This is a genomic window from Micromonospora sp. NPDC048843 (assembly GCF_040649965.1).
GTDB classification, from domain to species: domain Bacteria; phylum Actinomycetota; class Actinomycetes; order Mycobacteriales; family Micromonosporaceae; genus Micromonospora; species Micromonospora hortensis.
In genome coordinates this window covers 1-55108 of the sequence record NZ_JBEZGJ010000021.1, presented here as the reverse complement: position 1 = coordinate 55108, position 55108 = coordinate 1, and the positions used below count along the sequence as shown (strand labels likewise).

Below are 55108 nucleotides of genomic sequence, written 5' to 3'. Positions count from 1 at the left end.
GTGCCCAAGCAGAGCAAGCACCAGGCCGAGGCGATCAAGCTGGCCAAGTTTCTGACCAGCGCCAAGGGGCAGATCGGGGCGTTCAAGGCCAAGGGTCCGCTGCCCTCCTCGCCGCAGGCGCTCGACGACCCGGCGATCACCGGCGCTACCAACGCGTACTTCTCCGGGGCACCGGTCGGCGCCATCTTCGGCACCGGCGCGAAGAGCCTGAAGCCGGTCTACATGGGCCCGAAGAACCAGGCCGTACGGACCGAGGTGGAAAACGCCGTACGGACCGTGGAGCTGGGTCAGCGCAGCCCCGCGCAGGGCTGGACCGACGCGGTGACCAACGCGAAGAAGGCCGCCGCCAAGTAGCCCGAGCGAGCGTGCGGGCGGGCCTCGGAGCAGAGGTCCCGCCCGCACGACGGAAAGGAGTTCTCGGGCATGACCGTCCAGCTCGACGCCCGCCCGCCGGCAACACCGGCAACCGGTAACCGCCGCCAGTCCGCGGGTCGGCTCAGTCGATTCGACACCCGCTTCTCCCCGTACCTCTACATCGCCCCGTTCTTCCTGATCTTCGGCATCTTCGGGGCGTACCCGCTGGCGTACACCTTCTGGGTCTCGCTGCACGACTGGGACCTGCTCGGAGCCGACCACCCCTTCGTCGGGGCGGAGAACTACACCCGGCTGCTGGCCGACGTCGACTTCTGGCACGCGCTGGTCAACACGCTGGGGATCTTCGTCATCTCGACAGTTCCGCAGTTGCTGGCCGCCCTCTGGCTGGCCAACCTGCTCAACCGGGGCCTGCGTGGGCGCACCGGTTGGCGGATGGCGGTGCTCGTCCCCAACGTCACGTCCACCGCCGCGGTGGCGATCGTGTTCGGTGTGCTCTTCGGCCGCGAGTTCGGGATGATCAATTGGCTGCTCGACCTGGTCGGGATGGACGCGATCGAGTGGAAGTCCAACCGGCTGGCCTCCTGGGTGGCCATCTCCGCCATGGTCGACTGGCGGTGGACCGGCTACAACGCGCTGATCCTGCTGGCCGCGATGCAGGCCATCCCCCGCGACCTGTACGAGGCGGCGGCGATCGACGGCGCCAACCGGGCCCGGCAGTTCTGGTCGGTCACAGTGCCGCTGCTCAAACCGACGATCATCTTCTGCGCCATCATCGCCACCATCGGCGGCCTGCAACTCTTCACCGAGCCCCGGATGTTCCACTCCGGCACCAACCCGATCCGTGGTGGGCCGCTGCGCGAGTCGCAGACGCTGACCATGTACATGTTCGAGAACGCCTTCGCCCCGCACTACAACTTCGGGTACGGCTCGGCAGTGGCCTGGCTGCTCTTCGCGCTCATCGCGATCGTCGCGGCGGTCAACGTGCTGCTCCTGCGCCGCCTCGGCGGCGGAGCGCGCCCCAGCGCCCGGAAGGGAACCACCCGATGAGCCGGCTCTGGCGGGCCAGCCCGCTCACCTACCTCGCCCTGATCGTCGCCGTCGGCCTGTCGGTCTTCCCGATCTGGTGGATGTTCGTCGTCGCCAGCCGCAGCAACGACGCGATGGGCCAACTGCCACCCCCGGTCACCCCCGGCGGCAACCTGGGCGCCAACATCGCCCGCCTGTTCGACAACACCGACGCGTACTTCCTGACCGGCCTGATCAACTCGGCGATCGTCGCGACCACTGTGACCGTCTCCGTGGTGTTCTTCTCCAGCCTGGCCGGGTTCGCCTTCGCCAAGCTCAGGTTCCGTGGCCGCAACGCCCTGCTGCTGGTGATCATCGCGACGATGATGGTGCCGACGCAGCTCGGCGTGATCCCGCTCTACCTGCTGATGACCAAGCTGCACTGGAACGACCGGCTGCCAGCGGTCATCGTCCCGGTGCTGGTCACCGGGTTCGGGGTGTTCATGATGCGGCAGTACGCCGGCCAGGCCATCAGCGACGAACTGATCGAGGCCGCCCGGATGGACGGCTGCGGCACCGCCCGGATCTGGTGGCACGTCGTGCTGCCCGCCCTGCGTCCCGCCGCCGCAGTCCTCGGTCTGCTCACCTTCATGACCACCTGGAACGACTTCCTGTGGCCGTACGCTGTATTGAACGATCCGGCGAATCCGACGGTGCAGCTGTCCCTACGAGCACTGTCGGACGGGTATTACCAGGACATGTCGCAGGTGTTCACCGGAACGGCCATCGCGACGCTGCCCCTGCTACTGGTCTTCGTGTTGTTCGGCCGGCAGATCATCGGCGGAATCATGGAAGGTGCGGTCAAGGCGTGAACGAGCGGAGCGAGCCAACCAACCGGCCCAGCAACGAGATCCGGTTTCCCGAACACTTCCTCTGGGGGGCGGCCACCGCCGCGTACCAGATCGAGGGTGCGGCCCGCGACGACGGTCGCGGTCCGTCCATCTGGGACACATTCAGCCGTACGCCGGGCAAGGTGTACCAGGGCCACACCGGCGACGTCGCCTGCGACCACTACCACCGGTACGCCGACGACGTGGCGCTGATGGTCGAGCTGGGCCTTCGGGCGTACCGGTTCTCGGTCGCCTGGCCGCGGATCCAGCCCGACGGCACCGGCCCGGCCAACCCCCGTGGGCTGGACTTCTACGACCGACTCACCGACACGCTGCTCGACAGGGGAATCGACCCGATCGTCACCCTCTACCACTGGGACCTGCCGCAGGCCCTCGGTGACCGGGGCGGCTGGACCAACCGGGACACCGCCGAACACTTCGCCACCTACGCCACAGCGGTGTACGCCCGCCTCGGCGACCGGATCGACGTGTGGACAACGCTCAACGAGCCGTGGTGCTCGGCCTACCTCGGTTACGCCAACGGCCTGCACGCTCCGGGTGAGCAGGATCCGGCGGCGGCCTTCACCGCCGTACACCATCTGCTGTTGGGGCACGGCCTGGCGGCGCGGGCCTTGCGGGCGGCCGGCGCGCGCAGCGTGGGTGTCACCGTCAACCCGGCCGACGTGCGCCCGGCCGACCCGCAGAGCGCCGCCGACGCCGCAGCGGTCCGCCTGGTCGACGGCCTGCACAACCGGATCTTCCTCGACCCGCTGCTGGCCGGCGGCTACCCGGACGACGTCCGCGAGCACGTGGCCCGGATCGTCGAGCCGACGTTCATCCGCGACGGCGACGAGAAGGTGATCGCCGCCCCGATCGACCTGCTCGGCATCAACTACTACGCACCGAGTTACGTGGCCGGTCGGCCCGACGGCGCCGGCAACGGCGCGTACCCGGGCACCGAGGGCGCTGTGCACTTCCTGCCACCGGCCGGGCCGCTCACCGACATGGGTTGGATGATCGAACCAGCCGGGCTCACCCGGCTGCTGGAGCGGATCGCCGCCGACTACCCCGGTGTGCCGCTGCTGATCACCGAAAACGGTGGCGCGTTCCCCGACAAGCCCGGCGCCGACTCGCCCGACGGACCAACGCAGGTGATCGACGCCGATCGCATCGCCTACCTCGACGGGCACCTCCGTGCGGCGCACGAGGCGATCTCCCGGGGCGTGGACCTGCGCGGTTATCTCGTATGGTCATTCCTGGACAACTTCGAGTGGGCGGAGGGTTACCGCAAGCGGTTCGGGATCGTGCACGTCGACTACCTGACCCAGCGGCGCACACCGAAGGCCAGCGCCCGGTGGTACCAGGAGGTGATCTCCCGGAACGGGCTGTGACGAGCGGGGGGAAAGCGCGATGACGACGGCGCAGCGGCCGACGCTCGAGGCGGTGGCAGCGCGGGCCGGGGTGTCCCGCGCCACCGTTTCCCGGGTGGTCAACGGCTCCACCACCGTCGCCGAACCGATCCGCGAGGCGGTCACCCGGGCGGTCGCCGAGTTGGGGTACGTCCCCAACCTGGCGGCCCGCAGCCTCGTCACCCAGCGCACCGACTCGATCGCCCTGGTCATGCCGGAGGCGGCCACCCGGGTCTTCTCCGACGACCAGGTCTTCCCCGGCATCATCCGGGGCGTCAGCCAGGAGCTGGAGGCGGCCGACAAGCAACTGGTGCTGATGCTCGCCGGCTCGCCGGCCGGGCACCACCGGGTCGAGCGGTACACCACCGGCCGGCACGTCGACGGCGTGCTCTTCGCGTCGCTGCACGGTGCCGACCCCCTGCCCGGCACGCTGGCCCGACTCGGCATCCCGGTGGTGGTCAGCGGCCGCCCGCTCGGCGACGTGCCCGTCCCGTACGTCGACGTCGACCACGTGGGCGGGGTGACCGAAGCCGTCCGGCACATGATCGACAGCGGTCGTCGGCGGATCGCGACCATCGCCGGGCCACAGGACATGGTGGCCGGGATCGAACGGCTCAGCGGCTACCGCAGCACTGTCGCCGACGCGGGGCTTCCCGAGCTGATCGCCATCGGTGACTTCACCCGGGAGTCCGGGTCGGCGGCGATGCGCCGCCTGCTCGCCGAGCATCCCGACCTCGACGGCGTCTTCGCCGCCTCCGACCTGATGGCGCACGCCGCCCTGCGGACGCTGCGCGAGGCTGGTCGGCGGGTGCCCGACGACGTGGCGGTGGTCGGCTTCGACGACATCGAGACCGCCGCCTACACCGAGCCGCCGCTGACCACCGTCCGGCAGCCGATCGTGGAACTCGGCCGCCGGATGACCCGCCAACTGCTCCGGCTGGCCGCCGGGGAGAGCATCGAGCAGGCGATCATGCTCCCCACCGAGCTGATCCGCCGCGCCTCCGCCTAACCCCAGCCCGTGCCGCGCCCGCCGTGCGGTCCGCACCGCGCCCACCCCCCAAGATCCGCACAACTTCAGGGAGATAGTGGTCTCCCAGCGCTCGGAGGCCACTCTTTCCCTGAAGTTGCTGCCTGCCGAGCGGTCACGGGCGGACGGCGAATGGTTAATTCGTCGCTTCGGCGGACGATCGTCGCTAGCCTCGCCGGCATGCCGGATCCTGTTGCGTTGCTGCACGTGTTCAGCCGTTCCCACCAACTCGTCTCGGTCGGGGCGGTCGCCGCCGTACGGATGGGGGCCTGACATGCGGATCCGGGTGGCACAGCCGGACGACGCCCCGGGCGTGGTGGCCCTCCGGACGACGGTCTACCCGTATCTGGTGCGCGGGGTCGAGTCGACCCGGAAGATGCTCGCCGAGCCCCCACCCGAGGAGGGCTGGATCGCCTTCGTGGCCGAGGTCGACGACCGGGTGGTCGGGTGGACGTCCGCGCAACGCTCCGGCTGGACCTCCACCCCGGACTTCGGCGAGATCTCGATGCTGCACGTGCACCCGGAACACCGGCAACAGGGCCTCGGCACGGCGCTGCTGACCACCGCCACCGACCACCTCCGCCAGTTGGGAATCCGTCGGATACGCGCGATGGCGCAGACGGACGGGCTGCCGTTCGCTCGCCGGCACGGTTACGAGCCCAGCCGGGAGGTGCGCTACTCGGCGCTCGACCTCAACCCGGCACCCGCGCTCCCCGAGCCGCCCCCGGGCGTACGACTGTTGCCGATCTCCGACCTGGACCCGCACCTGCTGTACGAGGCCGACGTGGCCTCGGCCGCCGACGAGCCGGGCGACGTGCCGGTCGACTCGATCAGCTACAAGAGCTGGCAGTACGACGTCTGGAACAACCTCGGCCTGGACAAGGCGGCCAGCACCGTCGCCGAGGTAGATGGTGCGGTCGCCGCCTTCAGCCTGGTGAAGCGGGACGGAGACCGGATGTGGTCGGACTTCACCGGCACCATCCCGGAATACCGGGGGCGGGGCCTCGCCCGGCTCACCAAGACCGCCGCGCTGCACCGGGCAGCTGCGGACGGCGTGCGCGTCGCGTACACCTCGAACGACGCGGCGAACGGGCCGATGCTCGCGATCAACACACGACTGGGCTATCGGCCGGTGGCATCCCAGTGGACCTGCCTGGCCGACGTGACCTGACCGGCAGCCACCCGCGCGTCAGCGACCCCCGCCCGCGCCGATCTTGCACTTTCGGTCGCCGATATGCACGGAATGCCCCCTATGCCGCGACAGAATGTGCAAGATCGCGGAAAGGTGCGGCTCGACCAGGGTGATCTCCACGTCAGCCCTCCTCGATCGGCTGGCCCATCGAGCGGCGGGCCAGCAACGTGGCACCGGCGACCGCGGCCGGCATGATCAGCACGGCGCCGAGCGGGATCAGGAAGCAGAGGAAGACGGCCACTCCGAAGCCGAGCGCTGTGGGTCGGTCGGCCTTCAGGATCGTCCGGCGCTGCGGCAGCCGCATCCCCCGTCGGTAGAACGGCGCACCCACCAACTCCACGGCGAGGAACCACCCGCCCACTGCCGCCCCGATGACCGGGACGACAGTCTGGCCGACCACCGGGATGAAGCCGGCGACGAAGAGCGGGATGCCGACCAACGCCGTGAGCGCCACCAGGCGTACCGAGTCGGCGAGGCTGCGGCGCAGCGACGACCAGAAGGGCACGTCCACCGCGCCCGGCGTGCCGCCGTACCGCTGCTCGACCTGCTCGGAGATCTTCTCGTAGAACGGGTCGCCGATGACCAGGGTGACAGCGGTGAAGGTGAGCACTCCAAGCAGGCCGCCGAGCCCCAGGAAGGCCAACCCGGCGATCACCCGGACCAGGCTGCGGCCGGTGCTCGACCAGTCGTCAGCGAAGGGGGTTACCAACGCGGCGAGATCGTCCACGAAGTACACCAGTGCGGCGAGCGCGGCCAGGAAGAGCACGCCGGAGATCAGCGCCGGCACGATGCCGAGCAGCATCAGCCCCGGGCTGCGGACGTAGAGGCCCAACCCGCGCAGGAGCAGCCCCGCCCCGGCGAGGAAGCGTCCGACGACCCCGGTCACCGGGCTGGCGATTCTGCTGGCATCCACGATCGAGCAGCCTAACCAGCCGTGATCGGATCCGCCGGGCGGAGCGCTAGCAGCGACTCACCTCGTACACATCAACCGGTTGACGGACGGCAGTGATCCACCGGGGACGCCGAGGTTCGTCGCTGACCGGTCGATTCGCCGCCGGGTCACCCCGACAACCCTTGAGGGGTACGAAGTCAGCGGCGGCGGAAGGCGGCACGATGCCGGTCATCGAGGTGACCCACCTGAAGAAGCGGTACGGCGACCTGGTGGCGGTGGACGACGTGTCGCTCGCCGTGGAGGCCGGCGAGATCTTTGGCGTCCTCGGTCCGAACGGCGCCGGCAAGACCACCACAGTCGAGTGTGTGGCCGGGCTGCGTGTCCCCGACGGGGGCGGGGTGTCGGTCCTCGGGCTCGACCCCCGCCGGGACGCGGCCCAGCTACGCCAGCGGGTCGGGGTGCAACTCCAGGAAAGTCAACTGCCGGACCGGCTTCGGGTGGCCGAGGCGCTGGAGCTGTACGCCTCGTTCTACAGCAACCCGGCCGACCCGGCCGCGCTGATCGACAAGCTGGGCCTCGGCGACAAGCGGAACACCGCGTACAAGAAGCTCTCCGGCGGTCAGAAGCAGCGGCTCTCCATCGCGCTGGCCCTGGTGGGCAACCCGGAGATCGCCATCCTCGACGAGCTGACCACCGGGCTGGACCCGCAGGCCCGCCGGGACACCTGGGGCCTCATCGAGCAGGTCCGCGACAGCGGGGTGACGATCGTGCTGGTCACCCACTTCATGGAGGAGGCCGAGCGGCTCTGCGACCGGGTCGCGGTGATCGACCGGGGGCGGGTGGTTGCCCTGGACAGCCCGGCGGGCCTGGTGTCGACTGTGGCTCCGGAGCAGCGGATCCGGTTCCGGCCGTCGGCCCCGGTCGACGATCGGCTCCTCACCGACCTGCCCGAGGTGTCCGCCGTGCAGCGAACCGGCAGCCAGGTGGTGGTGACCGGCACCGGGGAGTTGCTGCACGCCGTCACCTCGGTGCTCGCCCGCCACCAGATCGTCGCCGCGGACCTGCGGCTGGAGCAGTCCACCCTCGACGACGCCTTCGTCGAGCTGACCGGGCATCGGCCCGCCAACTGAGAGGGAGCCGGCAATGCACGCCTTCCGCAACATCCTGAGAACCGAGGCGCGGCTCTACCTGCGGGACCTGCCGACGCTCCTCACCACGATCGGGCTGCCCACGCTGATCCTGGTGGTGCTGGGACTGATCCCGTCGCTGCGCAAGCCGGATCCGACCTTCGACGGGCAGACCTTCGTCAGCTATTTCGCCCCGTCGCTGCTGGTGGTCACCCTCGCCATGGTCGGGGTGAACATCCTGCCTTCGGTGCTGGCCACCTACCGGGAACGTGGCGTGCTGCGTCGGCTGGCGACCACCCCGGCGCACCCGGCGGCTCTGCTCGCGGCCCAACTGGTGCTGGCCCTGGCCGGGATCCTGGCCAGCGCGCTGCTGCTCATCGTCGTCGCCCGGCTCGCGTTCGGGGTGCCGTTCCCCCGGCACCCGCTCGGCTTCACGCTGGCGTTCATCCTCGGCACGGCCGCGCTGTTGTCGCTCGGACTGCTGGTCGCCGCCGTGGCCCGCACGACGAAGGCGGCCCAGGCCCTGGCCGTGCCGCTGTTCCTGGTGACCATGTTCTTCGGCGGGGTCTACCTGCCTCGGTTCCTGCTCCCGGACGTCGTGGCGCGGATCGGCGACTACACGCCGCCCGGGGTGCAGGCACTCCTCGACGCCTGGACCGGCACCCCGCCGCAGCCGCTGCACCTGGGGATAATGGCGGTGATCGCCGTGGCGGCCGGCGCCAGCGCGGCGAAACTGTTCCGCTGGGAGTGAGCGGAGATGCGATGACCTGCAACGGTGGGCACGACCGTCTGGCCAGTTGGCGGGAACGCGAGGCGAGCCTCTATCGGGTGTTCCCCTTCGGCGGGCTGACCCTGGGCACCCTGCTGGCCCTCGTCGCACCGGCACCCGCTCATCTTGGGGCACTGCCCACCCTCGCCATCGCCGTGGCGGCCGGATGCTGGGTCGCCTGGTTCGTCACACTGCACCCCGGCTGGCAGAGTCGGCGCACGCTGATGGCGGTCTACTACGCCGGCCTGCTCACGTTCGCCGCCGCACTGGTGGCCGCCAGCCCGTGGTACGGCTTCTTCGCCTGGATCGGCTACATCCACGCCTTTCCGGTGCTGCCCGGGCGCTGGCGGGTCGCCGGCGTGGTCACCACTGCCGCCCTGGTCGCCACGTCGCAGGGCGGTGGCCTGTCGGTGGTGGTGTCGCACCTGCCACTCTGGCTGGTGCTGGTGCTGTTCAACCTGGTGGTGGCCGGCTCGGTGAGCTGGTTCGCGATGGTCGCCGAACAGGAGGACGCCAAACGCAAACGGTTGGTGGCGGAACTCGGCGAGACCAACCGCCAACTCACCGAGACGGCCAGTGAGAACGCCGGGCTGCACGCCCAACTGCTCACCCAGGCCCGGGAGGCCGGCGTGCTGGACGAACGGCAACGGATGGCGCGCGAGATCCACGACACCCTGGCGCAGGGGTTGACCGGCATCATCACCCAGTTGGAGGCGGCCGAGCAGACCCGCGACCGGTCCGCCGATTGGCGTCGGCACGTCGACAACGCGCTCGCCCTGGCCCGGGAGAGCCTCACCGAGGCCCGCCGTTCGGTACAGGCGGTCCGTCCGGAACCGTTGGAGACGGCCCGGCTACCGGACGCCCTCGTCGATCTGGGCGGGCGCTGGTCGGCACTGAACGGGGTACGGGCCGACGTGGCCACCACCGGCACCCCCCGCCCACTGCACCCTGAGGTCGAGGTGACACTGCTGCGGGCCGCCCAGGAGGCGCTGTCCAACGTGGCCCGGCACGCTGCCGCGTCGCGGGTCGGGCTGACCCTGTCGTACATGGCGGACGTGGTCACGCTCGACGTCCGTGACGACGGGGCGGGCTTCGACCTCACCGACCAGCCGCTGCCCCGTGAGCCGGGCGGCGGGTACGGGCTGACCGCCATGCGGCAACGGGTGACGAGGGTCGGTGGCGAGTTGGCAGTCGAATCCGAGCCGGGCGGCGGCACCGCCATCTCGGCGTCCGTCCCCGCGCTACCCGGAGGTGCCTGTTGACCGCCCCGGTTCGACTGCTGATCGTCGACGACCATCCGGTCGTGCGGGACGGCCTGCGGGGGATGTTCACCGGCGACCCCGATTTCGAGGTGGTGGGCGAGGCCGCGGACGGTTCGGAGGCGTTGGCCCTGGTCGCGACGCTGCGGCCGGACGTGGTGCTGATGGATCTGCGGATGCCCGGCATGGACGGGGTGACCGCCATCGGCAGGCTGGCTCGCGCCGGCAGCACCGCCCGGGTGCTGGTGCTCACCACCTACGACACGGACGCTGACGTGCTGCCGGCGATCGAGGCCGGCGCGACCGGTTACCTACTCAAGGACACGCCTCGGGAGGACCTGGTTCGGGCGGTCCGGGCTGCGGCCCGGGGCGAGTCGGTGCTCGCGCCCAGCGTCGCCGGCCGGCTGATGGGCCGGCTGCGCGCTCCCGCCGAGGAGCCGCTCAGTCAACGGGAGTTGGAGGTGCTCACCCTAGTGGCCCGGGGTGCCTCCAACCGGGAGGCGGCGACCCGCCTGTTCATCAGCGAGGCCACAGTCAAGACGCACCTGCTGCACCTGTACGCCAAGCTCGGGGTCAACGACCGGGCTGCCGCGGTGGCCACCGCGTACGACAGGGGTTTGCTGACGCCCGGCGGGCGCTGAGCGGCACCGGGCAGGATGGGCGGATGCGCGCGTCCCGACTGATCTCGTTGCTGTTGCTGTTGCAGTCGCGCGGGTCGATGACCGCGAGCGAGCTGGCGCGGGAGCTCGAGATCTCCGAGCGGACCGTCTACCGGGACGTCCTGGCGCTCTCCGCGGCGGGCGTGCCGGTCTATGCCGACCGGGGGCGAGCCGGCGGTTACCGCCTGCTCGGCGGGTACCGCACCCGACTGACCGGGCTGACCCGGGACGAGGCGGAGGCGCTCTTCCTCAGCGGGCTACCCGGGCCGGCCGGCGAGATGGGGCTCGCCGACGCTGTCGCGTCCGCCGAGCTGAAGGTGCTCGCCGCGCTGCCGCCCGCCCTGCGTGACGCGCCGGCCCGTGCCGGGCAGCGGTTCCACCTGGACGTGCCGGGCTGGTTCCGGGAGACCGCGCCACCACCCTGGTTGCCCGAGCTGGCGCGGGCGGTCTGGGGCGACCGGGTGGTGGAGCTGCGCTACCGACGCGGCGACCGGGAGGTGACCCGCCAGGTCCAGCCGTACGGCCTGGTGCTCAAGAGCGGGGTCTGGTATCTGGTCGGCCGGGTCGGCGACGATGTGCGCACCTACCGGGTGGACCGGGTCACCGGGGTCGAGGTGGGCGACGAGCACTTCGACCGCGACGAGGGCTTCGACCTGGCCGGGCACTGGCGCGAGCAGGCCGGGTCGTTCCTGCGGACCATGCTGCGGGCCGAGGTCGCCGTCCGGCTGAGCCCCGCCGGCCTGCGCCAGCTCCGGCACCAGGTCGATGCCCCCTTCGTGTACGACGAACTGGTCGCCGCCGCCAGCCCACCCGACGGGCAGGGCTGGGTGGTGGCCCGGCTGCCCGTCGAGTCGGTCCCGGTGGCGTACCGCCAATTGCTGGGGCTCGGCCCCGAGGTCGAGGTCCTCGATCCACCCGAGCTGCGGCGGTTGTTCGCGGAGAGCGCCGACCGGCTAGCTGCGCTCTACCGGTAGCCGGTCACGTCCGACGGCTTGCCCGCGTCGACCACCTCGGTGATGTAGCGGAAACCCTCGGGTTGGCTGCCGTCGAGGTCGGTGAAGCCGTACACCTTGGACAGCGTGCCGGCGTCGACGGACTTGCCGCTCCAGCGGGCCTTCTCCTCGTCGGCGGCGAGCGCGGCCACCGCCCGGCCGACGAAGGCCGGGGTCTCCGAGATGAGGAAGTTCGGGTCGGTGGCGGCACCGTCGCGCCAGTTCTCCTCGGTCACGCCGAAGTGCTCCAGCATCGCCTCGGAACGGATCCAGCCGGGGGTGAGTGCCACTGCCGTGCAGCCGTGCGGCGTCAGCTCGTGCGCCTGACTGAAGGCGAGCCGGTTGACCGAGACCTTGGCCAGGTCGTAGAAGACCGACAGCCGATAGTTCTCGTCGTTGTACGCCTTGGTGCCGTCGCCCATCTCCACCACCAGGCCGCCGGGCTTGCGGATCAGCAGCGGCAGGGCGAAATGGCTGGTGATGATGTGCGTGTCGACGGCCAGTCGCAGCGTACGGAAGCCGGCGTCGAGCGGCTGCTCCCAGACCGGCTTGTCCCAGGTGACCAGTGGGTCGCCGCCCCAGATGTCGTTCACCAGCACGTCGAGTTGGCCCTGCTCGGCGTCGATCCGGGCGACCAGGTCGCGGACCTGCTCGGGCACCAGGTGGTCGACCTGAACGGCGATGCCGGTGCCGCCGGCCGCGCTGACCAGCTCGGCGGTCTCCTCGATGGTCTCCGGCCGGTCCATCTCGGAGCGGCCGGCCCGGGAACTGCGACCGGTGGCGTAGACAGTGGCACCGGCCGCGCCGAGCTGAACGGCGATCTGCCGCCCGGCACCACGGGTGGCACCGGCGACGAGCGCGATCTTTCCTGTGAGCGGTTGTGTCATGCCTGCGACGCTGTCAGGAATACCTGACAACCGACGTCCGAATTCGTTACTCGATCTAGTCGACCAGTCGGACCCGGACCCGACGGTTGGCCCGGCCCTTGCTCTCCACCTTGACCACCTGCACCTTGCCGATCTGGGCGGTGGAGGCGACGTGGGTGCCGCCGTCGGCCTGCACGTCCAGCCCGACGATGTCGACGATCCGGACCTCCTGCTCATCCGGCGGAATGAGGTTGGACTGGGTACGGATGATGTCCGGCAGGGCCAGCGCCTCGGTGCGCGGCAACACCCGGGTGGCGACCGAGCGGTCGGCGGCCACCTCGGCGTTGACCAACTCCTCGATGCGGCTCTTGAAGTCCGGGGGAACCTCGGGGAGGTTGAAGTCCATCCGGGCCTCGCCCGGCTCCATCGAGTTGCCGGTCACCAGCGCGCCGAAGTCGCGGAACACCACACCGCAGAGCACGTGCAGCCCGGAGTGGGTACGCATCAGCCGAGTGCGGCGCTCGTCCTCCACCGCGCCGACGACCTCGGTGCCGACCGGCGGCAGCGGGTCACCCTCGGCGGGGATCAGGTAGGGGTCGTCGCCCTTGCGGGTGCCGACGATCCGGGTCTGCACCCCCTGCCAGAGCAGCACGCCGTGGTCGGGTGGTTGACCACCGCCGCCCGGGTAGAACGCCGAACGGTCCAGCACGATGCCCTGCTCCGCATCGGCGTGCAGGACCGTGCACGTCCATTCGCGCAGTGTCGGATCGGCAAGGTCAAGCCGGTGCGTCCGGCCGTGCTGTGTGACGCCCATGACAGGGCAGGCTACTCGTTCAGGAAGCCGGAGATGCGGTCCCGCAGATCGGCGCGTTCCGACCAGAGCACGCCGGGTCTGTCGTACACGTGCAGGGTGGCCTGGGGCAGCGCGACGGCGAGCCGCTCGGCGGCCTCGACCGGGTGCAGGTCGTCGCCCGCGCAACCGATCACCAGCGCCGGCGCGGTGACCCCCGTCAGGTCGCCGATCTGGCGCAGCGGTGTCTGGTCGGTGAGCGTGGCCAGACCGTCGGCGAGACCGTCGCGGAGCAGCTGGTCCAGCCGTTGTCGCAGGTAGGCCCAGCCGGCCGGGGTGTTGCGCACCGCCGGGGGCAACTCCAGCGTGACGATGTCGGCGACCGCCGAGGCGTCCCCGCTCTCCACCGCCTCCAGCAGGTCGGTGACGCGCTCCCGGGCGACCGGCCCGCGTGGCTCGTCGAGGACCGCCGGCAGGAAGAAGACTAGCTTGTCGAAACGCTCCGGGCTCTCCACGAGGAGCCGGCAGAGGGCACCCGCGCCGAGGCTCGCGCCGAACGCCCGGCTGGCGCCGCCGAGGTCGGCGATCGCCCGCAGATCCCGGGCCAGGTCCAGGTAGTCCCACGGCCCGTCCGGGGCAACGGATCGGCCGTGCCCGCGGAACTGGAAGAACACCTTGCGGCCGTTCACCCCACTGCCGAACGGTCGGGTGGTGGCGATGCCATGGCCCAGCCCGTGCGCGAACACGGTGACCGGATCACCGGTGCCGGTGACCAGCCGCTCCAGTCGTACGCCGTGCGGGGTGGTGACCAGCTCGGTCTCCGGCTCCGGCAGCGCCGGCCGGCCGGTACGCGGCCCACCCGGCCCGGGCCCCCAGGTGCGGGGTCCGCTGTCGGGTGGGGGCGGCCAGCGAAAACCTCTCACCAGAACCCTTTGCCGTCGCTGAGGTCACGCAGACCGACCCGTACGTCGAGCAGGTAGATCAGACCGGCGGCGATGCCGATCAGTCCGAAGAGGCTGATCGGACCGAAGCCGAGCAGGGTGAGCACGAGGCAGACCGCCAGGATGGCGATCCAGCCGCCCTTGGGCAGCGTCCCGATGGCGGGGAAGGCGTCGGAGCGCTGCGTGACGGCGTGCACCAGCGCGACACCCTGGATGATCAGCGCGAAGACGAGCAGAATCAGCTCGATCACGTAGCGGACTTCGAACGCGAAGATCGGCGCGGCGTTGGCCATGTCGGCCAGTTTATGTCCACGACCCCGGCTACGTCCGACAAGGACGCCGCCGGGGTCGTCGACACGACGAGCTACTCGGCGACCGGACGGGTCCGCTTGGTGGCCCGGGGGAGCTTCGCCGACGGGGTCTCGGCCGGCTTGGCGGCCTTCGGCGCGCGGGCGACCTTCTTGACCGCGGCCGGCTTGGCCTCGGCGATCTCGGCCACGTCGGCCGGGGTCGGCGCGTCGGCCGGGGCCGCGACGGTGGGGGTGGTGGTGGCCGCAGTAGGGGCCGGCGTCACGGCCTCGGTGGCCTCGATGTCGGCGTTGACAGTCTCGGCGGCCTCCAGCACGCCGGCACCGACGACCCGCTCGCCCCGGGCGACCAGCGCGCCGTACGCGGCGAACGCCCGCTCCTGGGCGACCTGGGCACTCGCGACCACCAGGGCGGCGTTACGGGTCGCGGCGGCGCGCAGCTTGTCGATGTCGGCCACCTCGCGCAGCTTCGCCAGGTCGGCGGTCTCGTTGGCGGTGCGCAGCGTCTCGGTGGCCTTCTGCTTCAGCTCGAAGCCGGTCAGCACGGCCCGGCCACCCAGGTCGGCGACGACCCGGGTGCTGAGGACGCCGACCACGGCCGGCAGCTTGCGCAGCTGCTCGATGGCCAACTCACCGGCGCCGGCCGCGGCGTAGATCGGGGCGGGGATGCGGTTGGTCTTCGGCTCGCTCATGACGTCTCCTCTTCGGCCGCCTCGGCGGCCTTCTTCTTCTGGGGGATGCTGGTGCTGCCCGGGGCGGGAGCGGTGCCCGCCTCGGTGACGGCTACCGACTCGAGCACTGCCTCGGTCGGGGTGCCGCCGACGGTGGTGGGGCCGGTGGCGGCCACATTGGCCAGATCCGCGGCCTGGCTGGCGGGCTGGCTGGTGGCCTGGTCGGGCTGGGGGGTCTCGGCTTCGGCCTGGGCCTCGGCCAGCCGGGTGTTCTCCCGGCGGAACGTCTCGTAGATCTGACTGAGCGACTGCTTCTGCGCCATCGTCAGGTCGGCGTCCACGGCGATCGCGGCGAGCACCCCGTGGCCTTCCTTGTCGTCGAGCAGACCGGCGCGCAGGTACATCGCCGGCGTGGAGACCCGCAGCGCGCTCGCCAGTTGCTGGAGCACCTCGGCGCTGGGCTTGCGCAGGCCGCGCTCGATCTGGCTGAGGTACGGGTTGCTGACCCCCGCCTGCTCGGCGAGCTGCCGAAGCGAGATCTTGGCGTTGCGCCGCAGATCGCGGATGAACCCGCCGACGTCGGGAAGGTCCTTGGGTGTGGCCATGCCAGCGACGCTAACCGCCTGCGCTAGCTCTTGCAAGCAAAACGCTAACCATAGTTAGCAAGGTCTCAGGACCCCGTTTGCGCGCCGCTCGACCGATCCGTACGGTCCGTCCGTGCACAAGATCACAGTCAATGGAGCAAGCATCGCGTACGACGAGGCCGGCACCGGTTCGCCAGTCGTCCTGCTGCACGCCGGAATCGCCGACCGGCGGATGTGGCGGGGGCAGGTGTCGGCGCTCGCCGCCCGGCACCGGGTGATCGTCCCGGACCTGCGCGGCTACGGAGACTCGGAGCTCCCGCCGACCCCGTTCACGCACCACGACGACGTGGCCGGGCTGCTGGACGCGCTCGACCTGCCCCGGGCCGCCCTGGTCGGCTGCTCCTTCGGTGGTGCTGTCGCCATCGACACCGCGCTGGCCCACCCCGACCGGGTGAGCGCGCTCGCGCTGTTCGACACGGCGGTATCCGGCAACGAGTGGTCCGACGAGGCGAACGACCTCTGGGACGGCCTGGTCGGCGAGGTCGACCCGGACGACTTCGTCGCCGGCGCGGCCGGTGAGGTGCGGTTCTGGGTGGTCGGCCCGCACCGCCAGCCGGAGGACGTCGACACGGAGCTGGTCGCGTTCGCGCAGGAGATGGACCAGCGTGCCCTCGCCGCCGAGCTGGCGCTCGGCGCGGTCGAGGTGGGAGAGCTGTCGCCACCGGCGATCGGTCGTCTCGGTGAGCTGAAGATCCCCGTCCTGGTCACCGCCGGCGCCGCCGACGTGCCGGACATCAGTCGGCTCGCCGACCGGATCGCCGCCGAGGTCCCCGGCGCGGTACGACTGCCCGACGTGCCGGACGCCGCGCACCTGCTGCCGCTGGAGCGTCCGGAGCCGGTCAACGCCGCACTGCTCGACTTCCTGAGCTAGCGCGCAGTCACCAGAGCGAACGGACCCCCCCGACCGGGACCCCGCCGCCGAAGAGCGGCACCTCGGCGTACTCGGTCAGCACCGGGGCCTCCACGCCCAGCCGGCGCAGCGCGGAGACCAGTACCGGCATCCGGGCCCGGTCGGCGCCGTCGTCGATCTTCAGTGCGACGGCGCCGACGCCCGGCAGCGCCACGGCGATCACGCCCTCGGCACCGACCTTGGCCAGCAGCCCCGGGACACCACGCATCAGCCGGGTGTCGTCGGCCTGGGTGCCACCCACGATCTCCGGGTACGCCCGCATCGCGTCGGCCACAGTGCGCGGCACCGAGCCGGGCTCGGCGTCGACCAGCCGGAGGTACGCCCCGGCCAGGCCGGCCAGCGACACCGCGAGGACCGGAGCACCGCAACCGTCGACCCCCACCGCAGCCGCCTGCTCGCCGGTGAACTCCTCGATGGCGGCCCGCAGCCGCTGCTGAAGCGGGTGCTCCGGCCTCCAGTAGCCCTCCCGCGACCAACCGGCGGCCTCACAGGTCAACAGCATCCCGCTGTGCTTGCCGGAGCAGTTCATCTGCACCCGGCTCGGGCCGCCACCGGCCCGGAGCACCGCCTCCCGGGCCGCGGCCCCCACCGGCAGGTCGGGCGGGCAGTGCAGCGCCGACGGGTCCAAGCTGGCGCGCTCCAGCAGCGCACCGACCCGGGCCAGATGGAATTCTTCGCCGGCGTGGCTCGCCGAGATCAGCGCCACGTCGGCCGGGTCGGTCAGGGCGAGGCCGGCCCGAAGCATCCCGATCGCCTGCATCGGCTTGCTGGCCGAGCGGGGGAAGATCGGCGAGGTCACGTCCCCGGCGGACGCCACCGCGACACCGGCGGCGTCCAGCACCACCACCGAGCCGCGGTGCGCACCCTCCACGAACCCGGACCGGACCACCTCGGCGAGCGGCGCGCCGCCCTCGTACGTCTTCGTCACGCGCTGGACGGTACCGACGGTCCGGGGGTGCCCGGCGGCGGGGTGACCAGGACGTCCATCGCCCGGGTGACAGGGGCGCGGGACAGACCCGGCCTTACAGCCCGAGCAGCTCGCGGGCCTCGGTCGTGGTCAGCGGCGGGCGCTGAGCGAGCTGGGCGAAGCCGACCGCGCGGGCGACCAACTGCATGTTGGACTCCACCGGGCGGCCCTTCGCGTACGTCACGGTGTCCTCCATGCCGACCCGCAGGTGCCCGCCGGTCGACAGCGAGGCCAGCAGCACAGCGATGGTGCTCCGGCCGACGCCGGTGGCCGAGAAGGTGGTGCCCTCGGGCAGGTCCCGCAGCATCCGGTGGGCCGCGACAAGGGTCTCGGTGGTGCCCGGCATACCGCCCGGCACGCCCATCACGAAGTCGACGTGCACGTGCCCGCCGGCCGGCAGCCCGTACTTGCCGAGCAACCGCTGCAACGCGGACAGGTGGCCGAGGTCGAAGATCTCGTACTCCGGCACGATCCCGCGTTCCTGCATCCGGGTGTGCAGGTCGACGATGAACTCCCAGCGGTTGAGGAAGACGTCGTCGCCGAAGTTGACGGTGCCCATGGTGCAGGAGGCCATGTCCGGACGGGCGTCGAGCACTGCGAGCCGGGCGGCCTCCGGGTCGGTCACCGCGCCACCGGAGGAGAGCTGCACGATCAGGTCGGTGCTCTCCCGCAGCGCCGCCACGGTGTCGGCCAGCCGCACCGGGTCGAGCGTCGGCCGGGCCTCGTCGTCGCGGATGTGGACGTGGATCACGGCGGCGCCGAGCGCCTCGCACTCCTTGGCGGTGAGCAGCAACTCGTCGAGGGTCACCGGCAGCGCCGGCACCTCCGCCTTGGCCGACTCAGCGCCGGTCGGGGCCACCGTGATCAACGTCCCTGTCGTCATGCCGGCGATCCTAGACGGCCCGCTCAGGACGGGTCGATCGCCGCCGCGGTCTCGCCGATCAGCAACGCGGCGTCGTCCGGGACGTTCCGCTTCAGCACCGCGAGAGCGACCTGGCCCAGCTCGTGGTGCAGCACTGCGGTGCCGACGAAGCCGACCGTCCGGCCGTCGAGGGTCACCGGCGTACCGGCCACCGGCGGCTGATCGGTGGTCACCCCGTCCAGATGCAGCAGTACGAGGCGACGTGGCGGGCGGCCCATGTTGTGCACCCGCGCCACAGTCTCCTGCCCCCGGTAGCAACCCTTGTCCAGATGCACCGCCGGGGCGATCAGGTCGACCTCGGCCGGAATGGTCCGGTGGTCGGTGTCCACCCCGACCCGGGGCTGCCGGGCGGCCACCCGGATCGCCTCGTACGCCCACAGCCCCGCGACCGGCACTCCGGCGCCGCGCAGCTCCGCCACCACCTGGTCCATCGCCGAGCGGGGCACCAGCAGGTCCACGCCGAGCGGACCACGTCGGGCCCAGCCGCCGATCGGCAGCGGTCGTACGTCGTACCGAGCGCTCGCCCGCTGTGGCACGGCACCGTGCGGGAACTTCGGACCCGGCACCGCGACCACGTCCGGCGCGGCGAGCCCGGTCACGCCGAGCGTGCCGAGCGCCTCCATGGCCTCCGGCCCGACCAGCGACAAGAGTGCCCGCTCGGCGGTCGCGTCGCGTGGTTCGACCTTGCTGAAGAACCGCATCTTCTCCAGGTAGGTCAACAGACCCTGGGTCGCGCCCGGCTCGGTGTCCAGCCAGGTGGTCTCGCCGTCCTCCGCGACCATGGCGTGCTGCTCGATGTGGCCGTGCGGGGACAGCACCAGCAGTTCGGTGCCCTCACCGGCCGCCAGCGCGTTCAGGTGCTGTGAGGTGACGGTGTGCAGCCAACTGGACCGCTCTTCCCCGGGCACCGCGATGACCCCCCGATGCGACCGGTCGACCAGACCGACAGCGGTGTCGAGAGTGCGCTGCTCGCGCAGCGGGTCGCCGTAGTGCGCGGCCACCCCCCGCACCCCGGCCGCGACGTGCGCCGGATCGGGCTGGTCACGGCTGGCCTCGTCGATGCCCTCGACGGCCACCGCACCCGCGATGTCGATCATTTTTCGTCCCCGTTCTCGCAGCGTGCGCAGACGCCGAAGAGTGACACGTGCCCGATGTCCACCCGGAACCCGCGCTGCGCGGCCAACTGGTCGGCGAGGGGGCGGAGCAGCTCCGGATCGATCTCGTCGATCGCGCCACACTCCCGGCAGACCAGGTGGACGTGTTGGTGTTCACCGGCGGCGTGATAGGTCGGTGAGCCGTGCGACAGGTGCGTGTGGGTGACCAGACCGAGCCGTTCCAACAGCTCGAGCGTGCGGTAGATGGTGGTGATGTTGACGCCGGCGGCGACCTCCCGGACCGCGGTGTGCACCTGCTCCGGGGTGGCGTGGCCCAGATCGAGCACCGCCTGGAGGACGAGCTGCCGCTGGGCCGTCAGCCGCAGCCCACGGGCCCGCAGCATTTCCGCGAGGGAGGATTCGGACACCGTCCGATCATAGTTCGGCCACCAGGCTGTTCCCCGCACCGCGATCGATCACCGCTACGCTCGACGGTCATGGTGAGGTCGTCCGTCGGGAAGGTCGCGGCCGACCCGACCGCGCGGATCGCCGTCCTGGGGCGTGGCCCGGTGCCGCCCGGCGACCCGGTGCTCCGCGGTGACGACCTCGGGGTGCTGCACGGCGACGGCCTCTTCGAGACCATGCACCTGCGCGACGGCCGGCCGTGGCTGCGCGACGAACACCTGGCCCGCCTCGCCACGGCGGCGGCCGCCGTCGAGCTGTCAGTGCCCCCCGCCAGCGCGCTGATCGACCTGCTGGACCAGGTGCGGACAGGCTGGCCAGAGGCTGTGGAAGGGGCACTTCGGCTGGTCTGCACCCGAGGCCCGGAGGCCGGCGGTCCGCCCACCATCTACGCAACGCTGGCCCCGGTGCCGGCGGCCACCCGGGCCGCCCGGCGGGACGGAATCACTGTGGCCACCCTGCCGCTGGGGCTGCCCGCCGCCGCCCGCAGCGGGCTGGCCTGGCTGCCGGCCGGCATCAAGTCCACGTCGTACGCGGTCAACAGCGCCGCCCGCCGCTGGGCCCGCCAGGCCGGCGTGGACGACGTGCTCTGGATCTCCTCCGACGGGTACGCGCTGGAGGGCCCCACCGCCAATGTGGTGTGGCTCACCGACGGCACGCTCTGCACGGTGCCGGCCGCCAGCACCGGCATCCTCGCCGGCACCACAGCGGCCTGGCTGCTCGCCCACGCGAGCGAGCTGGGCCTGAGCGCAGCCGAACGGATGGTCAGCACCGCCGAACTGCACGCGGCGGACGGCGTGTGGTTCACCTCGTCGCTGCGCGGAGCCGCCGAGGTCCACACGCTGGACGGGGTACGGCGGGCTCACTGCCCGCGTACCCCAGCCCTACAGGCAGTGCTGGGTTTCCCCATCTAGCCGGCGCCGACCGTCGAGGTCAGCCGCCGACCCGGACGAGTCGGGCGGAGAGGTGCGGGCTGAGCCCGTGCCCCATGGCAGCCATCTCCTGGGCGTAGAGCAGCGCACCCTCGACGATGCCGAAGAGCCGGTGCCCACCGGTGACCTCCTTGGCGGTCGGAGTCCGGATCACCGCGTCGGTGGCGAACTCGAGCTGCGTGCCGGTGCGCTTGCCCAGGTGCAGCTCCATCACCCCGGTCGGGGTGGTCAGCAGCGCCTCCAGCTCGTCGGTCGCCCGCCCATCCACCAGCACCGGCCGCCACCAGCCCACCTCGCGGCCGGCCGGACGGACCGGCTTGCTCTCCTCGTCGAGGATCCACGCACGCGACTCGTAGTGCAGGAACGGTCGGCCGTCGTGGCTGATCCGGATCTCCTGCGCGTAGTCGAAATCGTCGATGGTGGGGAAACCGCCCTTGCCCCGGCCGCGCCACAGACCGACGTACGGCAGCAGGGCATCCAGCGCGGGGTGCAGCTTCGGCCCGACCCGCAGGTCGTGGCTCTCCTCGAACGGGTACTCCTCGACCGGCGGCGCGTTCAGCCACGGCGGCTGCAGCGGGTTCTCGCTCACCAGCGTCACCAACGTCCTCTCGAAATGCGTACGGCAAGGTAGACCAGGCCACCGGCGAGCCCGCCCAGGCCAGCGACCAGCAGGCTGACAAACCCGATCTCGGTAACCATCCCGGCCATCCTATGCTGGGTCACATGGCCCGCAATCTCGTCGTCAAGGCCACCGCGGGGGCGGACGCCCCGGAGCGGTGCGCGCAGGCATTCACCGTCGCCGCGACGGCTGTAGCGGCCGGGGTGGACGTCTCGCTCTGGCTGACCGGTGAGTCCACCTGGTTCGCGCTGCCCGGTCGCGCCCAACAGTTCGACCTGCCGCACTCCGCACCCCTGGCCGAGCTGTTGCACGTCATCCTGACCAGTGGTCGGGTGACCGCGTGCACGCAGTGCGCGGCCCGACGGGAGATCGGCCCGGACGACGTGCTGCCCGGGGTCCGGATCGCCGGTGCCGCGGTCTTCGTCGAGGAGGCCTTGGCCGAGGGCGCGCAGGCACTCGTCTACTGACCGCACGGCGGCGGTCGGTCGATCCGAGCGGAGTGTCGATACCGCCCCGACATCCCGGACAGCTGCCTACGATTCGGATGTGACCGAGGCGGCGGAGAGGTTCTTCGAGGCACTGCCGTCGCGCGCACCCGACGTCCTGGGCGGCCTGGCCGACGGCACCCTCCAGATCGACCTCGGCGAAGACCACCGCACCGAACACTGGCTGGTCCGGATGCGGCCCGGGGCGGTGCAGGTCAGCCGGGGGCGTGGCCCGGCCGACGCGATCTGGTACAGCAGCGCCGCCCTCTTCGACAGGCTGATCAGCGGCGAGGCCCAGGGGGTCGCCGCGGTGCTGCGCAACGAGAGCACGTTCAGCGGGAACGTGGTGCTCTTCCTCGCCTTCCGCCGGTTCTTTCCGAACCCGCCCGGCACCCGCGATCCCCGCGAAACGGCCCGCCGAGCAGCCGGGCGACTCGGGTGAAGGACCTCGTCAGCATTCTGGACGGCAACACCTTCCTGGTCAGCGACCGGCGCGGGGACATCGAACCGTCCTACGACTTCCCCACCGGGCTGTTCTCCTTCGACACCCGTTTCCTGTCCACGTGGGTGCTCACCCTGGACGGCGAACGGCTGCACGCTCTCTCCGTCGACGATGCCGAGTCGTACCGCACCAGGTTCTTCCTCGCCCCCGGCGAACCCACGCACTACCTGGACGCCAAGGCGTCGGTGATCCGCAGCCGGGCGATAGTGGGCAGCTTCGAGGAGGAGCTGACAGTGCTGAACCACCTCGGCGCGGAGGTCGAGTACAACCTCCGGATCGAGATCGGGGCCGACTTCGCCGACCTGTTCGAAATCAAGAACTCTCGGCAGAAGCGGGGCCGCACCACGGTCACTGTCGCCGAGAACGAGCTGCGGCTGACCTACCGGCGGGAGGCGTTCCACAGGGAGATGGTGGTCAGCACCACCGCGCCGGCGCAGGTCGACGACACCGGGATGACCTTCCGGATCCGGGTGGCCCGCAACGGCAGGTGGACCACCCGACTGCACGTGTCCAGCGTCGTCTACGGGGCCCGGGGCGAGGACATCCGGGCCACCCTCCCGTACGGCGGCAGCCGCAGCGCGACAGCCATCCGGGCCGAGCAGCAGGAGCTGATCGACCGGGCGCCGAAGCTCGGCTGCGACTGCGAGCCGTTGGCCGGGGCGTACCGGCGCAGCCTCAACGACCTGGCCGCGCTGCGCTACGAGTCGATCGCCCTGGGCGTACGGCTGATCGCCGCGGGACTGCCCTGGTTCATGACCCTGTTCGGCCGGGACAGCATCATCACCTCGTTGCAGGTGCTGCCGTTCCTGCCGGAGCTGGTCCCGCCGACCATCCTGATGCTGGCCGGACTCCAGGGGCAGCGGGTGGACGACTTCCGCGACGAGGAACCCGGCAAGATCCTGCACGAGCTGCGGTACGGGGAGACAGCCGGCTTCGAGGAGCAGCCACACTCGCCGTACTACGGGTCGGCCGACTCGACGCCCCTGTTCATCATCCTGCTCGACGAGTACGAGCGGTGGACCGGCGACGCCACACTCGTCCGCAAGCTGGAATCGCAGGTCCGCAGAGGGTTGGAGTGGATCGACACCTACGGTGACCTGCTCGGCACCGGCTACCTCTGGTACCAGACCCGCAACCCGGAGACCGGCCTGCAGAACCAGTGCTGGAAGGACTCCTGGGACGCCATCTCGTACGCCGACGGTCAGTTGCCCGGCTTCCCCCGGGCCACCTGCGAGTTGCAGGGCTACGCGTACGACGCGAAGGTCCGGGCCGCCCGGCTGGCCCGGACCTTCTGGAACGATCCGGATTTCGCCGACGAGCTGGAGCGGCAGGCCGCCGACCTCAAACGGCGGTTCGACAGGGACTTCTGGATCGCCGACCGCGAGTACTACGCGCTCGCGTTGGACGCCGACGGCCGGCAGGTGGACGCGTTGACCTCGAACATCGGGCACCTGCTGTGGAGCGGCATCGTGGACGAGTCGCGCGCCGGCAAGGTGGTCGAGCACCTGCTCGGGCCACGACTGTTCTCCGGCTGGGGGGTCCGGACGCTCGCCGCTGACGAGGGACGGTACAACCCGATCGGCTACCACGTGGGCACCGTCTGGCCGTTCGACAACTCGATCATCGCCTGGGGGTTGTGGCGGTACGGCTTCCGGGAGGAGGCGGGGTTGCTCTGCGACACGATGCTGGCCGCGTCCCGGTACTTCGAGGGTCGGCTGCCGGAGGCGTTCGCCGGCTACGCCCGTGACCTCACCGACTACCCGGTGGAGTACCCGACCGCGTGCAGCCCGCAGGCCTGGTCGACAGGCACCCCGCTTCTGCTGCTGCGGGTGATGCTGGGGTTGGAGCCACAGGGCGAGCACCTGATCATCGACCCGGCCGTGCCACCGGGGATGGGCCGGGTCGAGCTGCTGGACATCCCCGGCCGGTGGGGCATGGTCGACGCGTTGGGCCGCAGCCGTGACCCGGAGGACCAGCCGAACGACGGCTGACCCGAGCGGGCTGCCCGGCTCAGCTCGTGCAGCCGACTGTGGCGGCCAGTCGGGTGGCGTCCGGGCCGATCTCGGCCAGCACCGTGACGGCACCGCTGCGGTACGCGTACACCGGGGGTTGGTCCAGCAGTGGGGCGTTGCCGGCCAGCGGGGCGAGCGCGGCCGTCGATGCCGCCGGGCCGGGACCGTTCGCGGACCACACGGTACGGGCGAGCCCGCCGCCCGGGCAGGGCGCGGTGACCTGCTCCGACGCGGCGTCACCCGGGCGGTCGAGGGCCGTCAGTGCGGCGGTCAGCGCGGCGGCCTCCGGGCCGACAGCGGTTGCCGGGGACGGCGTGTAGCCGGCGCCGACCGGTCGGCAACCGGTGTCGACGACCAGTCGCACCCGGCCGTCGACTGTCGGCCGGCCCTCGACGGCCACGAATTCTCCGGCATCGGCGCGCAGCTCGGGGCCGTCCACCCCGGGCCCGACCCCGGCCCGCCAGCTCGCCGGCAGCCGCTGGGCGATGCCGGCCAGCACGGCCCGCTCGTCACCGGTGGCAGCGAGCACCCCTACCTCGCGCCGCAACCTGGCCCCGTCGGCGAACGGGGTGACCCGGCAGCCGGACGCGATCCGCGCCGGGCCCAGTTCCAGCAGCACGGCCGCACCGGCCGCGCGGGCCAACTCGCCGACCGCCCGGTCGACCACCGGGCCGGCCTGATCAAGGGAACGCTGTTCGCGCACGGTCGGCGGGTCGTTCCGCACCGATATCCAGGTGAGCCCGGCCAGCAGCACGGCCCAGACCACTGTCACGGCCAGCAGCCAACGTCGCCGCGACCGGGTCGGTGTCGGCGCGGCAGGGCCGGCCGAAGAGGCCCAACCCGTCTGGACAACACCGCTCACCCGGCCATGGTGTCACGCGCTCGCCGCCGGGGCGGCAGCGGAGGCGGTCGCCCTGGTGGAGCGACAGCGGGTCAGTGGTGGTTTCGCCGGGGCGGCGGGTCGAGTCGGTAGCCGATCCCCCGCACGGTGTGCACCTGCGGCCCGCCCGGCAGGCCCCGCAGCCTGCGACGAAGCCGTCTGATGGTGGATTGCAGCGCCGCGGTGTCCGCGCCACCCAGCGCGGAGACGCAGAGCCGTTCGTAGCTCCACACCGCAGGCGGTGGGCCGACGAGCACTGTGAGCAACTCCCGTTCGGTGGGGGTCAGCGGGAGCACCTCGCCACGCCAGGTGACCCGCTGTCCGACCCGGTCGACGACCAGTTCACCCCACGTGACCAGGCCGCGCGCCTCGGCGAGTGGAAGGACTGTGGGACTGACCGGCGTCGGACCGGTCGGCGACGACAACAGCTCGCGTAGCTCGGTCAGATCCGAACAGCTGAGCACCGGGGCGCGCCCGTCGAGTTGGCTCAGCACCCGCTCCCGCAGCGATGTGTCCGTGCCCACGCAGAGAACGATGGGGACCGCTTCGTCGGACCCGCCGCTTTCATCCCTGAAATGCACCAGTAGATAGTGACGCATGCCGATGGGTTTCGGCACCCGTCCCGGCGTGCCGGCGCGCTGCGAAGAGACGACCGGGGCCAGCCACCCCCGGGAGGGCGACCGGCCCCGGTCGATCAGAGCGGTGGGTCAGGCGACGGTGACGGCAACCTCGTTGACGCCTCGGCCGGCAGTGACAGCGGTGTCGCCGTTGCCGTGCCGGGACAACGCCCGCAGCGTCCAGGAACCCGGCGCGGCGAAGAACCGGAACTGCCCGGCGGCCGAGGTGACCACCTCGGCGGTGAACTCACCTGTCGAGTCGAGCAGCCGAACGTACGCGCCGGGCACCGGCTCGGCCTCGGTGGAGCGGACGATGCCGGTGATGACGGTTTCCTTCTCCAGGTCCAGGCTGGCCGGCAGCGGCGCGGCCTGGTCCGGTGCGGCGCAACCCGCGGCGGTGGGAAGAGTCATGATCAGGCCTCCCCGGGTTCGTCGCCGAGCGCGACCGGCACACCGACCAGCGAGCCGTACTCGGTCCAGGAACCGTCGTAGTTCTTGACGTTGCGGTGACCCAGCAGCTCCTGGAGCACGAACCAGGTGTGCGAGGAGCGCTCACCGATCCGGCAGTACGCGATGGTCTCCTTGCCGTCGTCGAGCCCCGCGTCGCCGTAGATCTTGCGCAGGTCGTCGTCGGACCGGAAGGTGCCGTCCTCGTTGGCGGCCTTGGACCACGGCACGCTGATCGCGGTGGGGATGTGGCCGGCCCGCTGCGCCTGCTCCTGCGGCAGGTGGGCGGGGGCGAGCAGGCGACCGGCGAACTCGTCGGGGCTGCGCACGTCGACCAGGTTCTTCGTGCCGATCGCCGCGACGACCTCGTCGCGGAAGGCCCGGATGGAGGTGTCCGGCTCCTGCGCGACGTACTGCGTCGCCGGGCGGGACACCGCGTCGGTGACGAGCGGGCGGGCGTCCAGCTCCCACTTCTTGCGGCCGCCGTCGAGCAGCTTCACGTCACGGTGGCCGTAGAGCTTGAAGTACCAGTAGGCGTACGCGGCGAACCAGTTGTTGTTGCCGCCGTACAGGATGACGGTGTCGTCGTTGCTGATGCCCCGCTCGGAGAGCAGCGCCTCGAACTGCGTCTTGTTGACGAAGTCCCGGCGGACCTGGTCCTGGAGGTCGGTCCTCCAGTCAATCTTGATGGCGCCGGCGATGTGGCCGGTCTCGTAGGCCGAGGTGTCCTCGTCGACCTCGACGAAGACGACGCCCGGGGCGTCGAGGTTCTTCTCGGCCCACTCGGCCGAAACGAGTGCGGTGTCGCGACTCATCGAATCACTCCCTGGTGAGGATGGATGGTGAGCCAACGCGCGCGAATCGATGGGTGTAACTGTCGCACCACGCGCGGGACCCAGCGGAAGGACGGATCACGGGTTCGTGCGACGGCGCCGCTGCCGGGCGTTCGGTGGGATAACCGGAGGGTGCGAGAACCCTGTGCCGGTGGCCGCCGTCAGGCGGCCGGAGACAGCCCCGCCGTCAGATGACGGGGCGACACAGGCAGGTGGCCACGCGGCACAGGTCGACCGCGCGCCGTTTGGTGAGGTGGGTCCCCATGGTCAGGGAGCGTACCAGCCAGTGACCATGCTGCCACTGGGCCGACCACCATCCGGGATCGTTCGGGCCGCCGAGAAGTTCGGCGGCCCGCAGCGCCTCCGGCGTCAGCCAGCGGAGTTGATCGGCACGTTCTTGGCGTCGGCGGTGACCGCCAGCCCTTCCGGCAGTGGACGAACCTCCCGGACAGCGAGCTGGAACGGCAACTCGGGCAGGGGCACATCGATGGAGATGCTCTTGGCGTAGTTGCTCAGGAAGGCCCGAGCCAGCGGCAGGTTCGGCAGACCCGCGGCGTCCAGGTCGTTGAACCGCAGGGCGACAGCGCCGTTGTCGGCGACCGTGACGTCGGCGGTGCCGCTGATGGTGAGCTTCTGACCGAGGATGTCGGCCGGGGCCTTCACGGTGAGCTTGCCGTTCTGCTCGCCGAGGGTGAGACCCGGGCGGTTCAGCAGCGCGGCCAGACTCTCGTAGCTGATCGTGCCGGTGCCGTTGACGGTGTCCGCCACGACGTCACCCTGGCCGGTGCGCAGGGTGTCGAGCGAGGCCCGCACGTTGCGGGCGTCCACATCGAGCACCGGGAGCCGGACGGCGTCACCCTCGACCGAGGCCTGCACGTCCCGCAGTTTGATCGAGATCCGCTCGTATCGACCATCGAGCACCTGGGTGAGGAACGGAGTTCCGGCCACTTCCACCTCGGGTGCGGCGGACTGCGCGCCCTGCTTGGTGATCTCCTGGCGTACGCGGTCGCCGATCATCCGCTCGGCGACCCCGACCGCGACCCGGTCAGCGATCACCAGCAACCCCGCCAGCAGCAGGAGCAGCACGAACAGCCCGATGAGCAGCTTGCGGCCACGCCGTCGGGGTCGCGCCTGGTCCACCGGATAGTCCTGCGCCACGCCGCCTCCTGTCTCCGCCCGTCGCGCCGCGACGGGTCGTTCGTACCGACGCCGCAGGGCGGCGCACCCGTAGGTACCCGACCGGCTCAGCGCTCAACCGTGACTCAGAGGAAGAGCATGCACATGGCGTACGCGGCCGGCGCCGCCAGGGCGAAGCCGCCGAGCGGGCCCTGCATGTGCCGCGCCACCCACATGGTGGGCGGTTCGCCGGCCATCAACCGGCCCGCCTCCGCGTACCCCACGGCGAGGTCGGAGAGGACGGCGGTGACCGCCGCGACCAGGCCGATCACGGCGGCCCGGGTCGGCGTGAAGGGGGCCACCAGGTAGCTGCCGAGGAGGGCGCTGGTCAGCGTGCCGACCATCGCGCCGGCCACCACGCCGGCGGCGCCCCGGGGCACCTGCGGTGCGAGCCGGGGCCAGGGCAGTACGGCGTCGGTGAGTCGGGCGACGGTGAGCGCGACACCGCTCGCGGTCAGGCAGACGGTGATCGCCTGGGTGCCGGCCGGGATCCGGCTGAGCACGATCAGGGTGCCGAAGGCCACCACCCCGACCACGATGAGCAACGTGGAGCCGAGGGAGTCGGTGACCCGGACCCGGTCGACCCGACGAACCAGCTGGCCGAGCACCGCGGCGAGGAACCCACCGGCGGCCAGGTAGCCCAGCGGCGCCAGGCCGGCGACGTCGGTCTGCACCGCCGCGATGTCGACGAACGCCGCGACCACCGCGCTGATCCCGGCGACCACCAACAGCGCGGGCGGACGCATGGCCATCGTCCAGGCGAGCACGAACAGCAGCTGGACGCCAAAGATGATGAAGGCGAACGGCAGCCGGTGACCGGGGCCCGACGTCTGCGCGCCGAGCACCAGGCCGACACCGAGCAGCGCGGCGAAGCCGGCGATGGTCAGCGCCAGTTGACGGTGCACAGCGACCGGGGGAATGACCTCCTCTTCCGGCTCGTCGATCTCGTCTTCGGATCGGCGGGCCGGCTCGCCGGCGCGGCGGGCACGGCGCGGCCCACCCCGTTCGCGGCGATCGCCATCGGTGGTGGCCGGACCGGTACGCGGCGCGGGCGGTTGGCCGCGCGTCGCTGCGGCGGCCGGACCCGGTTGGGGCCCAGCGGGCCACGATTCGCGGCCGGCCTCGGGCGAGGTGGAGGGAAACACGACCCGATCGTGCCAGACCGACGGCCCGACGCGGTGGTCACGGGTTTCAGCGACGTTAAAATCCGGGCCACGATCAGGGGCAAGGTAGACAAACAGGAAATGGCCTGACGGTGCGGCCGAGGCGATCGGTTAGGCTCAACGCGTTACCCGCCCGTCAGCGACGCCGGGACCACGCAATTTCTCAGCGCACTCCTTGATGAGTGCGACTGGTCGCGTGCGGCCTCGCGCCGCCGGGACGGAGGTGATCGTGGAGATCCTGCTGCTGGTGACCGCGCGTGCAGGAGAACCGTCGGCTGTGCTGCCGGCGCTCGACCTGCTGCCGCACTCGGTCCGCACCGCGCCGCGTGATGTTCGCACCCTGGTCGCGGGCCCCAGTCCGGACGCTGTGATGGTGGATGCTCGATCGGAGTTGAGCGAGGCTCGCGCGACCTGCCGGATGTTGCACGCCACCGGGCTCGGCGTGCCGCTGGTCGCGGTGGTGACCGAGGCCGGCCTGATCGCACTCAACGCCGACTGGGGCGTTGACGACGTCATCCTCGCCTCCGCCGGCCCCGCCGAGGTCGAGGCACGGCTGCGGCTGGCGGTGGGCCGGCTCAGCAACGCGACCGCCGGCGCGGGCGGCTCGATCCGGGCCGGCGAGTTGACCATCGACCCGGACACCTACGCGGCCAAGCTCAAGGGCCGTCCGCTCGACCTCACCTACAAGGAGTTCGAGCTGCTGAAGTTCCTGGCCCAGCACCCGGGCCGGGTGTTCACCCGGGACCAGCTCCTGCGCGAGGTCTGGGGCTACGACTACTTCGGCGGCACCCGCACCGTGGACGTGCACGTCCGGCGACTGCGCGCCAAACTCGGTTCGGAGTACGAGTCGATGATCGGCACCGTCCGCCAGGTCGGCTACAAGTTCGTCGTTCCACCGTCGCGGTCGCTTCCCGAGGCGGAGCACGCGCCCCTGCCGGTCTGATCCGGAGGCCCCTCCGGGCGATTTCCCATATGCCCTTTTTGCGCAGCTTGGCGGCTCTATTCTGACTGCCGGGTTTGTCGGAGAAAGGGGCAACGGTGCGCGCACTGAACACGGGGGCGACGGGCCGGCGTGACCGGCAAGCCAGGCGGAAGTCGTGACGCGGGGCAGCTCCACCGCGCGGGCCGCGGGGATCGTGACGCTGGTGGTGGCGGGGCTGCTCGGCTCCGCGTACGTGCTGGGCCGCAGCCTCGTCCCCGACCAGACGCCTCGGCAGTCCACCGGTGTCACCACGAGCGCCGACGGACCGCACTACGCCGACCAACCCAGCGTTGGCGAGCCGGGCGGAGCCCCGAGCGCCAGCGCGAGCGCGGCTGAGACCGGTCCAGCCGAGACCGGCCAGGACGGATCCGGACGGGATGCCGGAGGCGACAACCTGTTCGGCGCGCAGGCCACCACCGGCACCCCGCGACTCGCGCTGACCTTCGACGACGGGCCGGACCCGCGCTACACGCCGCAGGTCCTCGCCCTCCTGCGCGAATACGACGTGCGCGCCACGTTCTGCGTGGTCGGCGAGAACGCGCAGAACCACCCCGACCTGGTCCAGTCGATCGTGGACGCCGGGCACACCCTGTGCAACCACTCCTGGCACCACGACGTCGGCCTGGGCGCCCGGTCGGCCGACGCGATCCGCTCCGACCTCCTACGCACCAACGCGGCGATCCGGGCGGCGGTGCCGAACGCCCCGATCGTCTGGTACCGCCAGCCGGGCGGAGCCTGGACGTACCCGGTGGTGTCGGTGGCGCGCCAGCTCGGCATGACCCCGCTGCACTGGTCGGTGGATCCGTCGGACTGGGAGCTACCCGGCGCCAGCAAGATCACCGCGACGGTGCTGAGCCAGGTCGAACCGGGCTCGGTGGTGCTGCTGCACGACGCCGGTGGGGACCGGCAGGGCACGATGGAGGCGCTGCGCCGGATCCTGCCCGACCTGACCGCCCGGTTCGAGCTGGAGGCACTCCCCACCGATCCGACGTGAGCCGCGGCTTTACGGCGACGCTCCGGGCGTCACGACACGCAACGGATACGGTGGCGGGATGAGCAGCGCGGAGCCGACCAGCGACCAGGTGACCCGGAGCGACCAACTGGCGCCGGCGGAGATCGCCGACGTACTCGCCCTCGCCAGCGCCGCAGGCGACACGGACGGAGCGGACCCGCTCGACGAACACGTCCTGCTGCGGCTGCGCGACGCCGACGCCCCGGCCGTTCATCTGATCGCCCGCGCCGACGACGGCACCCTCACCGGGTACGCGCACCTGGACACCACCGACCCGGTGGGCGGGATCGGGGTCGAGCTGGTGGTGCACCCCGCGTACCGGCGGCGGGGCACCGGGCGGGCGCTCGCCCGGGGCGTACTCGCCTCGGCCACTGGGCCGCTGCGGGCGTGGGCGCACGGCGACCACCCCTCGGCCGCCGCGCTCGCCGTCGACCTCGGCTTCGCCCGCGCCCGGGTGCTCTGGCAGTTGCGCCGGCCGTTGGCGGCTCCGCTGGGTGAGCCGCGCCTGCCCGACGGGGTGGCGCTACGCGCGTTCCGGCCCGGGGCGGACGACGCGGCCTGGTTGACCCTCAACGCACGAGCCTTCGCCGAGCACCCCGAACAGGGCCGGTGGACGTCGGACGACCTGCGGGTCCGCCTCGCCGAGCCGTGGTTCGATCCGGCAGGCTTCCTGCTCGCCGAGGAGACCGCGACCGGCCGACTGCTCGGCTTCCACTGGACCAAGGTGCACGAGCGACCGGGGTCGGCGCGGATCGGCGAGGTGTACGTCCTGGGGGTGGAACCGACAGCGCACGGCGGCGGGCTCGGCCGGGCCCTGACCACCGCCGGGTTGGCACACCTGCGGGACAAGCGCGGCCTCGACCGGGTGATGCTCTTCGTGGACGACTCGAACACCGGGGCGGTCGCGCTCTACGAGCGGCTGGGCTTCGCCCGGTGGTCCGCGCACATCAACTACCACCTGGGCTGACCGTCGGCGTTCGCCCCGACCGAGTCACCGGTGGGTAACGGCCGAGCGTCGGCGGGATAACGCCGAACCGGAAATATACCCATACTTCCGACAGGTGTACCCGGGTTCATTTAACGGACAACTCACCCTCGGCAAGCGGTCACCTCAGGGGCCGTACGTGTTCACCTTGCGTTCACTTGCGACCGGCGAACCGGCTACCTGGCACTTCTAACTTTCGTGTCAGCCGGTCAGTGCCGGTCCTCGGGCCCCGGGATCGGGGCGCCAAGTCAGACGCGAAGGGAAACCCCTCAGGTGAAGCTCCAGCGGTACGGCACTATTGCCTGCCTCGCTCTTGCCGCGACGCTCGGCCTCAGTGCATGCGGCTCGGACAACAACGAGCCCGCCTCCGGCGCGAGTGCTTCGGGCCCGGCCGCCGCGGTCGACTGCGCTACCGGCACGCTGAACGCCCAGGGCTCGTCGGCCCAGAAGAACGCCATGGCCGAGTGGATCAAGGCGTACCAGCAGAAGTGCCAGGGCACCACGATCAACTACGAGGCTTCCGGCTCGGGCGCCGGCATCCAGGCGTTCATCGCCGGGACCGCCGACTTCGCCGGTTCCGACTCCGCGCTCAAGCCGGAGGAGCAGCCGCAGGCGGACGCCAAGTGCGTCGGTGGCAAGGCCATCCACCTGCCGATGGTGATCGGCCCGGTAGCCGTCGCCTACAACGTCAGCGGCGTGGACAACCTCCAGCTCAAGCCGGCCACCCTGGCGAAGATCTTCGCCGGCAAGGTCACCAAGTGGGACGACGCCACGATCAAGGCCGACAACCCGGAGGCCAAGCTCCCGGCGACCACGATCCAGACCGTCCACCGTTCGGACGAGTCGGGCACCACCGACAACTTCACCAAGTACCTCTCGAAGACCGCTGAGAGCGACTGGACCCTTGGCAACGCCAAGGCGTGGAAGGCCCCGGGCGGCACCGGCGCCAAGGGCTCGGACGGCGTGGCCAGCCGGGTCAAGGGCGCGGACGGCTCCATCGGCTACATGGAGTGGTCGTTCGCCGAGAACGCCGGTCTGAAGATGTCGAAGATCGGCAACGGCAACGGCGAGTTCGCCGCGCTGACCGCCGAGGCTGCCGGCAAGACCATCGCCGGCGCTGCCATCGAGGGTCAGGGCGACGACCTCAAGCTGAAGATCGACTACAACACCAAGGAGGCCGGGGCGTACCCGATCGTCCTGGCGACGTACGAGATCGTCTGCAGCAAGGGCCTCGCGGCCGACAAGCTGAAGCTGGTCAAGGGCCTGCTGGGCCACGCCGCCAGCGCCGAGGGCCAGGCCTCTCTCACCGAGCTGGGCTACGCCCCGCTGCCGGAGACGGTCCGCACCAAGGTCGAGACCGCGGTCAAGAACCTCTCCTGACCCGACCCCACCACCTCAGCAACGGAATCGAGCGAGCAGATGGGTGAAACCCCTCACCGCTCGGCCGACGCCGGCACCGGCGGGACGCGCGTGACCCAGAGTCACGAGTGGCCCGCCGGTGCCTCGGCGCGTGTGGCCGAGGCACCAGTCAGCACCCGATCCCCGGGCGGCACCGGGCTGGGCGGCGGCGGCGCGCTGCCGCGCAGCCGTAAGTTCGGCGCCGAGCGGGCCTTCCGCGGCCTCACCCTGGCCGCCGGCACCGCCGTTCTGGTCATCATCGCCGCCATCGCGATCTTCCTGGTCGCCAAGGCGGTGCCGGCCCTACGCGCCAACACCGAGAACTTCTGGTCCTACGAGGGCTGGTCCCCCAACGAGACAGAGCCGAAGTTCGGCATCGGTGCGCTCGCCTTCGGCACCGTCCTCAGCTCGGCGCTCGCACTGCTCATCGCTGTGCCGGTGGCGCTCGGCATCGCGCTCTACCTCTCGCACTACGCGCCGCGCCGGTTGGGCACCGCGCTCGGCTTCCTGGTCGACCTGCTGGCCGCCGTACCGAGCGTGGTCTTCGGCCTCTGGGGGCGGGACGTCTTCAGCAGCCCGGTCCGGGACTTCTCGGTCTGGCTGAACCAGCACTTCGGCTGGATCCCGCTCTTCGGCGGCGACGGCCCCTTCGGGGCGTCCGTCATGCTCGGTGCCCTGGTGCTCGCGATCATGGTGCTGCCGATCATCACCTCGCTCTCCCGCGAGGTGTTCCTCCAGACCCCCACCGCGAACGAGGAGGCCGCCCTCGCACTGGGCGCCACCCGCTGGGAGATGCTCCGCACCGCGGTGCTGCCCTACGGCCGTCCCGGCATCATCGCCGCGATGATGCTCGGCCTCGGCCGGGCGCTCGGCGAGACCATCGCCCTGGCGCTGACCCTCGGCATCACCTTCGGCATCTCGTTCAACCTGATCCAGAACGGCGGCAACACCATCGCCGCCAACATCGCCAATGCGTTCGGCGAGGCGAACGAGACCGGCCGGGGCGCACTCATCGCCTCCGGTCTGGTGCTGTTCACCATCACGCTGATCGTCAACATCACGGCGCGGGCGATCATCTACCGCCGCCGGGAGTTCACGGAGTCGGCCGCATGACCACAACCGCCACCTCCCACCGCACCCGGCCGCCGGCCCAGCCCAACTCGCTGCGGACCAAACGGCTGCCCTGGTACGCCGCCCCGGTCATCGCCGTTGCGGCCCTGGCGCTCGCCGCCGTGATCGTCTACGGCACCAGCATCGGCGGCCCGGTCCTCGTGGTCGTCCTCGGCGCGATCCTCTACCTGGTCGGGCTCTTCGCCGCCGCCAACGCGGTCGAGGGGCGCCGATCGGCCCGTAACCGCACCTGGAGCGCACTGATCCACTCCGCCTTCGTGCTGGCGGTGCTGCCGCTCGTGTCGGTGGTCTGGACGCTGGTCAGCAAGGGCGCCGACCGACTGGACGTCAACTTCTTCCAGACCTCGATGAACAACATCGGAGCCCGGGACGCCAACGGCGGCGCGTACCACGCGATCGTCGGCACGCTGGAGCAGGTCGGCATCGCCACCCTGATCACCGTCCCGCTCGGCGTTCTCTGCGCGATCTACATCGTCGAGTACGGGCGGGGCAAGTTCGCCTTCGCGATCCGGTTCTTCGTGGACGTGATGACCGGCATCCCGTCGATCGTCTCCGGCCTCTTCGTGCTGGCGTTCTGGGTGCTCATCGTGTCGCCGTGGTTCAACGACGGTCGGCCCAGCTTCTCCGGCTTCGCCGCCGCGCTCGCGCTGAGCGTGCTCATGCTGCCCACCATCGTCCGGTCCACCGAGGAGATGCTCCGCCTCGTACCGGCGCCACTGCGCGAGGGCGCGTACGCGCTCGGCGTACCCAAGTGGAAGACCATCCTGCGGGTGGTGCTGCCGACGGCGCTGCCCGGCATCGTCACCGGCGTCATGCTCGCCATCGCCCGCGCGGCCGGTGAGACCGCGCCGGTGCTGCTGGTCGCCGGCGGTGGCGCCGCGATCAACACGAACCCCTTCGAGAACAACCAGTCGTCGCTGTCCCTCTTCGTCTACCAGCAGGCCGGCGACGCGTCGAAGTACGCCCCGGCACGGGCGTGGACCGCGGCACTGACCCTGGTCGCCCTCGTGCTCATCCTGACGATCGCGGCGAAGCTGCTGGCCCGTCGCAACAGGCTCAGCCGATGAACCCCGGAGGTACCACCATGGCCAAGCGCGTCTCCGCCTCGAACGTCACCGCGTACTACGGCGGCTTCAAGGCAATCGAGAACATCAACCTGACTGTCGAGCCGAAGACGGTCACCGCCCTCATCGGGCCGTCCGGTTGCGGCAAGTCGACGTTCCTGCGGTCGATCAACCGGATGCACGAGGTGCTGCCGGGGGCCCGGGTCGAGGGCAGCCTGACCATCGACGACCAGGACATCTACGACCGGGACGTGGACGTCACAGCGGTCCGGCGCACCATCGGCATGGTCTTCCAGCGGCCGAACCCGTTCCCCACCATGAGCATCTTCGAGAACGTGGTGGCCGGGCTGAAGCTCAACGGGGTACGCAAGAAGTCGATCCTGGAGGACGCGGCCGAGAAGGCCCTGCGCGCCGCGAACCTGTGGGGCGAGGTCAAGGACCGGCTGGGCAAGCCCGGCGCGGGCCTCTCCGGCGGTCAGCAGCAGCGGCTCTGCATCGCCCGGACCATCGCGGTCGAGCCGCAGGTCGTCCTGATGGACGAGCCGTGCTCCGCCCTGGACCCGATCTCCACGCTGGCGATCGAGGACCTGATGTTCCAGCTCAAGGACAAGTTCACGATCATCATCGTGACGCACAACATGCAGCAGGCAGCGCGTGTCTCGGACCGGACCGCCTTCTTCTCGATCGAGAAGACCGGCGACCCGGGCCGGCTGATCGAGTACGACAACACCCAGAAGATCTTCAGCAACCCGAGCGTGAAGAAGACCGAGGACTACATCACCGGCCGCTTCGGCTGAGCCGCTGGCACCCGGTCCGCGAGGGGCGTCGGTCGACCTGACCGGCGCCCCTTCCGCGTACCCCGACGCGGTTCCGGCCTGGCGGCGGCGCGGCGCGGCGCGGCCAAGATCATGCTTGATCAAGGATGTAGTGGCCTCACCGCAACGGAGGCCACCACAACCATGTTCGAGCGCGAGGTTCGACAGGAGCCCGCCCGGGGTCCAGACCGAGCCCAAGATCTACGCAACTTCAGGGATGCTGCTGTCTCCCGCGAGCCCGAGGCAGCAGCATCCCTGAAGTTGTGCGGATCTTGACGGCGCACGTCGACGCGAGCGCCCTGCGGCGAGGGCGCCGCAGCGTGGGCAGCCGTCAGCCCAGGACGAAGCGGGGTTCGCCGTCCGGGGGCAGGTCCAGGCGCGGGGTGACCGGGCTGGCGGCGTCCCGATCGGCCGCCGCCCGCGCCACCCCGGCCAGGTCGCCGGCCGCCGCCACCTGGGCCAGCGTGACCACTGTCGGTGGCAGCATCGTCAGCTCGCCGGCCTGCGCGCGGGCCAGCGCGTCCGCCGGGCGGATCCACAGTGTGTGGTCGGCCTCGCCGGAGACGTCGCGGGTCCGCTGGCCCGCCGGCAACAGAGCGATGAAGAAGTACGTGTCGAAGCGGCGCGGCTCGAACTCGGGAGTGATCCACCGGCTCCAGGGCAGCAGCAGGTCCGACCGAACTGTGAGCTGACGGTCGGCGAGCAGCGCCGCGAAGCCCAGCCGGCGCCCCTCCAGGTCCTGCCGAGCAGCCTCCCAGTCGTCGCCGCTGACGTCGCCCACCACTGTCTCCCGGTTCGGGCCGGCGAGCAGTACGCCGGCCTCCTCGAAGACCTCCCGAGCGGCGGCGCAGACCACCGCCTGCGCGGCCTGTGAGGGCACTCCGAGCCGGTCCGCCCACTCGCCCGGCGTCGGGCCGGCCCAGTCCAGGTGTGCCTCCGAGTCGGAACGGTCCACCCCGCCTCCGGGGAAGGCGTACATCCCGCCGAAGGTCATCGCGGCGACCCGGCGGATGACGTACACCTCGAAGTCGGCGTCGGTCGGACGCAGCAGCAACACGGTGGCCGCGACCCGCGGCGTCGCCGGGGTGCCGCCCTCGGCCCGGAACCGGCGGGCGTGCTCGACCAGGGCGGCCGGGGCGGCGAAGCCGTCACTGTCGATCGTCATGCCGCGAGCCTAGTTCCCGTCGGATGAACTGGTCGGCGGCCGGGCAGCGGGCGGTTCACCTGGCTCGGCTAGCGTTCCGGCATGACTCGTTGGGGCATCCTGGCCACCGGCCACATCGCCAGCCGTTTCGCCGAAGACCTCCGGCTGGTGCCGGACGCCGAGTTGGTAGCAGTTGGTTCCCGCGCCGTGGAGAGCGCCCGGCGCTTCGCCGACACGTACGGCGCGAAGCGCGCCTACGGCTCCTGGGTGGAGTTGGCCGCCGACCCGGAGGTGGACGCGATCTACGTGGCGACCCCGCATTCCGCGCACTACGAGGCGGCGATGACCTGCCTCACCGCCGGGCGGGCGGTGCTGTTGGAGAAGCCGTTCACCCTCGACCTGGCCACCAGCACCGAGCTGGTGGAGACTGCCCGCGCCGCCGGGGTCTTCCTGATGGAGGCCATGTGGATGCGGCTGAATCCGGTGATCCTGCGGGTGGTCGAGCTGATCGCGGACGGGGCGATCGGCACGGTGACCGGCGTCCGGGCCGACTTCGGGGTGGCCGGGCCGTTCCCGCCGGAGCACCGGATGCGTAACGCGGCGCTGGGCGGGGGCGCCCTGCTCGACCTGGGGATCTACCCGATCAGCCTGGCCCACCTGCTGCTCGGGGTGCCGCAGCACATCCGGTCGTGGGCGCAGCTCGGCCCGGAGGGGACGGACGAGAACACCGGCATGCTGTTCGGCTACGACTCCGGCGCCCTGGCGACGCTGAGCTGCGGCATGGTCGGGTTGAGCGGGCAGACCGCCTCGATCACCGGCACCACGGGGCGGATCGATCTGCCGGACCCGTTCTTCCGGCCGGGTTCGGTGACAGTGCACCGGGCCGGCGCGGAGCCGGAGACGATCGTCGCCGACGGGGCCGGCAACGGCTACCAGTACGAGGCGATCGAGGTGCAGCGCTGCCTGGCCGCCGGCCTGACCGAGAGCCCTGTGGTGCCGCATGCCACGACCCTTGAGGTGATGACCCTGCTGGACACGGTCCGCGAGCAGATCGGCGTGCGCTACGTCTGAACAGCGCAAGGGCCCCCGGTCACGGCTGGACCGTGACCGGGGGTCCTCGCGGTAACTCAGCCGAAGAGCGGTCGGACCAGCAGGTACGTGACGCACGCGATCAGCGCGGAGGCCGGGAACGTGATGATCCAGGCGAGCACGATGTTGCCGGCCACGTTCCAGCGAACCGCGGAGAGTCGCTTGGTAGCGCCCACACCCATGATCGCCGAGGTGATGGTGTGGGTGGTGGAGATGGGCGCCTTCAGCACCAGCGCGTTGAAGTAGAGCACCGCGCTGGCGACGGTCTCGGCGGCGAAGCCCTCCGGCGGTCCCAGATCGATGATCTTGCGACCGAGGGTACGGATGATTCGCCAGCCGCCGGCGTACGTGCCGAGGGCGAGCATCGTCGCCGAGGTCCAGAACACCCAGCCCGGGATGTGCGTCTTGCTCTCCTGGAAACCACCGGTGTAGAGCGCCAGCACCACGATGCCCATGGTCTTGGCGGCGTCCTGCATGCCGTGGCCGACCGACATGGCGGCCGCCGAGGCGGTCTGCGCCCAGCGGAAGCCCCGGTTGAGCTTGCCCGGCTGCCCCTTCCTGAACAGCCACAGGATGGCCAGCATCAGCAGGTAACCGAGGGTGAGGCCGACGATCGGCGACAGCACCATCGGCAGCAGCACCTTCTCGCCGATGTTGACCCACTGCACGATGCCGCCGGCAGACAGCAGGGTCGCGCCGACCAGGCCGCCGAAGAGTGCGTGCGAGGACGACGAGGGCAGACCGAAGTACCAGGTGATCAGGTTCCAGGCGATCGCCCCGAGCACCCCGGCGAAGACCACACCGAGGCTGCTCACCCCGGTGGGGAGGGTGACCAGGCCGTCGCCGACGGTCTTGGCCACGCCGGCGCCGAAGTGGGCGCCGACGAAGTTGCCGACTGCGGCGAGCCCGAGGGCGATCCGAGGGGTCAGCGCCCGGGTGGAGACGCTTGTCGCGATCGCGTTGGCGGCGTCGTGGAAGCCGTTGGTGTAGTCGAACGCCAGGGCCACCGCGATCACCGCCAGTACGGCGATGAGTTCAGGGGACACCGGCTCAGGACTCCTTGACGGCGATGGTCTCGACGGTGTTGGCCACGTGCTCGAAGGCGTCGCAGGCGGCCTCCAGCTCGTCGGCGACCTCCTTCATCTTCAGCACCGTCAACGCGTCGTACTCACCGGAGAACAGGCGGACGAGCAGCTGCCGGTTGATCCGGTCGCCCTCGTTCTCCAACCGGTTGCACTCGATCCAGTAGTCCTCGAGATCCTTCATCGACTTGAGCCGGGGCATCGCGTCGGCGGTCAGCTTGGCCTGCTGGTCGAGCACGTTGACCATCTCGTGCAGCTCGCGGGGCAGCGCCGGAAGCTCGGTCAGCCCGTACAGGTAGAGCAGGTCGCCGACCGCTTCCAGGTGGTCCATCACGTCGTCCAGCAGCGAGCCGAGCCGGTAGATGTCCTCCCGGTCGAACGGGGTGATGAAGGTCGAGTTGATCTTCTTGTACAGGTCGTGGGTGATCTGGTCGCTGTCGTGCTCGACCTCGGTGAGCCGCTCACTGACGGACTGCACGTCCACGCCGGGCAGGGCCAGCTCGTTGAGCAGCGCCGTGCCCCGGACCAGGTTCTGCGCGGCCCTGGTGAAGAGCTCGTAGAAGGCGCCCTCGGTGGGGCGGAAGGAAAACTTCACAGCACAGACCTCGTCGCGTCGGTGGAAGGGTGGCGGCACCCGAGAGCGCCCGCTCGGTGAATGCTAGGAAACGCCAGAACCGCGAATTCGCCGGCCCACCCCTGGCCAGGCACCATTCACCGCTCGTTCACCTGCCGTTCATCTCGGCCGCCCCACCCGCACCCACTCCCCCAGCCAGCAGGCGCTTCCGCTCCCGTGCAACGTCGAAATCGGCAGCCGGATACCCGAGACGGAGCGTGTCGAACGTCTCACGCAGCAGGTGGGCCACCGCCCAGTCCCGGTACCACTTGCGGTCCGCCGGCACCACGAACCAGGGCGCGGCGTCCGTGCCGCACCGGCTCAGGGCCTCGGCGTACGCGGCCTGATAGTCGTCCCAGTGCCCTCGCGAGTCGATGTCGGAGGGGTTGTACTTCCAGTGCTTACGCGGGTCGGTGAGCCGGTCCATCAGGCGCTTGCCCTGCTCGACGTACGAGATGTGCAGCATCACCTTGATCAGGGTGACGCCGCCCTCGGTCAGCTCCTGCTCGAACGAGTTGATCTCGTCGTAGCGGGCTCGCCAGGTCGTCTCCGGCACCAGCGAGCCGACCCGGGCGATCAACACGTCCTCGTAGTGCGAACGGTTGAACATCCCCACGTACCCCGGCGGTGGCAGCTCCCGGCGAATCCGCCAGAGGAAGTCGTGCCGCAGCTCCTGACGGGTCGGCGGCCCGAACGAGCGGATGTGCAGGCCCAGCGGGTTCATCGCGCCGGCCACCCGCTTGATCGTGCCGTCCTTGCCGCCGCAGTCCATGGCCTGGAGCACCAGCAGCACCCGGTGCGCCGGCCGCTCCGACCCGGTCTTGGCCATCGCGAAGAGCATCTCCTGTTGCCGACCCAACTCCTCGCCGACCAGTTCCACCTGCTCCCGCGCCCAGGTCTTCCGGTGCTCGCCGCGGCCCGCGGGCTCCGGCAGGCCGGGCATGGACCGCTGATCGATCGCGCCGAGATCCACCGGCGCGGTGACCCGCAGCAGGTCCCGCACGGAACCGCCGTCCGGTGCCACGATCTGCCCTTGCTGGGGTGCGCTCATGCACGGATCATCGCCCACCCACAGCCGTTCCGCCCGCCGAGGCCCACCTCCGAACCCGGGCCCGCTGATCGGCACCAACCGACCTGCGCCCACGGCAGGCACCGTCCACCGGGCCGTTTCGGGGCTGCCGGCGGGCCCACTCGGCGGGAGGATGTAGGCCGGGACGCCGACCGGAAGGGGTGGGGGGTCGTGCGGGAGCTGGCGACGGAGTTCGAGGCCGAGCGGGGCCGGCTGCTCGCGGTGGCCCACCGGATGCTGGGCAGCCGCAGCGAGGCGGAGGACGCCGTGCAGGAGACCTGGCTGCGCTACGCCGGGGCGCTGGCCGACCCGGCGGCCCGCGCCGAGATCCGGGAGCTGTCCGCGTGGCTGACCACCGCCTGCGCTCGGATCTGCCTGGACGTGCTCCGCTCGGCCCGGGTCCGCCGGGAGGCGTACCCGGGGCAGTGGCTGCCGGAGCCGGTGGTGAGCCCGTTGGGCGGCCGGTCGCCGGCCGACGGCTACGCGCCCGACCCGGCGGAGCGGGCGGTGCGCACCGACGAGGTCGGCACGGCGCTGCTGGTGGTGCTGGAGCGGCTCGCGCCGGAGCAACGGGTCGCCCTCGTGCTGCACGACGTGTTCGCGCTGCCGTTCGCAAGGGTCGCTGGGGTGCTCGGCACCACCGAGGTGGCGGCCCGGCAGCTCGCCTCACGGGCCCGACGGGCGGTCACCTCGGCGGACGTACCCCGGCACACCGCCGACCCGGCCGAGCAACGTCGGGTGCTCAAGGCGTTCGTCGCCGCCACCGAGTCCGGCGAGTTGGACCAACTGCTCCAGGTGCTCGCGCCGGACGTCGTCTTCGTCGGCGACTCCGGCGGGCACTTCCCGACCGCCCGCTGGCCGGTGCTCGGCGCGGACTCCGTGGCTCGCCTCACGCTCGGCCTGTTCGGCCGGACCGGCCGGTACACCGACCGGGTGCTGGCTCGGCCCGTGCTCGTCGACGGCATCCTCGGCCTACAGCTGGAGACGACGCACAGCGACGGGCGACCGATCCGCCTGGTCACCGCGTTCGCTGTCGACCAGGGCCGGATCACCGCCATCTACAACCAACTCAACCCGGAGAAGCTGACCGACCTGCCGCCGCTGAACGCCGACGACGGCTGGCCTCCACGCTGGTGAGCCGGCCCGAACGGGCGTGCGGCCTCAGACCACCAGAGCCAACCACTTGCGGTACGCGGTGGCGAACGGCTCGGTGCCGTCGCCCAGGGCCCCCAAGAGCCGCTGTGCTGCGGCCTCGGCCTCGGCCACCACGTCGTCCGGGTAGCCGAACCGGGCCCGGTGCTCGGCGAACTCGTCCTCGTCGAGCAACTCCACCAGGCCGGTGGCCCGACGCCGGACGACGTCCAGGTCCAGGTCGATCAGGTGGACGGTGTCGTCGGACTCCCACCGGGCCGGGGTCGTGATGTCGCAGTAGACCTCGCTGGTGCGGGGCGGGGGGTTGAACATGGCCGTCCACCAGGCGCGGTGTGGCACCAACAGCACGAACGGGATCTTCTCCACCGAGGGCCGGCCGTGGTAGACCGACTCGGTGCCCTCGGGCACGCCGAGCCAGATGCCGAGATCGTCCTCGGTGAGCCGGCGGGCCGGGTAGTCGCGGTGGGCGCTGCCGTCGTACTTGCGGTAGATCACGCGGACCATGTCGCTCGGCATGATTCGCACCCTAACCGATACAGCCCAACGCGTCGTAGCGCGGCCGTAACCGGACGGGGTCGGCCGCAACGCCCGGTCCGGTCGGCATCGCGCCACGCGGCGGATGGGCGCGGTCGGTGTCGGCGGCGCCGGGTACCGTCGCACGGTGACTCCGCCCCGCACCGCCACCGGTTCCGCCACCCCGTCGGCCCGTGCCAAGGGCCGGCGGCGGGGTGCCCGACCCAGTGGCACCGAGCTGCTGGCGGCGGCGGTCGGCGCGGTGCCCGGCGGCGCGGAGCGCCCCGGCCAGTTGCAGATGACCACTGCGATCGAGGAGTGCGTGGCCGGCGGCGAGCATCTGCTCGTGCAGGCGGGCACCGGCACCGGCAAGTCGCTGGCGTACCTCGCGCCGGCGCTCACTGTGGACGGCCCGGTGGTGGTCTCCACTGCCACCCTGGCGTTGCAGTCCCAGCTGGTCGACCACGACCTGCCTCGGCTCGCCGACGCGGTCGAGCCGGTGCTCGGCCGTCGGCCCACCTTCGCCGTGCTCAAGGGCCGCCACCACTACCTCTGCCTCGCCCGACTGGACAACTCCACCGAGGAGGAGCCGGAGGACACCCTCTTCGACGCCCCCGCGGCGCGCCCCGGCGGCGGGACGAAGTGGCTCGGTGAGGCGGGCCGGCTGGGCAAACAGGTCGAGCGGCTGCGCGACTGGGCCGAGAAGACCGCCACCGGCGACCGGGACGAGCTGGACCCGGGCGTCGAGGACCAGGCCTGGCGGCTGGTGTCGATGCCGGCCCGCGAGTGCGTCGGCGCGGCCCGTTGCCCGTTCGGGCAGGAGTGCTTCGCCGAGGCGTCGCGAGCCCGCGCCCGGGAGGCCGACATCGTGGTGACCAACCACAGCCTGCTCGCTGTCGACATGCTCGCCGACCGGCACATCGTGCCGCCGCACAAGCTGCTCATCGTCGACGAGGCGCACGAGCTGGCCGACCGGGTCTCCTCCGCCGCCCAGGCGGAGCTGGTGCCGGAGTTGATCGACCGGACCACCCGGCGGGCCCGTACGCTGCTGCGCCCGGAGACCGCCGAGGCGCTCACCGCCGCCGGCGACGCCCTGGCGGTCGGGCTGGCCGAGGCGCCGGCCGGGCGGATCACCGCCGGGCTGCCGACGCCACTGCGGGAGGCGTGCACGCTGCTCGACGCGGCGACCCGCTCCGCCCTCGACGCGATCGGCGACATCAAGTCCGACGACCCCGACCCGGTCCGCAAGCAGCAGGCCAAGGCCGCCCTGGACGAGCTCTCCACCACAGCGCAGCGGCTACTGGAGGAGGGCGACCACGACGTGGCCTGGGTGGAGAAGAACGACAGCGGCAACCGCCGGGCACTGGTGGTCGCGCCGCTGTCGGTGGCCGGCACCCTCGCCACCCACCTGTACGACGAACGCACGGTAGTGGCCACCTCGGCGACACTGGCGCTGGGCGGCCGGTTCGACACTGTCGCCCGCGCCCTCGGGCTGGACGCGCCACCGCCCGCCCCGCCGACCCCCGCCGCGGCCGCACTGGCCGCCCGCACCGGCCCCGGCCGGCCGGCTGCCGAGGCGCCGGGCCGTCGCCTCGCCGGCGACGTCACACCGAACGCCGTCGTCCCGGCCACCGAGGGCCCCGGGTGGCGGTCACTCGACGTCGGTTCGCCGTTCGACTACGCCCGGCAGGGCATCCTGTACGTCGCCGCGCACCTCCCCCGCCCCAGCGTCTCCGGGCTGCCCGAGGCTGCCGGAGAGGAACTGCTCGGGCTGGTCGAGGCGCTCGGTGGTCGTACTCTCGGGCTCTTCTCCTCCCGGCGGGCCGCGCAGCAGGCGGCGGAGCTGGTGCGCGCGCGGACCGACCTCCCGGTGCTGCTCCAGGGCGAGGAGGCGCTGCCGCTGCTGGTGCGTCGCTTCCGCGAGGAGCGCGCCAGTTGCCTGTTCGGCGTGATGTCGCTCTGGCAGGGAGTGGATGTGCCGGGCGACGCCTGCCAGCTCGTCGTCATCGACCGGCTGCCGTTTCCCCGCCCTGACGAACCGTTGGCGGCGGCCCGCGCGGCGGCGGTGGACGCGGGCGGCGGCTCCGGCTTCGCGGCGGTCAGCGTGCCGATCGCCGCGGTGCGGCTGGCTCAGGGTGTGGGCCGGCTGATCAGGGCGACCGGTGACCGGGGCGTGGTCGCGGTGCTCGACTCCCGGCTGGAGACGGCCCGTGGCTACGGACCGTTCCTGCGCCGCTCGCTGCCCCCGTTCTGGTACACGACCCGTCCCGAGGTGGCCCGCGGCGCCCTGGAACGCCTGGCCAAGTCCTGACCCGCGCCGGGTCTAGGGGGCCTGGGAGGCGACGACCACGGCGTCGGGCGGGGTGTCCGGCACCCTGCGGGCGGCAAGCCGGCGGACCGCTGTGTTCAGCACCGCGATGAGCGGCACGGAGACCAGCGCGCCGGTGATGCCGGCGAGTACGACACCGGCGGCGATGCCGATGATCACCGCGAGTGGGTGCAGGGCAACCGCCCGGCCCATGATCAGCGGCTGGAGCACGTGCCCCTCGATCTGCTGGACGCCGATCACCGCGCCGAGAATGATCAACGCGGTGACCGGGCCGCTGTCGACGAGTGCCACCAGCACCGCCACGCCACCGGAGAGCGCCGCACCGACGATCGGGATGAACGCGCCCAGGAAGACCAGCGCGGCCAGCGGGAAGGCGAACGGGATGTCGAAGACGACGAGGAAGATGCCGATGCCGACCGCGTCGATGAAGGCGACCAGCACTGTCGCGCGAACGTAGGCGACAAGCGTCTGCCAGGAGGCGCGGCCCGCGTCGTCGACCTTCCACCGTGCGGCCACCGGCAGCAACCGGACCAGGAAACGCCAGATCCGGTTGCCGTCACGCAGGAAGAAGAACGTCGCGAAGAGCACCAGCAGCGTGCCGGTCAGCACCTCGGCCAACGTCGCGGCGGTGCTCAACGCGCCGCTGGTGAACCTCGAGGTGTTGTTGTTGATCCAGCTCTGCGCCTCGTCGATGTAGCGGTCGAGTTGCCCGTCGGAGAGGTGCAGCGGGCCTGTCTTCAGCCAGTTCTGGATCTGCCGGACGCCCTCGGAGGACTTCTCGCTCAGTTCCGGTACACCACGAATGAACTCGTTGACCACCAGCGTCAGCGTGCCGATCACCGCGGCCAGGCCGCCGACCAGCACCACCGCCGTCGCCAGCGACCGGGGGAACCGGGCCCGCAGCAGCCAGCCCACCGCCGGGGCGAGCAGCGCGGAGAGCAGCAGCGCGATGGCCAGCGGAATGATCACGATCTTGACCGTGCCGACGATCCTCAGCAGCGCCCAGGCCACCACGCCGATCACGATCAGTCGCCAACACCACGCGGCGGCGATCCGCAGCCCGTGCGGCACGTCGGCGTCGTCCCGGCTGGAGGTGGAGCTGTGCAGGTCCACCGGAGGTTCCGCGCCGTAGACCGTGGCGCTCGGAGGCGCGGTCGGCCCCGGCACTGCCGGCGACGCCACCCGGGCCGCCTCCGACGCGTCGTTCAACGCGTCACTGGAGACGCCCTCGTCGGCGCGCGCCGACTCCTGTCGTGACTGGTAGGCGCGGCGAAGCCGCCCGCGTACCCGCTCGAAGCGGCTCAAGCGCACCTCCTGGCAGAAAACCCGGCCCGCCGACGGCGACAGGTCGGACAGCATACGTCCGTTCCCGACACCGTAGGGCGGTTCCGCCACACAATGCCCCGACCACCTCCGGCGTAACCACCGGCCGGCCACCGTCGGCCACACGGTAGCGTCTGCGACGTGACCGCCGACAACGATCTCGACGCCGGCCTGCCGATCCGCCTGCTGCACGACCGTGTGCTGGTGCGGATGGAGGGCAGCGAGGGCGAACGCCGCTCCACCGCTGGCATCGTCATCCCGGCGACCGCCGCGGTCGGCAAGCGCCTCGCCTGGGCCACAGCGGTCGGGGTGGGGCCGAACGTGCGCGCCATCGTCTCCGGCGACCGGGTTCTCTTCGACCCGGACGAGCGCTCCGAGGTCGAGCTGCACGGCCGCGGTTACGTGCTGCTGCGGGAGCGGGACGTGCACGCCGTGGCCGCCGAGCGGATCGAGAACGACTCGACCGGCCTCTACCTCTGACGCACCTCCCCCGGCCCTCAGGCCCCGTCGCGCACCGTTTGCCCAGCCGCACGACGGGAAGCCATCCGGCGACCGTGGCCCTGGGGAGGGACGATGCCGGTATTCGTGAAGAAGCTGTTGACCTGGGGCAGTGTCGCGTTCCTGATCTACTTCATGGCCTTTCGGCCGGACGGCGCCGCGCAGATGTTCCGGGCGATCGGGGCCGCGCTGATAGCGATGTTCCAGGGCCTCGGTGACTTCCTCACCTCGCTGATGACCTGAGCCCGCACTGCTGACCTGCCGTCAGCAGTGCGGTCAGCAGCCAGGTCGCGGGCCGCAGCTGTCACTGGTGCGTCGGCGGCCACGGAGACGCCGGGCGCAGGCCGGGCCAACCGGGCGGGGCGTACCCCACCGGAGCCGGGGCGGGAGCCAGCACCACAGGGATCGGCACCACCGGCTCGTCCGGCGCGTCCACCGCGCGCTGCGTGCCGTCCGGGAAGCGCAGGTGGTAGCGGCTGCCGTCCCAGACTCCCGCCGGGGCCTGCGGGTCCCTACCCACGAAGAACGACCGGTACTCGATGATCGCGTCCAGCATCTCCCGCTCCTCGCGAGCGGTCCGCTCCTGGTCGGCGGGTTTGCGGTCCAGGCCGCGCAGCGTCCCGTCGCGCAGCAGTGCCAGCCGGGTCGCCGCGGACTGGTAACCCCGCATCGCCCGCACCCCGGCGTCGCCGGCCACCCGCCGCGCCCAACTGCGGGCGGCGTGCCGCCGGCCGAGACTGCTCAGGGCGGCCACCTCGGGCGGGCTGAGCCAGCCGGCGCGGACGTAGTCGGGTAGGACCCGCTCGGTGAGCCGCCCCTCCCAGGCACGCAGCCACAGCGCCAGCCCCACTGTGCCGAAGAAGACAGGCACCATGAGGCCCAGGAAGCCGTACAGCATGATCATGGCCTCGCCGGTGGCCTGGGTCAGCGTGGGCAGCAGGTTCCACGTGCCGTGCAGCATCATCGCCAGCAGAAGGCCGGCGATCGGGGCGAGCACCCGGATGCGCCGGTCGGCCGTCCGGGAGGCGATACCCAACCCCACACCGGTCATCGCCGTGAAAAGGGGATGGGCGAACCCGAACAGCAGGATCCGCAGGATGAAGATCGCGATGACCTGCTGGATGCCGGTGGCCGGGCCGTACCGGTCGGCGCCGGACGCGTACCCCAAACCGCCCAGGTAGAGGATGTTCTCCACCATCGCGAACCCGACCGCGGCGAGCCCGCAGTAGACCAGGCCGTCGGTGATCCCCGACCACTCGCGGCGGCGGAACACCAGCAGCAGGATCGGGCCCAGCGCCTTGGTCAGCTCCTCGATGAACGGCGCCACCAGCACCCCGGTGAGCGCGGACGGCAGGCCCCAGTCGGCGAAGCGGTTGGCCGCGAAGTCGTTGACGGTGAGCGAGGCGGCGGTGGAGACGAACGCACCCCAGGCAAAGCAGAAGATCAGATACTTCAGCGGCTCCGGTTCGTACCGGTCCAGCCAGAGGAAACAGCCGACCAGCACCGGCACCGGCAGGATGGCGGCGACCACCCCGATCAGCAGGGCCTGCACACCGAGCGACTGGCCGAGCGTGAAGACCATGAAGACCGCGCACGCCGCGATCAACAGCACCACCCCGGCCAGCACCAGGAACCGCCGCCAGCCCAGTCGGCGCAGCGGCATCCGGGGCGTCTCACCCGTGGGCGGGACGGCGGGCGCAGGCGCGGCGGCGGGCGACTGCGGCAGCGGTGAACCGGGCGGGGTGTCGGCCATGCGGTCAGCGTAGCCATCCGCCGCCGGCTGGTTTGGTCGCATCGGTAGCCGCTATGCTGCCGGCAGGTCACGAGTGCCAGCGTTCAGCCCCGGCTTGCTGGCCGGCAACCCTCGTCGAGTTCGCGGTGGGGTGCCCCGGGTGATGACCGGGCCCAGCCCGATCGGTGTGCTGGGCAAGCGCGGACCCCGTCCCGATGTCGCACCCGGGGTCCCTGACCCCGGAGGTTCCGGCGTGTCCGTCACTCTCGTCCCCTCGCTGCCCAGCCTGCCCACGGTGCCGTCGGTGCCGTCCGCGCCCCTCGACGTCCTCGGCGTGCCCGGCGAGGTCAACCTGGACTACGCGGCCAGTGCGCCGTGCGCGCGGGCCGCCGCCGACGCGGTGGCCGAGCTGCTGCCCTGGTACGCCAGCGTGCATCGCGGAGCGGGAGCGCTGTCGCGGCGCTGCACCCTCGCGTACGAGCAGGCCCGGCAGACGATCGGCGACTTCTTCGGCGCTCGCGCCGACGATCATGTGATCTTCACCCGCAACACCACCGACGCGCTCAACCTGCTGGCGCGGGCCGTGCCGGCCGGCACCACCGTTGTCACTTTCGCCGGCGAACACCATGCCAACCTGCTGCCCTGGCCGCGCGGGTCGGTGCGTCTTCCGGTGCCCAGCGACCCCGACGGGGCGGTACGCGATCTCGCCGCCGCCCTCACCGAGCTGCGCCGGGGCAGCAGCCCGGCATTGCCGGTGCTGGTCGCGGTGACCGGTGCGAGCAACGTGACAGGTGAGCGGTGGCCGGTCGCCGAACTGGCGCGGGTGGCCCACCGGCACGGCGCCCGGATCGTGCTCGACGCCGCGCAGCTAGCCCCGCACGCCCCGGTCGACCTGCTCGCGCTCGACGTCGACTACCTGGCGGTGTCCGGCCACAAGCTGTACGCGCCGTTCGGCGCGGGCGTGCTGATCGGTCGGGCCGACTGGCTGGACGCCGCCCCGCCCTACCTGGCTGGCGGTGGCGCCACCAGCCACGTCGGGCCGGCCACCCACGACGTGACCTGGGCGACCGGCCCGGCCCGACACGAGGGCGGCACCCCGAACCTGCTCGGAGCGGTAGCGCTGGCGGCCGTGTGCAAGGCGCTCGACGAGGCGGACCAGGGCGCGCTGGCCGCCCACGAGCAGGCCCTGCTGGCCCGGCTACGGACCGGCCTCGCCGCCCTGCCGCACGTCGTCGAGCTGCGCACCTTCGGCCCGGACGCGCCCCGGGTCGGCATCGTCTCGTTCGTGGTCGCCGGCTGGGACTCCACCGCTGTGGCCACCCGGCTGGCGGCCGAGCACCACATCGGCGTACGGGACGGGTTGTTCTGTGCCCACCCGCTGGCCCGGCGTCTGCTCGGCGAGGCGGCGGGGCGTACCGGCCGGCGGGACCTGCCGCCCACCGCACTGCGTGCCAGCATCGGGCTGGGCAGCACGGCCGCTGAGGTGGACCGGCTGCTCGCGGCGCTGGCCGAGCTGGGCTGAGGCCGGCGTTCAGCCGACCGGCGGGGCGGTGGGTGGCTTCGGCGCCTCGTCGTGCTCGGCAGGCTCACCGACCGGGCGCTCCTGCTCTCCGAAGGCGGTGCGGATCCACCGGTTCGCCTCCTCCTGCTCGATCCCGGAGGCGACCAGCAGGTCGCTCGCGGTCGTCCGGATCTGGGCGATCACCACGCTGCCGGAGAAGCCCACCCCGGCGCCGTACGCCCGGCCGGCCTCGCTGACCGCCCGCAACGACCGCTCCCGGGCCTTCTCCGGCTCCTCACCGGCGGCGAACTCGTGCTTGAGCAGCCGGACCGACTCGGCGAGGTGGCCGATCGCGTCCGGCATCGGGTCGGGCACCGGTTCCTCGTCCTCGACCAGCGTGACGGACCGGCGGATCAGCGTGCCGCTGTTGCGCATCGCCCTGTCGATCGGGTCGGCCGCCTCGGCGTAGTGGGTCAGTTCGTCGCGGCGGTGCCAGCGGGCCGGGGAGAGGGTCGCGGTCTCCTTGGCCCCCTCGATCGCCTCGCCCAACGTGGCCAGCTCCTCCTTGTTGTTGCGCAGCCTCTCCAGTGCGCCCTGAATGGTGGCGCGATTCCGGTTGCGCAGCCCGTCGGCGGTGGCGTCGAGCTGGGCGGCGAGCAGGTCCAGGGCGGGGCGGGCCGCCCGGTTGATAACTCGGAGCGGGTTCAGTGGCAGCAGCACCGCCGTGACCAGCAGCGCGATCCCACCGCCGAGGAACGCGTCGACGAAGCGGGGGATCTCTAGGTTCTGGGTCGACGGGCTCAGCGTCACGATCAGCACCGCCGTGGCCGCCGCCTGGATGACGATGGCCACGCTCGCTCCGGCGAAGATGGTGAGCAGGATCGCCACTGTGACCACCAGGCCGAGCTGCCACGCCCCGGTGCCGAGCAGGTAGATCAGGAGATCGCCGACGGCTACCCCGACCCCCACCCCGACGATCAGCTCGATGGTCCGACGGAACCGCTGACCGACCGACGCGGCCAGGGTGCCGACCGCGGAGATCGGCGCGAAGACCGGTTGCGGGTTGCCGAGTACCTTGTGCGAGATCAGGTACGCGAGCCCGGCGGCCAGCCCGGCCTGTACGGCGAGTCCGCCGGCCATCCGTACCCGGTGCAGCCGATCGTGCAGGGTGGCGCGACCGCGGTGACGCAGTTGTTCGGTGGCCTCGGCGATCCGCGCGCCGTCGATGTCCACCAAACCGTCGCGCAGCGCGGTACGTCGCACCATCGGCTGTCGCTTGTCCCGGGCCACGGCCATGGGCGCGACTACCCGTGGTGGGCCCGCTGAACCCTCCCTTCCCGCGCGTCGCGGGCCAGTGCGGGAGACTCGGGCGGTGGTTGATCTGTTGGATCGGTGGCGGGCGGCGGCCCATGGTGCCGGCGCGAGGCCAGACCCGGCCACGACCAGGGCCGGGGAGCAACTGATAGTTCGGTGGCGGGAGCCGCACCGGCACTACCACACGCTGGCCCACCTGACGGCGGTGCTCGATGTGGTGGACCAGCACGCCGACCTGGCCGCTCATGCCGGCCCGGTGCGGCTCGCGGCCTGGTTCCACGACGCTGTCTACGACCCCCGGGCCGCTGGCGACGCCAACGAACGGGACAGCGCCGCACTGGCCGAGAGCGTGCTCACCGGGCTCGGAGTGCCGGCGCCCACGGTGGCCGAGGTGCGCCGGCTCGTGCTGCTCACCGCCGGGCACACGGTGACGCCGAACGACCGGGATGGCGCGCTGCTCTGCGACGCGGACCTGGCCGTTCTGGCCGCCCCGCCGGCCCGCTACGACCGTTACGCGGCGGCGATCCGCCACGAGTACGCCCACGTGCCGGAGCCGGCCTTCCGGGCTGGGCGGGCCGCCGTGTTGACCGGCCTGCTGTCGCTGCCCGCGCTGTTCCGGTGCCCACCGCTGACGAGCCGGTGGGAGGAGCCCGCCCGGGACAATGTGCGCCGCGAGCTGACCGCCCTCACCGGGGTGCCGAAGAACGCTGGTTGACCAGGTGCTTCGGCCGACGCAGGTCGGCGGCGCGGAGCAACCGGACCAGCTCCCGGCTCGGCACCACCTGGGCGCCGAGCCACACCGCCGCCGCGAAACGGTCCGCCGGGATGTCGTAGTGGTCCCGGTCGAAGCCGCGCCGGGGCGCGCCGAGCGCCTCGGCGAAGGCGTGCAGCTCGGCGTACGAGACGTCACTGATCAGGTGCGACCAGAGCCGACCGCGCCACGGCCAGGCCGGCCGGTCCAGGTAGAGCATGGTGCCCAAGTTATCCCGCCCAGTCGATCATGTTGATGATCGCCGGTCGGCGACCTAGCCTCGGCTGCATGGCCCCCACCGCGCTCCTCGACGACCTGCGCGCCGCGCTCGGTGACGACGCCGTGCTCACCGACCCGGACCTGCTGCGCATGCACCAGCGGGACGAGGCCGACCTGTGCGCCGCCGGCGTCCCGCTCGTGGTGACCCGCCCGCGCGACACCGAGCAGGTGGTCGCCGTGATCCAGGCGGCGGCGCGGCACGGCGTACCAGTGGTGCCGCAGGGCGCGCGGACCGGGCTGGCCGGCGCGGCGAACGCTGTGGACGGCGCTGTGGTGCTCAGCACCGTCGCGATGAACGAGATCCGGGAGATCGACCCGGTGAGCCGGATCGCTGTGGTCCAGCCCGGGGTGGTCAACGCGGCGCTGGCCGGGGCGGTGGCGAAACAGGGCCTCTGGTACCCGCCGGACCCCGGCTCCTGGCAGTCGTCCACGATCGGCGGCAACGTGGCCACCAACGCCGGCGGCATGTGCTGTGTGAAGTACGGAGTGACCACCGAGTACGTGCTCGGCCTGGAGGTGGTGCTCGCCTCCGGTGAGGTGCTGCGCACCGGCCGGCGTACGGCCAAGGGGGTGGCCGGCTACGACCTGACCCGACTGTTCGTCGGTTCGGAGGGCACCCTCGGCGTGATCACCGAGGTGACAGTGGCGCTGCGGCCCGCCCCGGCCGACTCGCTGACCCTGGTGGCGGTCTTCCCCTCTACCGCCACGGCCGGCGCGGCGGTGGCCGAGATCGCGGCTCGCGGGCTCACTCCCAGCCTGCTGGAGTTGCTGGACCAGACCCACCTGCTGGCGATCGAGGCGTACCAGCCGATGGGGTTGCGGACCGACGCGCAGGCCCTGTTGTTGGCCGCCGCCGACACCGGCTCCCGGGCGGCGGACGATCTGGCCGTGCTGGCCGAGGTGTGCGAGGCCGTCGGCGCCGACGAGGTCTACGCGGCCACCGACGCGGTGGAGGCGGCGGCGCTGCTCCAGGCTCGCCGGTTGGCCCACCCGGCCATGGAGAAGTTCGCGGCGGACGCCTACCCGGGCGGCAACGGCGGTCTGGTGATCGACGACGTGGCGGTGCCGCGCGGCGCGCTCGCCGCGCTCCTGGACGGGGTCGCCCGGATCGCTGTCGAGTGTGAGGTGCCGATCGGCGTGGTGGGGCACGCCGGGGACGGCAACATGCACCCGAACATCGTCGTCGACCGGGCCGACCCGGCGAGCGTGGAACGGGGTCGGCGGGCCTTCGACGAGATCATGCGGCTCGGCCTGGACCTGGGCGGCACGTGCACCGGCGAGCACGGGGTGGGGCTGCTCAAGCGGGACTGGCTGGCCCGGGAGATCGGGCCGGTCGGTGTCCGGGTGCATCAGGCGATCAAGTCGGCGCTCGACCCGGCCGGCCTGCTCAACCCGGGCAAGGTGCTCTGACCGGCTGCGGTCAGCCCTTGACCTCGGCCGGGGTCGCGCAGCGATGGCGGCCGGCATCCAGAGCCTCGCCCGAGGCGCCGGCAAG

Annotated in this window: 60 protein-coding genes, 1 pseudogene and 1 riboswitch (1 of these 62 cut by a window edge); of the genes and pseudogenes, 31 read left to right on the top strand and 30 right to left on the bottom strand. The window is 71.6% G+C overall.

Features of this window, described 5'->3' with window-relative positions; all coding sequences use genetic code 11:
* The 6 genes from AB0C20_RS07990 to AB0C20_RS07965 form a co-directional block, all read left to right on the top strand.
* Positions 1-354 carry the end of an extracellular solute-binding protein gene (locus tag AB0C20_RS07990; protein ID WP_357567621.1) on the top strand. 951 nt of this gene lie to the left of the window's left edge, so the window shows 354 of its 1305 coding nt (coding positions 952-1305); the start codon falls outside the window, past its left edge; the stop codon is at positions 352-354.
* A 69-nt stretch (positions 355-423) separates the two neighbouring features.
* Positions 424-1422: a sugar ABC transporter permease gene (locus AB0C20_RS07985; protein WP_357183866.1), complete on the top strand. Its 999-nt coding sequence runs from the start codon at positions 424-426 to the stop codon at positions 1420-1422.
* Positions 1419-2252 (top strand): carbohydrate ABC transporter permease, encoded by an 834-nt coding sequence (locus AB0C20_RS07980; protein WP_357183863.1) that lies wholly within the window; start codon positions 1419-1421, stop codon positions 2250-2252. Before AB0C20_RS07985 ends, AB0C20_RS07980 begins: the two co-directional genes overlap by 4 nt.
* Positions 2249-3661, top strand: a complete 1413-nt coding sequence (locus AB0C20_RS07975; protein ID WP_357183860.1) for a GH1 family beta-glucosidase — start codon at positions 2249-2251, stop codon at positions 3659-3661. The genes AB0C20_RS07980 and AB0C20_RS07975 overlap by 4 nt, the downstream gene beginning before the upstream one ends.
* A 19-nt stretch (positions 3662-3680) precedes the next feature.
* Entirely contained in the window at positions 3681-4688 is a 1008-nt protein-coding gene (locus AB0C20_RS07970; protein ID WP_328651999.1) for a LacI family DNA-binding transcriptional regulator, read from the top strand.
* Between the two features lie 292 nt (positions 4689-4980).
* Complete coding sequence (locus AB0C20_RS07965; protein WP_357183857.1) at positions 4981-5877, top strand: GNAT family N-acetyltransferase; 897 nt, start codon at positions 4981-4983, stop codon at positions 5875-5877.
* An 18-nt stretch (positions 5878-5895) separates the two neighbouring features.
* Here AB0C20_RS07965 and AB0C20_RS07960 read toward each other — a convergent pair whose 3' ends face one another.
* Both AB0C20_RS07960 and AB0C20_RS07955 read right to left on the bottom strand, forming a co-directional pair.
* Positions 5896-6018 (bottom strand): hypothetical protein, encoded by a 123-nt coding sequence (locus AB0C20_RS07960; RefSeq protein ID WP_357183854.1) that lies wholly within the window; start codon positions 6016-6018, stop codon positions 5896-5898.
* A 1-nt stretch (position 6019) separates the two neighbouring features.
* Positions 6020-6811: an EI24 domain-containing protein gene (locus AB0C20_RS07955; RefSeq protein WP_357183851.1), complete on the bottom strand. Its 792-nt coding sequence runs from the start codon at positions 6809-6811 to the stop codon at positions 6020-6022.
* Positions 6812-7011: 200 nt separating this feature from the next.
* Between AB0C20_RS07955 and AB0C20_RS07950 the strand changes: the two genes are divergently transcribed.
* Genes AB0C20_RS07950 through AB0C20_RS07930 form a run of 5 tightly spaced genes read left to right on the top strand, consistent with a single transcriptional unit; the run spans position 7012 to position 11578 of the window.
* Complete coding sequence (locus AB0C20_RS07950) at positions 7012-7920, top strand: ABC transporter ATP-binding protein (RefSeq protein ID WP_357183848.1); 909 nt, start codon at positions 7012-7014, stop codon at positions 7918-7920.
* A 13-nt stretch (positions 7921-7933) separates the two neighbouring features.
* The gene (locus AB0C20_RS07945) at positions 7934-8668 is read left to right on the top strand and encodes an ABC transporter permease (RefSeq protein ID WP_357183845.1); all 735 of its coding nucleotides are present in this window, start codon (positions 7934-7936) and stop codon (positions 8666-8668) included.
* Between the two features lie 11 nt (positions 8669-8679).
* Positions 8680-9948 carry a sensor histidine kinase gene (locus AB0C20_RS07940; protein ID WP_357183842.1) on the top strand — a complete coding sequence of 423 codons (1269 nt, stop codon included), beginning with the start codon at positions 8680-8682 and terminating at the stop codon, positions 9946-9948.
* Entirely contained in the window at positions 9942-10586 is a 645-nt protein-coding gene (locus AB0C20_RS07935) for a response regulator transcription factor (protein ID WP_357183934.1), read from the top strand. Before AB0C20_RS07940 ends, AB0C20_RS07935 begins: the two co-directional genes overlap by 7 nt.
* A gap of 23 nt (positions 10587-10609) precedes the next feature.
* Positions 10610-11578 carry a WYL domain-containing protein gene (locus AB0C20_RS07930; protein ID WP_357567620.1) on the top strand — a complete coding sequence of 323 codons (969 nt, stop codon included), beginning with the start codon at positions 10610-10612 and terminating at the stop codon, positions 11576-11578.
* Here the strand turns inward: AB0C20_RS07930 and AB0C20_RS07925 are convergent.
* The 6 genes and pseudogenes from AB0C20_RS07925 to AB0C20_RS07900 form a co-directional block, all read right to left on the bottom strand.
* On the bottom strand, positions 11569-12483 hold the full coding sequence (locus AB0C20_RS07925; protein ID WP_357567619.1) for an SDR family oxidoreductase: 915 nt from the start codon (positions 12481-12483) through the stop codon (positions 11569-11571). The two genes, AB0C20_RS07930 and AB0C20_RS07925, sit on opposite strands and share 10 nt — an antisense overlap.
* A 55-nt stretch (positions 12484-12538) precedes the next feature.
* On the bottom strand, positions 12539-13276 hold the full coding sequence (locus AB0C20_RS07920) for an alanyl-tRNA editing protein (RefSeq protein ID WP_238660113.1): 738 nt from the start codon (positions 13274-13276) through the stop codon (positions 12539-12541).
* Between the two features lie 11 nt (positions 13277-13287).
* The gene (locus AB0C20_RS07915; RefSeq protein WP_357183833.1) at positions 13288-14175 is read right to left on the bottom strand and encodes an alpha/beta hydrolase; all 888 of its coding nucleotides are present in this window, start codon (positions 14173-14175) and stop codon (positions 13288-13290) included.
* The gene (locus tag AB0C20_RS07910) at positions 14172-14486 is read right to left on the bottom strand and encodes a DUF2516 family protein (protein ID WP_357183830.1); all 315 of its coding nucleotides are present in this window, start codon (positions 14484-14486) and stop codon (positions 14172-14174) included. The genes AB0C20_RS07915 and AB0C20_RS07910 overlap by 4 nt, the downstream gene beginning before the upstream one ends.
* A gap of 71 nt (positions 14487-14557) precedes the next feature.
* On the bottom strand, positions 14558-15193 hold the full coding sequence (locus tag AB0C20_RS07905) for a hypothetical protein (RefSeq protein ID WP_357567618.1): 636 nt from the start codon (positions 15191-15193) through the stop codon (positions 14558-14560).
* Positions 15194-15306: 113 nt separating this feature from the next.
* Positions 15307-15777: pseudogene (locus AB0C20_RS07900) on the bottom strand (helix-turn-helix transcriptional regulator); the annotation flags it as partial.
* 112 nt (positions 15778-15889) lie between these two features.
* Between AB0C20_RS07900 and AB0C20_RS07895 the strand changes: the two are divergent.
* Complete coding sequence (locus tag AB0C20_RS07895) at positions 15890-16687, top strand: alpha/beta hydrolase (RefSeq protein WP_112726771.1); 798 nt, start codon at positions 15890-15892, stop codon at positions 16685-16687.
* Positions 16688-16694: 7 nt separating this feature from the next.
* Here the strand turns inward: AB0C20_RS07895 and AB0C20_RS07890 are convergent, their stop codons facing one another.
* The 4 genes from AB0C20_RS07890 to AB0C20_RS07875 all read right to left on the bottom strand — a co-directional run bounded on the left by AB0C20_RS07890 (position 16695) and on the right by AB0C20_RS07875 (position 20137).
* A complete protein-coding gene (locus AB0C20_RS07890) occupies positions 16695-17654 on the bottom strand; it encodes an asparaginase (RefSeq protein ID WP_357567617.1) in 960 nt (319 codons plus the stop codon).
* A gap of 94 nt (positions 17655-17748) precedes the next feature.
* A complete protein-coding gene (locus AB0C20_RS07885; RefSeq protein WP_210782456.1) occupies positions 17749-18576 on the bottom strand; it encodes a 3-keto-5-aminohexanoate cleavage protein in 828 nt (275 codons plus the stop codon).
* 23 nt (positions 18577-18599) lie between these two features.
* Complete coding sequence (locus tag AB0C20_RS07880) at positions 18600-19712, bottom strand: folate-binding protein (RefSeq protein ID WP_357567616.1); 1113 nt, start codon at positions 19710-19712, stop codon at positions 18600-18602.
* Entirely contained in the window at positions 19709-20137 is a 429-nt protein-coding gene (locus AB0C20_RS07875; protein ID WP_124820328.1) for a Fur family transcriptional regulator, read from the bottom strand. The genes AB0C20_RS07880 and AB0C20_RS07875 overlap by 4 nt, the downstream gene beginning before the upstream one ends.
* Before the next feature lie 69 nt (positions 20138-20206).
* On the opposite strand from AB0C20_RS07875, the gene AB0C20_RS07870 reads away from it, so the two are divergent.
* Entirely contained in the window at positions 20207-21085 is an 879-nt protein-coding gene (locus AB0C20_RS07870) for an aminotransferase class IV (protein ID WP_357567615.1), read from the top strand.
* A gap of 19 nt (positions 21086-21104) precedes the next feature.
* Here AB0C20_RS07870 and AB0C20_RS07865 read toward each other — a convergent pair whose 3' ends face one another.
* Together AB0C20_RS07865 and mtfM are read right to left on the bottom strand one after the other, a co-directional pair.
* On the bottom strand, positions 21105-21695 hold the full coding sequence (locus tag AB0C20_RS07865; protein WP_238683146.1) for an FABP family protein: 591 nt from the start codon (positions 21693-21695) through the stop codon (positions 21105-21107).
* 2 nt (positions 21696-21697) lie between these two features.
* Positions 21698-21802, bottom strand: coding sequence for a small membrane protein MtfM (gene mtfM / locus AB0C20_RS07860; protein WP_030327764.1), 105 nt, complete (start codon positions 21800-21802; stop codon positions 21698-21700).
* 12 nt (positions 21803-21814) lie between these two features.
* Here mtfM and AB0C20_RS07855 point away from each other — a divergent pair, with 12 nt between their 5' ends.
* The 3 genes from AB0C20_RS07855 to AB0C20_RS07845 all read left to right on the top strand — a co-directional run bounded on the left by AB0C20_RS07855 (position 21815) and on the right by AB0C20_RS07845 (position 24700).
* Positions 21815-22189: a DsrE family protein gene (locus AB0C20_RS07855; RefSeq protein ID WP_124820325.1), complete on the top strand. Its 375-nt coding sequence runs from the start codon at positions 21815-21817 to the stop codon at positions 22187-22189.
* A 79-nt stretch (positions 22190-22268) separates the two neighbouring features.
* Positions 22269-22649: an SCP2 sterol-binding domain-containing protein gene (locus AB0C20_RS07850; RefSeq protein ID WP_357183806.1), complete on the top strand. Its 381-nt coding sequence runs from the start codon at positions 22269-22271 to the stop codon at positions 22647-22649.
* Positions 22646-24700 carry a glycogen debranching N-terminal domain-containing protein gene (locus AB0C20_RS07845; protein ID WP_357183802.1) on the top strand — a complete coding sequence of 685 codons (2055 nt, stop codon included), beginning with the start codon at positions 22646-22648 and terminating at the stop codon, positions 24698-24700. Before AB0C20_RS07850 ends, AB0C20_RS07845 begins: the two co-directional genes overlap by 4 nt.
* A gap of 19 nt (positions 24701-24719) precedes the next feature.
* Here the strand turns inward: AB0C20_RS07845 and AB0C20_RS07840 are convergent, their stop codons facing one another.
* The 7 genes from AB0C20_RS07840 to AB0C20_RS07810 all read right to left on the bottom strand — a co-directional run bounded on the left by AB0C20_RS07840 (position 24720) and on the right by AB0C20_RS07810 (position 29819).
* A complete protein-coding gene (locus AB0C20_RS07840; protein ID WP_357183799.1) occupies positions 24720-25583 on the bottom strand; it encodes a hypothetical protein in 864 nt (287 codons plus the stop codon).
* A 71-nt stretch (positions 25584-25654) separates the two neighbouring features.
* Entirely contained in the window at positions 25655-26200 is a 546-nt protein-coding gene (locus tag AB0C20_RS07835; protein ID WP_357183796.1) for a winged helix-turn-helix domain-containing protein, read from the bottom strand.
* 108 nt (positions 26201-26308) lie between these two features.
* The gene (locus tag AB0C20_RS07830) at positions 26309-26629 is read right to left on the bottom strand and encodes a DUF1416 domain-containing protein (RefSeq protein ID WP_357183793.1); all 321 of its coding nucleotides are present in this window, start codon (positions 26627-26629) and stop codon (positions 26309-26311) included.
* Positions 26630-26631: 2 nt separating this feature from the next.
* Positions 26632-27480, bottom strand: a complete 849-nt coding sequence (locus AB0C20_RS07825) for a sulfurtransferase (RefSeq protein WP_238676657.1) — start codon at positions 27478-27480, stop codon at positions 26632-26634.
* A 205-nt stretch (positions 27481-27685) separates the two neighbouring features.
* Positions 27686-27763, bottom strand: a complete 78-nt coding sequence (locus tag AB0C20_RS07820; protein WP_310503780.1) for an Ms5788A family Cys-rich leader peptide — start codon at positions 27761-27763, stop codon at positions 27686-27688.
* Positions 27764-27867: 104 nt separating this feature from the next.
* A complete protein-coding gene (locus AB0C20_RS07815) occupies positions 27868-28656 on the bottom strand; it encodes a DUF2993 domain-containing protein (protein ID WP_357183788.1) in 789 nt (262 codons plus the stop codon).
* Positions 28657-28760: 104 nt separating this feature from the next.
* Complete coding sequence (locus AB0C20_RS07810; protein ID WP_357183785.1) at positions 28761-29819, bottom strand: hypothetical protein; 1059 nt, start codon at positions 29817-29819, stop codon at positions 28761-28763.
* Positions 29820-30060: 241 nt separating this feature from the next.
* On the opposite strand from AB0C20_RS07810, the gene AB0C20_RS07805 reads away from it, so the two are divergent.
* From AB0C20_RS07805 to pstB, 7 genes are all read left to right on the top strand, one after another.
* Complete coding sequence (locus AB0C20_RS07805; RefSeq protein WP_181518701.1) at positions 30061-30780, top strand: response regulator transcription factor; 720 nt, start codon at positions 30061-30063, stop codon at positions 30778-30780.
* Between the two features lie 154 nt (positions 30781-30934).
* A complete protein-coding gene (locus tag AB0C20_RS07800) occupies positions 30935-31813 on the top strand; it encodes a polysaccharide deacetylase family protein (RefSeq protein WP_357183782.1) in 879 nt (292 codons plus the stop codon).
* Between the two features lie 58 nt (positions 31814-31871).
* Positions 31872-32798 (top strand): mycothiol synthase, encoded by a 927-nt coding sequence (gene mshD / locus AB0C20_RS07795; protein WP_357183779.1) that lies wholly within the window; start codon positions 31872-31874, stop codon positions 32796-32798.
* Positions 32799-33089: 291 nt separating this feature from the next.
* Positions 33090-34196 carry a phosphate ABC transporter substrate-binding protein PstS gene (gene pstS, locus AB0C20_RS07790; protein WP_357183776.1) on the top strand — a complete coding sequence of 369 codons (1107 nt, stop codon included), beginning with the start codon at positions 33090-33092 and terminating at the stop codon, positions 34194-34196.
* A gap of 39 nt (positions 34197-34235) precedes the next feature.
* Complete coding sequence (pstC, locus tag AB0C20_RS07785; RefSeq protein ID WP_112606114.1) at positions 34236-35327, top strand: phosphate ABC transporter permease subunit PstC; 1092 nt, start codon at positions 34236-34238, stop codon at positions 35325-35327.
* Positions 35324-36412: a phosphate ABC transporter permease PstA gene (pstA, locus tag AB0C20_RS07780; protein WP_357183772.1), complete on the top strand. Its 1089-nt coding sequence runs from the start codon at positions 35324-35326 to the stop codon at positions 36410-36412. The genes pstC and pstA overlap by 4 nt, the downstream gene beginning before the upstream one ends.
* A gap of 17 nt (positions 36413-36429) precedes the next feature.
* Positions 36430-37206, top strand: coding sequence for a phosphate ABC transporter ATP-binding protein PstB (pstB, locus tag AB0C20_RS07775; RefSeq protein ID WP_112584183.1), 777 nt, complete (start codon positions 36430-36432; stop codon positions 37204-37206).
* A gap of 349 nt (positions 37207-37555) precedes the next feature.
* Here pstB and AB0C20_RS07770 read toward each other — a convergent pair whose 3' ends face one another.
* Positions 37556-38389 (bottom strand): NUDIX hydrolase, encoded by an 834-nt coding sequence (locus AB0C20_RS07770; RefSeq protein ID WP_357567614.1) that lies wholly within the window; start codon positions 38387-38389, stop codon positions 37556-37558.
* An 81-nt stretch (positions 38390-38470) separates the two neighbouring features.
* Between AB0C20_RS07770 and AB0C20_RS07765 the strand changes: the two genes are divergently transcribed.
* Positions 38471-39439: a Gfo/Idh/MocA family oxidoreductase gene (locus AB0C20_RS07765; RefSeq protein WP_357567613.1), complete on the top strand. Its 969-nt coding sequence runs from the start codon at positions 38471-38473 to the stop codon at positions 39437-39439.
* 56 nt (positions 39440-39495) lie between these two features.
* On the opposite strand, the gene AB0C20_RS07760 is transcribed toward AB0C20_RS07765, so the two are convergent.
* The 3 genes from AB0C20_RS07760 to AB0C20_RS07750 form a co-directional block, all read right to left on the bottom strand.
* Complete coding sequence (locus AB0C20_RS07760; RefSeq protein WP_357183763.1) at positions 39496-40503, bottom strand: inorganic phosphate transporter; 1008 nt, start codon at positions 40501-40503, stop codon at positions 39496-39498.
* A 4-nt stretch (positions 40504-40507) separates the two neighbouring features.
* A complete protein-coding gene (locus tag AB0C20_RS07755; RefSeq protein WP_053655020.1) occupies positions 40508-41134 on the bottom strand; it encodes a DUF47 family protein in 627 nt (208 codons plus the stop codon).
* 127 nt (positions 41135-41261) lie between these two features.
* Positions 41262-42203: a PPK2 family polyphosphate kinase gene (locus tag AB0C20_RS07750; RefSeq protein ID WP_357183760.1), complete on the bottom strand. Its 942-nt coding sequence runs from the start codon at positions 42201-42203 to the stop codon at positions 41262-41264.
* Positions 42204-42392: 189 nt separating this feature from the next.
* Here AB0C20_RS07750 and sigJ point away from each other — a divergent pair, with 189 nt between their 5' ends.
* Positions 42393-43358, top strand: a complete 966-nt coding sequence (gene sigJ / locus AB0C20_RS07745; protein ID WP_357183757.1) for an RNA polymerase sigma factor SigJ — start codon at positions 42393-42395, stop codon at positions 43356-43358.
* 24 nt (positions 43359-43382) lie between these two features.
* Here sigJ and AB0C20_RS07740 read toward each other — a convergent pair whose 3' ends face one another.
* Complete coding sequence (locus AB0C20_RS07740; RefSeq protein ID WP_328651966.1) at positions 43383-43889, bottom strand: DUF402 domain-containing protein; 507 nt, start codon at positions 43887-43889, stop codon at positions 43383-43385.
* 103 nt (positions 43890-43992) lie between these two features.
* Here AB0C20_RS07740 and AB0C20_RS07735 point away from each other — a divergent pair, with 103 nt between their 5' ends.
* Entirely contained in the window at positions 43993-46197 is a 2205-nt protein-coding gene (locus tag AB0C20_RS07735; RefSeq protein ID WP_357183752.1) for an ATP-dependent DNA helicase, read from the top strand.
* 12 nt (positions 46198-46209) lie between these two features.
* On the opposite strand, the gene AB0C20_RS07730 is transcribed toward AB0C20_RS07735, so the two are convergent.
* Positions 46210-47574, bottom strand: coding sequence for an AI-2E family transporter (locus AB0C20_RS07730; protein WP_357183749.1), 1365 nt, complete (start codon positions 47572-47574; stop codon positions 46210-46212).
* Positions 47575-47679: 105 nt separating this feature from the next.
* Between AB0C20_RS07730 and AB0C20_RS07725 the strand changes: the two genes are divergently transcribed.
* Together AB0C20_RS07725 and AB0C20_RS07720 are read left to right on the top strand one after the other, a co-directional pair.
* Positions 47680-48018, top strand: a complete 339-nt coding sequence (locus AB0C20_RS07725; protein ID WP_091402887.1) for a co-chaperone GroES — start codon at positions 47680-47682, stop codon at positions 48016-48018.
* A 93-nt stretch (positions 48019-48111) separates the two neighbouring features.
* Positions 48112-48279, top strand: a complete 168-nt coding sequence (locus AB0C20_RS07720) for a hypothetical protein (protein WP_167337262.1) — start codon at positions 48112-48114, stop codon at positions 48277-48279.
* A gap of 61 nt (positions 48280-48340) precedes the next feature.
* On the opposite strand, the gene AB0C20_RS07715 is transcribed toward AB0C20_RS07720, so the two are convergent.
* Positions 48341-49831 carry a PrsW family intramembrane metalloprotease gene (locus AB0C20_RS07715; RefSeq protein ID WP_357183744.1) on the bottom strand — a complete coding sequence of 497 codons (1491 nt, stop codon included), beginning with the start codon at positions 49829-49831 and terminating at the stop codon, positions 48341-48343.
* 23 nt (positions 49832-49854) lie between these two features.
* A riboswitch (SAM riboswitch) is annotated at positions 49855-49975 on the top strand.
* 70 nt (positions 49976-50045) lie between these two features.
* On the opposite strand from AB0C20_RS07715, the gene AB0C20_RS07710 reads away from it, so the two are divergent.
* Positions 50046-51290 carry an aminotransferase class V-fold PLP-dependent enzyme gene (locus AB0C20_RS07710; RefSeq protein ID WP_357183926.1) on the top strand — a complete coding sequence of 415 codons (1245 nt, stop codon included), beginning with the start codon at positions 50046-50048 and terminating at the stop codon, positions 51288-51290.
* 9 nt (positions 51291-51299) lie between these two features.
* Here AB0C20_RS07710 and AB0C20_RS07705 read toward each other — a convergent pair whose 3' ends face one another.
* Positions 51300-52535 (bottom strand): FUSC family protein, encoded by a 1236-nt coding sequence (locus tag AB0C20_RS07705; RefSeq protein ID WP_357183741.1) that lies wholly within the window; start codon positions 52533-52535, stop codon positions 51300-51302.
* A gap of 106 nt (positions 52536-52641) precedes the next feature.
* Between AB0C20_RS07705 and AB0C20_RS07700 the strand changes: the two genes are divergently transcribed.
* Positions 52642-53298 (top strand): metal-dependent phosphohydrolase, encoded by a 657-nt coding sequence (locus AB0C20_RS07700; RefSeq protein ID WP_357567612.1) that lies wholly within the window; start codon positions 52642-52644, stop codon positions 53296-53298.
* On the opposite strand, the gene AB0C20_RS07695 is transcribed toward AB0C20_RS07700, so the two are convergent.
* Entirely contained in the window at positions 53270-53554 is a 285-nt protein-coding gene (locus AB0C20_RS07695; protein ID WP_357183734.1) for a DUF4031 domain-containing protein, read from the bottom strand. The genes AB0C20_RS07700 and AB0C20_RS07695 overlap by 29 nt on opposite strands.
* A gap of 68 nt (positions 53555-53622) precedes the next feature.
* Between AB0C20_RS07695 and AB0C20_RS07690 the strand changes: the two genes are divergently transcribed.
* Complete coding sequence (locus AB0C20_RS07690) at positions 53623-55023, top strand: FAD-linked oxidase C-terminal domain-containing protein (protein ID WP_357567611.1); 1401 nt, start codon at positions 53623-53625, stop codon at positions 55021-55023.
* Positions 55024-55108: the final 85 nt, after the last annotated feature.

Excerpts from the sequence above, each read along its gene's own strand:
- AB0C20_RS07985 (WP_357183866.1), top strand. The coding sequence starts at position 424 with ATGACCGTCCAGCTCGACGCCCGCCCGCCGGCAACACCGGCAACCGGT.
- AB0C20_RS07980 (WP_357183863.1), top strand. The coding sequence starts at position 1,419 with ATGAGCCGGCTCTGGCGGGCCAGCCCGCTCACCTACCTCGCCCTGATC.
- AB0C20_RS07970 (WP_328651999.1), top strand. The coding sequence starts at position 3,681 with ATGACGACGGCGCAGCGGCCGACGCTCGAGGCGGTGGCAGCGCGGGCC.
- AB0C20_RS07965 (WP_357183857.1), top strand. The coding sequence starts at position 4,981 with ATGCGGATCCGGGTGGCACAGCCGGACGACGCCCCGGGCGTGGTGGCC.
- AB0C20_RS07950 (WP_357183848.1), top strand. The coding sequence starts at position 7,012 with ATGCCGGTCATCGAGGTGACCCACCTGAAGAAGCGGTACGGCGACCTG.
- AB0C20_RS07945 (WP_357183845.1), top strand. The coding sequence starts at position 7,934 with ATGCACGCCTTCCGCAACATCCTGAGAACCGAGGCGCGGCTCTACCTG.
- AB0C20_RS07940 (WP_357183842.1), top strand. The coding sequence starts at position 8,680 with ATGACCTGCAACGGTGGGCACGACCGTCTGGCCAGTTGGCGGGAACGC.
- AB0C20_RS07930 (WP_357567620.1), top strand. The coding sequence starts at position 10,610 with ATGCGCGCGTCCCGACTGATCTCGTTGCTGTTGCTGTTGCAGTCGCGC.
- AB0C20_RS07925 (WP_357567619.1), bottom strand. The coding sequence starts at position 12,483 with ATGACACAACCGCTCACAGGAAAGATCGCGCTCGTCGCCGGTGCCACC.
- AB0C20_RS07920 (WP_238660113.1), bottom strand. The coding sequence starts at position 13,276 with ATGGGCGTCACACAGCACGGCCGGACGCACCGGCTTGACCTTGCCGAT.
- AB0C20_RS07910 (WP_357183830.1), bottom strand. The coding sequence starts at position 14,486 with ATGGCCAACGCCGCGCCGATCTTCGCGTTCGAAGTCCGCTACGTGATC.
- AB0C20_RS07905 (WP_357567618.1), bottom strand. The coding sequence starts at position 15,193 with ATGAGCGAGCCGAAGACCAACCGCATCCCCGCCCCGATCTACGCCGCG.
- AB0C20_RS07885 (WP_210782456.1), bottom strand. The coding sequence starts at position 18,576 with ATGACGACAGGGACGTTGATCACGGTGGCCCCGACCGGCGCTGAGTCG.
- AB0C20_RS07880 (WP_357567616.1), bottom strand. The coding sequence starts at position 19,712 with ATGATCGACATCGCGGGTGCGGTGGCCGTCGAGGGCATCGACGAGGCC.
- AB0C20_RS07870 (WP_357567615.1), top strand. The coding sequence starts at position 20,207 with ATGGTGAGGTCGTCCGTCGGGAAGGTCGCGGCCGACCCGACCGCGCGG.
- mtfM (WP_030327764.1), bottom strand. The coding sequence starts at position 21,802 with ATGGTTACCGAGATCGGGTTTGTCAGCCTGCTGGTCGCTGGCCTGGGC.
- AB0C20_RS07855 (WP_124820325.1), top strand. The coding sequence starts at position 21,815 with ATGCTGGGTCACATGGCCCGCAATCTCGTCGTCAAGGCCACCGCGGGG.
- AB0C20_RS07835 (WP_357183796.1), bottom strand. The coding sequence starts at position 26,200 with ATGCGTCACTATCTACTGGTGCATTTCAGGGATGAAAGCGGCGGGTCC.
- AB0C20_RS07830 (WP_357183793.1), bottom strand. The coding sequence starts at position 26,629 with ATGACTCTTCCCACCGCCGCGGGTTGCGCCGCACCGGACCAGGCCGCG.
- AB0C20_RS07825 (WP_238676657.1), bottom strand. The coding sequence starts at position 27,480 with ATGAGTCGCGACACCGCACTCGTTTCGGCCGAGTGGGCCGAGAAGAAC.
- AB0C20_RS07820 (WP_310503780.1), bottom strand. The coding sequence starts at position 27,763 with ATGGGGACCCACCTCACCAAACGGCGCGCGGTCGACCTGTGCCGCGTG.
- mshD (WP_357183779.1), top strand. The coding sequence starts at position 31,872 with ATGAGCAGCGCGGAGCCGACCAGCGACCAGGTGACCCGGAGCGACCAA.
- pstC (WP_112606114.1), top strand. The coding sequence starts at position 34,236 with ATGGGTGAAACCCCTCACCGCTCGGCCGACGCCGGCACCGGCGGGACG.
- pstA (WP_357183772.1), top strand. The coding sequence starts at position 35,324 with ATGACCACAACCGCCACCTCCCACCGCACCCGGCCGCCGGCCCAGCCC.
- pstB (WP_112584183.1), top strand. The coding sequence starts at position 36,430 with ATGGCCAAGCGCGTCTCCGCCTCGAACGTCACCGCGTACTACGGCGGC.
- AB0C20_RS07770 (WP_357567614.1), bottom strand. The coding sequence starts at position 38,389 with ATGACGATCGACAGTGACGGCTTCGCCGCCCCGGCCGCCCTGGTCGAG.
- AB0C20_RS07765 (WP_357567613.1), top strand. The coding sequence starts at position 38,471 with ATGACTCGTTGGGGCATCCTGGCCACCGGCCACATCGCCAGCCGTTTC.
- AB0C20_RS07750 (WP_357183760.1), bottom strand. The coding sequence starts at position 42,203 with ATGAGCGCACCCCAGCAAGGGCAGATCGTGGCACCGGACGGCGGTTCC.
- AB0C20_RS07740 (WP_328651966.1), bottom strand. The coding sequence starts at position 43,889 with ATGCCGAGCGACATGGTCCGCGTGATCTACCGCAAGTACGACGGCAGC.
- AB0C20_RS07735 (WP_357183752.1), top strand. The coding sequence starts at position 43,993 with ATGGGCGCGGTCGGTGTCGGCGGCGCCGGGTACCGTCGCACGGTGACT.
- AB0C20_RS07730 (WP_357183749.1), bottom strand. The coding sequence starts at position 47,574 with ATGCTGTCCGACCTGTCGCCGTCGGCGGGCCGGGTTTTCTGCCAGGAG.
- AB0C20_RS07720 (WP_167337262.1), top strand. The coding sequence starts at position 48,112 with ATGCCGGTATTCGTGAAGAAGCTGTTGACCTGGGGCAGTGTCGCGTTC.
- AB0C20_RS07715 (WP_357183744.1), bottom strand. The coding sequence starts at position 49,831 with ATGCGACCAAACCAGCCGGCGGCGGATGGCTACGCTGACCGCATGGCC.
- AB0C20_RS07705 (WP_357183741.1), bottom strand. The coding sequence starts at position 52,535 with ATGGTGCGACGTACCGCGCTGCGCGACGGTTTGGTGGACATCGACGGC.
- AB0C20_RS07695 (WP_357183734.1), bottom strand. The coding sequence starts at position 53,554 with ATGCTCTACCTGGACCGGCCGGCCTGGCCGTGGCGCGGTCGGCTCTGG.
- AB0C20_RS07690 (WP_357567611.1), top strand. The coding sequence starts at position 53,623 with ATGGCCCCCACCGCGCTCCTCGACGACCTGCGCGCCGCGCTCGGTGAC.